At 39.5% G+C, this 41,354-nt stretch carries 36 protein-coding genes, 1 rRNA gene and 1 riboswitch; of the genes, 4 read left to right on the top strand and 33 right to left on the bottom strand.

All coding sequences use genetic code 11. The features are described from left to right. The first annotated feature begins 131 nt into the window (after positions 1–131). The 3 genes from ACXYMX_RS14795 to ACXYMX_RS14785 all read left to right on the top strand — a co-directional run bounded on the left by ACXYMX_RS14795 (position 132) and on the right by ACXYMX_RS14785 (position 4,101). Complete coding sequence (locus tag ACXYMX_RS14795) at positions 132–764, top strand: hypothetical protein (protein ID WP_459045027.1); 633 nt, start codon at positions 132–134, stop codon at positions 762–764. Beyond that, entirely contained in the window at positions 761–2,221 is a 1,461-nt protein-coding gene (locus tag ACXYMX_RS14790) for a recombinase family protein (RefSeq protein ID WP_459045026.1), read from the top strand. Before ACXYMX_RS14795 ends, ACXYMX_RS14790 begins: the two co-directional genes overlap by 4 nt. A gap of 374 nt (positions 2,222–2,595) precedes the next feature. Beyond that, complete coding sequence (locus ACXYMX_RS14785; protein ID WP_459045025.1) at positions 2,596–4,101, top strand: recombinase family protein; 1,506 nt, start codon at positions 2,596–2,598, stop codon at positions 4,099–4,101. On the opposite strand, the gene rlmD is transcribed toward ACXYMX_RS14785, so the two are convergent. The 4 genes from rlmD to ACXYMX_RS14765 all read right to left on the bottom strand — a co-directional run bounded on the left by rlmD (position 4,098) and on the right by ACXYMX_RS14765 (position 8,126). After that, on the bottom strand, positions 4,098–5,477 hold the full coding sequence (rlmD, locus tag ACXYMX_RS14780) for a 23S rRNA (uracil(1939)-C(5))-methyltransferase RlmD (RefSeq protein ID WP_459045024.1): 1,380 nt from the start codon (positions 5,475–5,477) through the stop codon (positions 4,098–4,100). The genes ACXYMX_RS14785 and rlmD overlap by 4 nt on opposite strands. A 145-nt stretch (positions 5,478–5,622) precedes the next feature. After that, positions 5,623–5,742, bottom strand: a complete 120-nt coding sequence (gene cydS / locus ACXYMX_RS14775) for a cytochrome bd oxidase small subunit CydS (protein WP_459045023.1) — start codon at positions 5,740–5,742, stop codon at positions 5,623–5,625. Positions 5,743–5,757: 15 nt separating this feature from the next. After that, complete coding sequence (locus tag ACXYMX_RS14770; RefSeq protein ID WP_459045022.1) at positions 5,758–6,783, bottom strand: cytochrome d ubiquinol oxidase subunit II; 1,026 nt, start codon at positions 6,781–6,783, stop codon at positions 5,758–5,760. After that, on the bottom strand, positions 6,780–8,126 hold the full coding sequence (locus tag ACXYMX_RS14765) for a cytochrome ubiquinol oxidase subunit I (protein WP_459045021.1): 1,347 nt from the start codon (positions 8,124–8,126) through the stop codon (positions 6,780–6,782). Before ACXYMX_RS14765 ends, ACXYMX_RS14770 begins: the two co-directional genes overlap by 4 nt. Before the next feature lie 284 nt (positions 8,127–8,410). Between ACXYMX_RS14765 and ACXYMX_RS14760 the strand changes: the two genes are divergently transcribed. Further along, the gene (locus ACXYMX_RS14760) at positions 8,411–8,839 is read left to right on the top strand and encodes an NUDIX hydrolase (protein ID WP_459045020.1); all 429 of its coding nucleotides are present in this window, start codon (positions 8,411–8,413) and stop codon (positions 8,837–8,839) included. 75 nt (positions 8,840–8,914) lie between these two features. Here ACXYMX_RS14760 and ACXYMX_RS14755 read toward each other — a convergent pair whose 3' ends face one another. From ACXYMX_RS14755 to rrf, 29 genes are all read right to left on the bottom strand, one after another. Next, positions 8,915–9,826, bottom strand: coding sequence for a diacylglycerol kinase (locus ACXYMX_RS14755; RefSeq protein ID WP_459045019.1), 912 nt, complete (start codon positions 9,824–9,826; stop codon positions 8,915–8,917). A 210-nt stretch (positions 9,827–10,036) separates the two neighbouring features. Beyond that, the gene (gene gatB, locus ACXYMX_RS14750; RefSeq protein WP_459045018.1) at positions 10,037–11,467 is read right to left on the bottom strand and encodes an Asp-tRNA(Asn)/Glu-tRNA(Gln) amidotransferase subunit GatB; all 1,431 of its coding nucleotides are present in this window, start codon (positions 11,465–11,467) and stop codon (positions 10,037–10,039) included. A gap of 2 nt (positions 11,468–11,469) precedes the next feature. Continuing rightward, entirely contained in the window at positions 11,470–12,933 is a 1,464-nt protein-coding gene (gene gatA, locus ACXYMX_RS14745; RefSeq protein ID WP_459045017.1) for an Asp-tRNA(Asn)/Glu-tRNA(Gln) amidotransferase subunit GatA, read from the bottom strand. A gap of 23 nt (positions 12,934–12,956) precedes the next feature. Further along, entirely contained in the window at positions 12,957–13,244 is a 288-nt protein-coding gene (gene gatC, locus ACXYMX_RS14740; protein ID WP_459045016.1) for an Asp-tRNA(Asn)/Glu-tRNA(Gln) amidotransferase subunit GatC, read from the bottom strand. 75 nt (positions 13,245–13,319) lie between these two features. Continuing rightward, complete coding sequence (locus tag ACXYMX_RS14735) at positions 13,320–14,444, bottom strand: CamS family sex pheromone protein (RefSeq protein WP_459045015.1); 1,125 nt, start codon at positions 14,442–14,444, stop codon at positions 13,320–13,322. Continuing rightward, complete coding sequence (gene ligA, locus ACXYMX_RS14730) at positions 14,441–16,462, bottom strand: NAD-dependent DNA ligase LigA (protein ID WP_459045014.1); 2,022 nt, start codon at positions 16,460–16,462, stop codon at positions 14,441–14,443. Before ligA ends, ACXYMX_RS14735 begins: the two co-directional genes overlap by 4 nt. 22 nt (positions 16,463–16,484) lie before the next feature. Continuing rightward, the gene (pcrA, locus tag ACXYMX_RS14725) at positions 16,485–18,710 is read right to left on the bottom strand and encodes a DNA helicase PcrA (protein ID WP_459045013.1); all 2,226 of its coding nucleotides are present in this window, start codon (positions 18,708–18,710) and stop codon (positions 16,485–16,487) included. 48 nt (positions 18,711–18,758) lie between these two features. Next, a complete protein-coding gene (gene pcrB / locus ACXYMX_RS14720; RefSeq protein ID WP_459045012.1) occupies positions 18,759–19,457 on the bottom strand; it encodes a heptaprenylglyceryl phosphate synthase in 699 nt (232 codons plus the stop codon). Between the two features lie 106 nt (positions 19,458–19,563). After that, positions 19,564–19,869, bottom strand: coding sequence for a YerC/YecD family TrpR-related protein (locus ACXYMX_RS14715; RefSeq protein ID WP_459045011.1), 306 nt, complete (start codon positions 19,867–19,869; stop codon positions 19,564–19,566). 39 nt (positions 19,870–19,908) lie between these two features. Next, positions 19,909–20,976, bottom strand: a complete 1,068-nt coding sequence (locus ACXYMX_RS14710) for a DUF3048 domain-containing protein (protein WP_459045010.1) — start codon at positions 20,974–20,976, stop codon at positions 19,909–19,911. A 201-nt stretch (positions 20,977–21,177) separates the two neighbouring features. Further along, positions 21,178–23,817 carry a cation-translocating P-type ATPase gene (locus ACXYMX_RS14705; RefSeq protein WP_459045009.1) on the bottom strand — a complete coding sequence of 880 codons (2,640 nt, stop codon included), beginning with the start codon at positions 23,815–23,817 and terminating at the stop codon, positions 21,178–21,180. 168 nt (positions 23,818–23,985) lie between these two features. After that, entirely contained in the window at positions 23,986–24,693 is a 708-nt protein-coding gene (locus ACXYMX_RS14700; RefSeq protein ID WP_459045008.1) for an ABC transporter permease, read from the bottom strand. Beyond that, a complete protein-coding gene (locus tag ACXYMX_RS14695; protein WP_459045007.1) occupies positions 24,690–25,538 on the bottom strand; it encodes an ABC transporter ATP-binding protein in 849 nt (282 codons plus the stop codon). Before ACXYMX_RS14695 ends, ACXYMX_RS14700 begins: the two co-directional genes overlap by 4 nt. Before the next feature lie 119 nt (positions 25,539–25,657). Next, positions 25,658–26,680, bottom strand: coding sequence for a LytTR family transcriptional regulator DNA-binding domain-containing protein (locus ACXYMX_RS14690; protein ID WP_459045006.1), 1,023 nt, complete (start codon positions 26,678–26,680; stop codon positions 25,658–25,660). 114 nt (positions 26,681–26,794) lie between these two features. Continuing rightward, entirely contained in the window at positions 26,795–28,054 is a 1,260-nt protein-coding gene (gene purD, locus ACXYMX_RS14685; RefSeq protein WP_459045005.1) for a phosphoribosylamine--glycine ligase, read from the bottom strand. Between the two features lie 13 nt (positions 28,055–28,067). After that, complete coding sequence (gene purH / locus ACXYMX_RS14680; RefSeq protein WP_459045004.1) at positions 28,068–29,603, bottom strand: bifunctional phosphoribosylaminoimidazolecarboxamide formyltransferase/IMP cyclohydrolase; 1,536 nt, start codon at positions 29,601–29,603, stop codon at positions 28,068–28,070. A 39-nt stretch (positions 29,604–29,642) separates the two neighbouring features. Beyond that, the gene (gene purN, locus ACXYMX_RS14675) at positions 29,643–30,215 is read right to left on the bottom strand and encodes a phosphoribosylglycinamide formyltransferase (protein WP_459045003.1); all 573 of its coding nucleotides are present in this window, start codon (positions 30,213–30,215) and stop codon (positions 29,643–29,645) included. Further along, positions 30,212–31,270: a phosphoribosylformylglycinamidine cyclo-ligase gene (purM, locus tag ACXYMX_RS14670; RefSeq protein ID WP_459045002.1), complete on the bottom strand. Its 1,059-nt coding sequence runs from the start codon at positions 31,268–31,270 to the stop codon at positions 30,212–30,214. The genes purN and purM overlap by 4 nt, the downstream gene beginning before the upstream one ends. A gap of 12 nt (positions 31,271–31,282) precedes the next feature. Further along, complete coding sequence (purF, locus tag ACXYMX_RS14665) at positions 31,283–32,707, bottom strand: amidophosphoribosyltransferase (RefSeq protein WP_459045001.1); 1,425 nt, start codon at positions 32,705–32,707, stop codon at positions 31,283–31,285. Then, a complete protein-coding gene (purL, locus tag ACXYMX_RS14660; RefSeq protein ID WP_459045000.1) occupies positions 32,692–34,914 on the bottom strand; it encodes a phosphoribosylformylglycinamidine synthase subunit PurL in 2,223 nt (740 codons plus the stop codon). Before purL ends, purF begins: the two co-directional genes overlap by 16 nt. Beyond that, on the bottom strand, positions 34,898–35,581 hold the full coding sequence (gene purQ, locus ACXYMX_RS14655; protein ID WP_459044999.1) for a phosphoribosylformylglycinamidine synthase subunit PurQ: 684 nt from the start codon (positions 35,579–35,581) through the stop codon (positions 34,898–34,900). The genes purL and purQ overlap by 17 nt, the downstream gene beginning before the upstream one ends. Beyond that, entirely contained in the window at positions 35,578–35,829 is a 252-nt protein-coding gene (gene purS, locus ACXYMX_RS14650) for a phosphoribosylformylglycinamidine synthase subunit PurS (protein ID WP_459044998.1), read from the bottom strand. Before purS ends, purQ begins: the two co-directional genes overlap by 4 nt. A gap of 48 nt (positions 35,830–35,877) precedes the next feature. After that, the gene (purK, locus tag ACXYMX_RS14645; RefSeq protein ID WP_459044997.1) at positions 35,878–36,999 is read right to left on the bottom strand and encodes a 5-(carboxyamino)imidazole ribonucleotide synthase; all 1,122 of its coding nucleotides are present in this window, start codon (positions 36,997–36,999) and stop codon (positions 35,878–35,880) included. Then, entirely contained in the window at positions 36,996–37,484 is a 489-nt protein-coding gene (gene purE / locus ACXYMX_RS14640; protein ID WP_459044996.1) for a 5-(carboxyamino)imidazole ribonucleotide mutase, read from the bottom strand. The genes purK and purE overlap by 4 nt, the downstream gene beginning before the upstream one ends. A 171-nt stretch (positions 37,485–37,655) precedes the next feature. Further along, positions 37,656–37,755: riboswitch (purine riboswitch) on the bottom strand. An 80-nt stretch (positions 37,756–37,835) separates the two neighbouring features. Continuing rightward, positions 37,836–38,021, bottom strand: a complete 186-nt coding sequence (locus ACXYMX_RS14635) for an NETI motif-containing protein (protein ID WP_459044995.1) — start codon at positions 38,019–38,021, stop codon at positions 37,836–37,838. Then, positions 38,018–38,539 (bottom strand): DUF2179 domain-containing protein, encoded by a 522-nt coding sequence (locus ACXYMX_RS14630; RefSeq protein ID WP_459045028.1) that lies wholly within the window; start codon positions 38,537–38,539, stop codon positions 38,018–38,020. The genes ACXYMX_RS14635 and ACXYMX_RS14630 overlap by 4 nt, the downstream gene beginning before the upstream one ends. 172 nt (positions 38,540–38,711) lie before the next feature. Beyond that, complete coding sequence (locus ACXYMX_RS14625) at positions 38,712–39,866, bottom strand: RNA-guided endonuclease InsQ/TnpB family protein (protein WP_459044994.1); 1,155 nt, start codon at positions 39,864–39,866, stop codon at positions 38,712–38,714. Beyond that, positions 39,850–40,464, bottom strand: a complete 615-nt coding sequence (locus ACXYMX_RS14620; RefSeq protein WP_459044993.1) for an IS607 family transposase — start codon at positions 40,462–40,464, stop codon at positions 39,850–39,852. The genes ACXYMX_RS14625 and ACXYMX_RS14620 overlap by 17 nt, the downstream gene beginning before the upstream one ends. A 765-nt stretch (positions 40,465–41,229) precedes the next feature. Then, positions 41,230–41,345: ribosomal RNA gene (gene rrf, locus ACXYMX_RS14615) — 5S ribosomal RNA — on the bottom strand. Positions 41,346–41,354: the final 9 nt, after the last annotated feature.

Genomic DNA, 41,354 nt, shown 5'->3' with positions numbered 1-41,354 from the left:
AGCAACAGATCGAATCAAATTAGCAATGGAACAACAATCGTTAAATGTAGCTTAATTAAATCGGTTTTCTATTTTTAAAAAGCTTATAAACCATCAAGGAGCTACTTTACGCATTTTTAAAAACGTTAATTATGAAATTGATTCACTTAAAAGAACAAAACATTTATAAACCTACCTGTGGTGTTTGTGGAAATTCTATGCTTTTTAGATTCAAGCTATTAAGTGACCCCACTTACTATACTTGTTCAAGAAAACATTCAAAGGTTCATATAACAACGAAAGATTTGTCCTTAATTATAAATAGGGCATTAGAAAAAGTTATTGCAAATTTAGATGTAGTAAAACTTTTAAAAGATTCTAGTTACTACTTTAACCAAATCAACAAACAAGTCAAAGGAGAACTAAAAATACTTGCAATGAAAAAGAATAATATTCTTGAAAACATAATTTTGGAGAATGATGAAGTAATCAACTGGAGAAATCACCCACTCTATAAGGAGCTTTCTATATTAGAAGCCCAGCAAAAATCAATTTCAGAAGAAATTAGTGAAAAACAAATGCTTCTTACAGACAATAATACTCTTTCAAAATTAGTAACAGATTATTTGTATGACTGTAAGATTAGCAATCCTTTCTTTCTTAGTTCAATGTTAATTCAGAACGTATTCGTATTTCAAAATGAAGTAAATTTGGAAATCAATAAATTTGATTATATTTACGACCTTCAATCACATTATATTTTAGAAGGAGGAGATCTTCAATGAGATTAGCTTTTGGTTATATCCGGCGCTCTTCTTATAAACAACAAGATAATAATAGTGTAGAAATTCAAAAACAGCATATCCAGGAATTTGCTGCTAGAAATAAATTAAATATTCCAGATGAATTTATTTTAATTGAGGATGTAACAAGTGCTTATTCAAAAAAAGCAACTCAACGTAAAGCATTAATGAGGCTTAAAGAACAAATGATAGAAATGAAGATACCCATTCTAATCTTTCACGATGTATCAAGAATGGACAGAACAGGTTATTCATTCACCTTAGACTTTTATAGACCTTTACTTAAACTGTTACCCAATCTAGAAGTTTACACAACAAAGTCAAGTGACCCCATTGATCCAGATAGTATGGATATGAAAATGAATTTCCTTCTATCACAGCACGAATCTGAAGTGAAATCAGAACGTGCAATAGGTAGTTTAGTAAACGATTTAAATCAGGTAACACCTATACGTCCTGGTTCGAGGACACCATTTGGATATACCCAGATAAATAAAAAGTTACTTCAAAATGAAAGTGCTGAGATTGTATCATTTATCTTCTATTTATATTGTTGGGGGCATTCTTTAAAAAAAATTGCATTTCTATTAAATGAAGTGAATATTCCTTCGCCAAGGGGAAAAATATGGCGCCCAAGTACTATAGATAACATTATTAAGAATCCCGTTTATACAGGAGATTTAAATTGGAATATTCCTAAACTGAAAGATGGACAGAAAAAATATACATTTGAAAATACTCACGAACCAATTATCGATAATTTTCATCTTCAACTTCAACAAAAAAACAAAATGCTTCAAGATAATTATGGAAGAATTGATACGCCGTTTCTATTATTAAACAAAATTAAATGTCAACATTGTTATTGCATTTTGGTTACACAAAACGGTTCTACAACAAGAAACGGAAAAAGTTATTTATATCAATATTATGTGTGTAAGAATTGTAATTACAAGTTAAGCATAGACGAGGCCCACGAGAAGATAGTTCCTATGATTATGAAACGTGTCCACCAACTTATTTCAAAGCAACAAATGAAAGAACATACCCTAGAGTTTCTTAATCAAACGAACAATATAGTTGATCAGTTAATTCCAAAGACAGAAAGAAGTATCGTAAACTTGGTTGCAAAGTTAAAGTTAGCACGAGATATTGATGATCGAGAGTTGGAACTAAGTGTATCTACTATTTTAGAAAGTCATAAGAAACTATTATCTGATTATAATCATTGTAAAGGGAAAATATCCACATCTGTCCAAGCCGTAGAGTCCGATATTTACATCACACGATTTCGTGATATTTTAAAATTTCAGCTCGGCACAAATGAAAAACGACTAATTATTTTATACTTTATTGACTATATTTTAATTTCACCCCGGCAACAAACAGACATTCGATACAAGACGAATATCTTCGATGATTTGATTCCAACTAAGTAATGGATGAAAAACCGAAATTGATTGCCTGTAACTGGACAAACTACCGAACAATAAATTTTCACTATTTTAATTCATTAAGTGGTTACATTTGAATCCCTTGCTGTAAGGGATTTCTTCTATAATATGTTCGGTAGTTTGTCCATAATGGTATACCAATATGGATAGAAAACCGAAATCCTATTACTATTATGGACAGTTTACCGAAATATATACACAATACAATATCTAAGGAGAAAATAATGACTAATAATAGCCCATATATCATTCAATTATATATTCCAAAACAAACATTTAAAAAAGTTGAAAAAGGTCAATACTTGGAGAATAAACCCACCAACATCTCAACAAAAATTTACTATAGGCGGTGGTTTTAATTGAGATGTGCAATTTACGCTCGTGTTTCAACTGAATTAGATTCACAAAGGACTTCGCTTGATAATCAAATCGATATTTTCCGAAATTATGCTGCCCAGCATAATTGGGAAATCGTTGAAGTTTACACAGATAAACAATCAGGTACAAAGGGTAACCGCCCAGGCCTGAAAGCTTTAATTGAAGATGGAAAAGCAGGATTATTTGATGTTATCTTAGCTAAGGAATTATCAAGATTAGCTCGAAATGGTGGATTATCCTATGAGTTACGTGATATTTGTCGGGATTATAATATCCATATTGTCTGCTTAGATAATTCAATTAATACCGTCACTGGAAATGTGCATAACTTTGGGTTATTTGCTTGGCTTTATGAAAATGAATCCACAAATAGCAGTCGCAGAAATAAGCAGGCTAAACGGGTGAAATCTCAGCGAGGTCTTTTCATTGGTTCAAATCCTCCCTATGGATATCACAGTGATCAAGGAAAACTTATAATTAGGGAAGATGAAACACCAGAAGTAGTTCGACGTATTTATAGGAAATATCTTGCCGGAAAGGGAATGGATTCTATTGCTAAAGTTTTAACAACTGAAAAGGTTGCAACTCCATCACAAATAGCCAAAAAATCCAATGCCTCTAATCTCTGGCACGCTAGCACCATTAAAAACATACTAAATAATAGGCATTATTGTGGTGATCTTGTTCAAAATCGAACAGAAACTATCTCAGTAACAACTAGTAAGCGCCGTGATATCGATGAGGAAAAGATGATAATTCACGAAAATACTCACGAACCGATTATTGGAAGAGATATTTATCAAACTATCCAAAAAATGAGACAAGGTCGCTCACGAACAACAACTGCACCAAAAAAACATCTATTCACAAACATCATATACTGCGAGGAATGTAAAAAGAGTATGTGGTTTAAAGCTAATCAAAAAGGTTATCGCTGCGGAGGGAATATTAAGCACGGCACTACAATATGTCACAATAAAAAACCCATCAGAGAGAAAGAATTGAAACAGGTGATCATAGATGACCTTCGTTATCTGCTTCAATCTTTCCAAAATGAAGTGTTTTTGAAGAACTTACTCAGTAAGTTAAATAAGAAAAAGCAACAAATCCAAACTGAGCTTCAAGATTTAGACGCTAGAATTATTAACTTACGAAAAAAGAAATTGGAGTTTGTTAATTTATACACTGAAAAACTGATTTCAAAAGAAGAGTTAATTGAGTACAAAGATTTAACTGACGAGGACTTAAAGAATTGTGACATTTCTAAATCCCAGTTACTGAAAAAACTCGAAGAATGTACAGATCAAAATTACACAATCGATTTGCGAAGCAAATTAAGAGAGTTCCTTACTATTAATACTCTTACTCCCCAGGTATTGCATTCATTAGTGAGTAAAATCACTTGTTCAGATGATGGCAGTATCCATATTCAATACAACTTTGTAAATCCGTTTCAAGAGAAAAAGGAGGTAATAAACCCCTTTTAGGGTTTATTATCTCCTTCAAAAATAAGTAGTGAGATACACTCCACGTGACTCGAATGCGGGAACATATCCACAGGTTGAATCTCCTGCGTACGATAACCACCGTCTTCTAGTATCCGTAGATCACGTGCGAGAGTACCTGGATTGCAAGATACGTAGACAACTCGCTTTGGTTCGTATTCTAAGATTGTCTTCAGTAATTCTTCGTCGCATCCTTTTCGGGGTGGATCGACAACTAATACGTCAAATCGTTTCCCTTCTTTATACCAGTTAGGAATAACGACTTCAGCAGGACCGGCTTCGAAAAATGCATTTGTAATGCCGTTCAATTCTGCATTTCGCTTTGCATCGACAATGGCTTCTGGAACAATTTCAACACCATAGACTTCCTTCGCTTGTTGTGCGATGAAAAGTGAGATTGTACCAATCCCGCAATAGGCATCGATGACAGATTCTTCACCTGTTAGCTGTGCGTATTCAAGCGCTTGCCCGTATAGTACTTCCGTTTGTTCTGGATTTATTTGATAGAATGAACGAGCTGAAATTTCAAAGTCGATGTCTCCTATCGAGTCGACAATAACGGACTTCCCATGTAGACAAATCGTTTGATCGCCAAAAATAACATTTGTTTTCTCGCTATTTATGTTTTGCATAATTGACGTGACATTCGGTATGACTCGTTGAATAAGAGAAATAACCGCTTCTTTTTGTGGGAACTTCTTTTTGTTCGTAACAAGTACAACCATGATTTCTCCCGTCGCACGACCTTTTCGGACGATTAAATGACGCAGCATGCCACGATGTGTTTTTTCATCATATGCTTCGATACCAAGGATCTGAAGTTCATGTTTCAACGTTGTCATCAATGCGTCTGCTTCCTCACTTTGAATGAGACAGACGTCCGTGTCGACGATGTGATGCGTTCGCGTACGATAAAAACCAGATACGATTTTTCCATCCCGCTGTGCAAATGGGATTTGGGATTTATTGCGGTAACGCCAAGGGTCGTCCATACCTTTTACAGCATGCACTGGGACATGTGGCAATTTGGCAATTCGATCCATTACATCGCGAACGGATTTCTGCTTTTGAATCAGTTGTCCCTCATACGAGAGATGCTGCATTTGGCAACCTCCACACTCTGAGAATACATGACAAGGTGGTTCCACACGATTTGGTGATTTTTTCGTTACGTTAACTAAACGAGCGAAGCCGTACTTTTTCATTGTTTTGGTAACATGAATGTCAACTTCTTCTCCTGGAAGTGCTCCTGGAATGAAAAGTGGATACCCTTCCACTTTTGCCACACCTGAGCCGTCATGTGTTAAATCTTCCACAAAGACATTTAGTTGATCATTTCTATTTACAGTAAAAGACATAATTTTTTCCTCCAAAATTCATATACCTTTAGTTTACCATGCAGATCTGCTCTGGCGATATATATCCGACAATTCGCAATGGATATATATCCAAATAGTCATCCTAACAAATAAAGCAGACGCCATTAAGACGTCTGCTCTACGATTACTTCTTATTTTCAATCCGTTTCCTAACTGGACCGTCCATCGGAACCACTACAAAAGCGATTACAAGTGCGCCAATTAGGACGATAAACGGAGCATAAAACATTAGAAAGTAAGTCATCGTTTTCTTCCCCCTTTACGCATGATAATCACCTTTACCGCGCACATAGTCTTTATCAAACAAGAATAGACGCATGAGTAAGTAAAGCGATGGAATCAGTAAGCCTAGTCCCAAAATGAATACAACTATAAGCGAAATTGCCATTGCTGGATTTGTGAAACTATCGTAAATTGTCAAGTACGGGTACAGAAGATACGGATAATGGGATGCCCCGTAACCGAAGAACGCAAACACAAATTGGCCAACCAACAATAAGAAAGCCATCCCATAGTTGCGTCGCTTCCAGACAAGCCAAACCGTTCCGACAAACATTAGAAAGGACACTAAGAACATCGGCCAGAAATTTTGAATATTGCTGTAATGTTCAGGATTATGATTTCTTAATTCAAAAATAATTCCACCAGCTGTAATCATCGTCGGTAGTGACCAAATAAGCGCATACTTCCTGAGTAAATTTGCTGCCTCAAAATCTCGAGCTTTATTGGCATACCATGTTAAAAATACCGACGATATATACAAGGTAGCTGCGATACTAAGCACCACAATTGCCCACGTCAATTTGCTTGTGAATAATACCCAGTAGTCAAGTACAGGGTTGCCGTCTACCATTGTAACGAATCCACCTTCTGAAATCGTCAAAACAATCGACAACGACGCTGGTATTAACAGCCCTGCTAGCCCGTACATAAACGAATACCCTTTATGTCCACGGGCACCGTACGTCTCGAATGCATAATAGGATCCCCGTATGGCAAGCAATATTACTCCTATGCTTACGGGAACTAATAAGGTTGTTCCATAATAAAATGCTGTTTTAGGAAAGAACCCAATGATTCCAACGAAGAAAAAGACGAGGAACACATTTGTAACTTCCCAAACTGGTGACAAATAACGTTGAATAACATTTGTCAAAATGCGTTTTTTTCCTGTAATTAAACTATACGCATTGAAGAATCCTGCTCCAAAATCGATTGCTCCGACGAGTATATAGCCAAATAAGAAAACCCAGAGTACAGAAATCCCTAATATTTCGAGATTCATAATACGTCACCGCCCTTCTCCATTTCGCGGTCTTCAATTTCACGTTCAACTGGATTTTTACGGAACATTCGCCTAAGAACAACGACACTTCCGACACCAAGAACAAGATAAAGTAACGCGAACAAGACAAGCATTGTATCGACATGGGCACTTGTAGTTGCAGCATCTTCTGTTCTCATAATTCCTCTTAGAACCCATGGTTGTCGCCCGACCTCTGCCATCCACCAGCCTGCCTCAATTGCTACTAGTGATAACGGTCCTCCGAGAACGATCAACCAGCGGAACCATTTAGTCGCAACCATTTTCCACTTTAATTTAATTCCTAGTAAATACACGCCCGACAAGACCGTCATCCAAACCCCAATCGTCACCATGATGTCAAAAAGATAATGGATATAGAGTGGTGGTATTTCATCTGGCGAAAATTGGTCAAGCCCAATTACTTCAGCCGTCGGATCATTATGAGCAAGTATACTTAAAGCAAAAGGTATTTTTATCGCATACTTTACTTCTTTACCATCTAAAATACCATATAGAATGAGTGGTGCATTTTCCTCAGTTTCAAAATGCCATTCTGCTGCTGCTAATTTTTCTGGTTGATATTCGGCTAAATATTTTCCCGAGAAATCGCCTATGATTGCAGAAGCAACCGCAAAAATAAAGCCAACTTTCATCGTAAGAAATAACGCTTTTTTATGATATTCGTGATTCGATCCTTTTAATAATCTAAACGCCGCGATTGCTGCAAGGACAAAGGCCGCAGTCATATAGGACGTCGCAACAACGTGCGCCACTTTTGTCGGCATTGCGGGGTTAAACATTGCAAGAAGCGGATTTATATTAATAAGTTCACCGTTAACAATGTCAAATCCTCGTGGTGCATTCATAAACGCATTCACAATCGTAATGAATACCGCCGAAAAGGAAGCGCCCACAGCAACTGGAATGAGTAGTAAGAAATGTTTTTTCTGATTTTCAAATCGATCCCATGTGTATAAATAGATTCCTAAAAAAATAGCTTCAAAAAAGAATGCGAAGGTTTCCATAAACAGTGGCAATGCAATTACATTACCAGCTAGCTCCATAAAGTTTGGCCATAAAAGAGATAATTGTAAACCGATTGCAGTTCCAGTTACTACACCTACCGCCACCGTAATAACGAAGCCTCTCGCCCATCTTCTTGCTAGCAATATATAATGCTCATCATTTTTCTTTATCCCTACCCACTGTGCCAGCATTATCATAAGTGGGACTCCTACACCTATTGTCGCGTAAAGAATGTGGAATGATAACGTTGTTTCGGTCAATACTCTAGAAAAAAAGACTGCTTCTTCGTTTCCCAATTCAGTTCCCTCCTTTAGCCTCCAAAGATCCTTCCTATAATTGAAACTAGCATGATTCCTGCAATGGCAAAAGCAAGCCACATTAGACGTTTTTCATGTTTCTTATACATCAGGACACGTCCTTTCATGTACTATTGTTCCTCTATTCTATACCCACTATACTCCCATTTAACTCTCGAAAAACTAACAGGTCATGAATTTTTTGTGAATCAAATAAAATTATCTCTTGATAATAGTCTGAATAATGTGTATCATAGAAGAACTAGCTATTAGGATGTGAAATTATGGAAATGGAAAGAAAAGTTCTTGCTTATATCACGATTGGCGATGAACCGGATTGGAAAATTCTTGTTTTTACCCAAGAAAATCGACCTGGGACTGGTTTCCAAGTACCTGGGGGAACCATTGAGCGGGATGAACTTGTTATAGATGCGCTTTATAGGGAGATTAAAGAAGAAACAGGCATAGAACGTGAGGAACTTGAGTTAAAAGGAAAAGTAAATAAAACAAATTACTATCCGGAAAACAAAAATACAATTCATGAAAGAACAATCTTTCACCTGTCTTATATCGGTGTCCCTAGGGATTCATGGCGGCATATCGTTGAAGGTGGCGGTGGGGATGAAGGATTTGTATTTCACCTAAGTTTTGTTCCAGTTAATGAGCTACCGAAACTTTCTGCAAATCAAGACCAGGCAATTGTTCTATTATAATTATATCCTCGATTATTAACGTATATTAAAATGAAGAAGCTGTATGCGTCTAGTCCGCATACAGCTTCTTCATACTTAAACCACATTCAATTCTTTAAGTTCATCAAGTGGCGCTACCATATCTATGTGACGACAGAGATTTTCAAATGTGGCAGGCAAGACGCCTCCATATTCTCCATCTAAATTAAGTAATACTCTTGCATCTGAGGTAACGACGATTTTTTCTGCTTTACTAGCAATAACGAGCGGATCATCAAGATGCTCACCACGTATCGCTAAGGACACGATGCGAATAAATTCCGCAATGTTACACTTTTTCAAGATTAGAAGTGTAAATTTCCCGTCACTAAAATTCGATTCTGGCGCCAATTTTTCTAACCCGCCAATAGAATTTGTCAAGCCGACTAAAAACATCATCGCCTCATCATCAAATACTTCCCCATCATATTCAATACGTAAATGGGATGACTTAATAGAGGGTAACATTTCGATGCCTTTTAAGTAGTAAGCAAGCTGTCCTAATATTGTTTTCAATCTACTCGGTACATCATATGTCAATTCTGTCATCCGACCACCACCTGCAATATTGATAAAGTGGCGTCCATTCATCAACCCTACATCCACAGGTACTGTTTTTCCTTCTATAATGATATCCAATGCATCTTCAACATCACGTGGAATACGCAAAGCACGTGCAAAATCATTTGTAGTTCCCATAGGAATCAGGCCGACTTTGGGTCGTTTTTCAAACTCGCTTACACCTGCAATCACTTCGTTTAATGTTCCATCGCCACCAGCCGCGACAATTAGATCGAACTCTCGCTCAACCGCTTTCTTAGCCGCCACGGTAGCATCTCCCTCACTAGTGGTTGCGTGGCAGGACGTTTCATACCCAGCTACTTCTAATCGTTCTAGTACTTCACTAATATGTTTTCGGAACGCTTCCCGACCTGCTGTTGGATTATAAATTACTCGTGCACGTTTCATAGCGTTGTCCCTTTCTTTAAATCTTTTTTATCACACTTCTTCTTTACAGTATGACGATTTAAAAGTTCTATTCGTTCCACCAGATACTATAATTGTACGTTTTATAATGCTTTGAATCAAATTTATGCTTTGCCAATTTTGGTTTGAATATTTCTATTTAAGCTCATTAAAAAGCGTTCGTTATTTACACAACGAACGCCTCTTGTTCTATTATCGCTTTTCAATTTCTTCGACTAGAATTTTATTGACAAGTGGTGGATTGGCTTGTCCTTTAGATGCTTTCATTACTTGTCCTACAAGGAACCCAATTGCTCGACTTTTTCCTTCTTTATAGTCAAGAATCGATTGTTCGTTTGCATCAAGTATTTCAGAAACCATTGTGCGGAGTGTACCTTCATCAGAAATTTGAACCAAGCCTTTTTCTTTGACGATATCATTCGCATTGCCGCCTTCTTCAATCAATTCTTTAAATACTTTTTTAGCAATTTTAGTTGAAATTGTTCCGTCTGAAATCAACTTAATCATACTTGTTAGTCCTTCAGCTGTTAAAGCTGTTTCATGCAATTCTTTTTGTTCGGCATTAAGATATGCAGACACTTCACCCATCAACCAGTTAGAAGCTAATTTTGCATCAGCACCTGCTTTTACAGTTGCCTCAAAGAAATCAGACATTTCTTTCGTTAACGTTAAAACCATTGCGTCATATGCAGGTAAATCTAAGTCATTCATATATCTTTCTTTACGTGCATCCGGCAGTTCTGGAATCTCGGCACGAACGCGAGCTTGCCACTCTTCGTCGATATGAATATCTGTTAAGTCTGGGTCAGGAAGAAAACGATAATCATTTGCTTCACCTTTTATGCGCATCAGTGTCGTTTTACCTGTTGCTTCTTCATAGCGACGCGTTTCTTGATCAACTTTTCCTCCTGAGAGCAAGATGGTCTTCTGTCTTTCTACTTCGATTCCAATTCCACGACGTACAAAGTTAAATGAGTTTAGGTTTTTAAGTTCTGTTTTTGTACCAAATTTCTCTTGTCCGAATGGACGAATTGAAATATTAGCATCACAACGTAATGAACCTTCCTCCATGCGGCAATCAGAAACTCCTGTGTATTGGATGATTGCTTTTAACTTTTCGAGAAATGCATACGCTTCTTCTGGTGAACGTACATCAGCTTCAGTAACGATTTCAATAAGTGGTGTTCCTTGCCTGTTTAAATCGACAAGTGAGTACCCATTGTCCGTATGAGTAAGCTTCCCTGCATCTTCTTCCAGGTGAACGCGCTCGATACGAATTTTCTTCTTTATACCATCCACTTCTATCTCTACCCAACCATTTTTACCAATCGGGCGGACGTCTTGTGAAATTTGGTAGGCTTTTGGATTGTCCGGATAAAAATAATGTTTACGGTCAAAATGCATAATTGGTGAAATTTCACAATTAAGAGCCATTGAAGCCTTCATCCCAAAATCGACGACTTCTTTGTTCAATACAGGTAACACACCTGGATAAGCCAAGTCGGTCACATGGATATTAGCATTTGGTTCTGCACCGAAATGAGAAGGTGCTGGTGAAAATATTTTTGTATCCGTTTTGAGTTCAACGTGTACTTCAAGTCCAACGACTGTTTCGAAGTTCATAATTATTTCCCCTCCCAAATGGCGGGAGTTTGTGTATGAAAATCAGTTGCTTTTTCATACGCATGCGCCACTTTATAAATTGTTGCCTCATCAAAATGTTTTCCAATTATTTGCAATCCAAGTGGTAAGCCTTCAGAAAATCCACATGGAATCGAAATTGCCGGTACGCCTGCAAGGTTTACAGGAACTGTTAACACATCATTTGTATATACCATCAGTGGGTCTTCAATTTTTTCACCAATTTTAAATGCTGGTGTAGGTGTTGTTGGTCCAATAATGACATCATACTTTGCGAATACATTTGCAAAGTCTTGTGTAATTAGTGTTCTTACTTGCTGCGATTTTTCAAAATACGTTTCGTAATGACCGGCGCTTAAAGTATACGTACCAAGTAAAATACGTCGTTTAACTTCTTCACCAAATCCTTCACCACGTGACTTTCTATATAATTCTTGCAGATCTTGTGCATTTTCCGTACGGAAACCATAATGAACGCCATCAAAACGCGATAAATTGGATGATGCTTCAGCTGACGATATTAAATAATAAGCTGGGAGTGCATAACTTGAATGCGGAAGAGACACTTCTTCCCATGTTGCACCAAGAGACTCCAGTACTTTTAGCGCTTCTAAAACTGCATTCTTCACATCAGGGCTAACGCCTTCACCCATATATTCTTTTGGTACTCCTATTTTCAATCCTTTAACATCGCCTGTTAGAGAACTTAGGTAGTTTGGAACTTCCATTGAAGAGGTTAAGGAATCCCTCGAATCTAAACCTGCAATTGCGTTCAGTAAAAGTGCATTATCTTCTACGTTTCTAGTTATCGGGCCAACCTGATCAAGAGAAGAGCCAAAAGCTACTAGTCCTAGACGTGAAACACGTCCATAAGTAGGTTTCATACCTACTACGCCGCAATATGAAGCCGGCTGTCGTACGGAACCTCCAGTATCTGAACCTAGGGAGAAGAGGACTTCTCCTGCAGCTACAGCAGCCGCAGATCCACCTGAAGAACCGCCTGGAACATGATTTAGGTTCCATGGATTGTATGTTTTATGGAATACAGATGATTCTGTTGATGAACCCATTGCAAACTCATCCATATTTAACTTACCGATATTTACCATGCCTGCACTATTTACTTTATCAACAACCGTTGCATTATAAACTGGCATAAAATCTTCAAGCATACGGCTTGCACATGTTGTCAATATTCCTTTTGTAACAATGTTATCTTTTATTCCAATCGGTAAACCAAATAATGGTCCTCGATCGTCCATAGGCTGCTTATCTAACTCTTCAGCATGAGCGAGAGCTCCTTCTTTATTCACCGCAAGGAAAGCTTGTACATCGCCATCTAATTTTTCTACACGATTCAATGATTCTTCCGTGATTTCTTTAACAGACAGCTCACGGTTATGTAACAGCGTTTGAAGTTCTGCTGCTGTTTTCTTTAATAACGTCATTTTTTTTCCTCCCCAATCATTCCTTAAAGAATAGATGGAACTAAAATTTGCCCATCCTTATGCTCTTTCACATTTAGCAACATTTCATCACGGTCCAAAACATCACTTGGTACGTCTTCACGCATAACATTAATTAATTCAAGACCATGTGTCATTGGCGTAACACCTTCTGTATTAAGATCAGTTAAAGCATCTGCTAAACTAATAATTCCAGAGAGGTGCTGTGCATAGCTTTCTGCTTCTTCATCAGATATTGTTAAGTGCGCTTTATATGCAACAATTTTCATTTCTTCGTTCGTAATAACAGTCATTTAATATCCTCCTCATCTTTCCGTTCGTGCTTTATATCATACCACCTAAGAAAAAGGTTGAAAAGCTATACTATACTAATAGCCATATACATGTACATATGGTTCATTTTTTCCAGGCTCTTTTACAATAAGTGCCTCTGGTCCATTTACGGATGTAATACTTACTTCTGTTAATACATCTGAAAAGTATTTGGATACAAGACCCGTCATATATTGGGTAAAGCCGATGGTTTCACTCGTCCCAAAAAACTGAATAGGCACTTCAATTTGAAGTGACTTAAGCGTTCCATCTTTATATAGCCCCCTACCAATCATATTGACGAAACTCGGGAAATAAGCATCTGTTGCATGCTTAAAGTTTCCAAATGCTGTATCTGTCTCTCTATATTTCTCATCATTCGTTGCCGATGGAAACAGCACATATTCTTCATCAATAACTTTCCACCCAGATAATGCAGCTTTTCCTTTTTCAGCGACCGCAGTCCCAAAATAAGTACCAGGAATAATCGAGTTCCGACTTTCTTGTTTAAATAAGCCAATCACAATCGGTACATCTGAAAGTCCTTCTTTCATTCGTAAGCGTCGAATAATTTCTTCGCCCATTTTCATTCCTTCTTCTTCTAGAACATCGTCAGAAATGTTGGTTTCTGCTCCACTTCTCGAATAATGAATGGAATTTAATGTGAGTCCAATCGAAACACCCGCAAGCTGAACCTTCTTCTCATCCGTTAAGACAAGGTAATTTTGCTCGACAATTCGTGAAAGATAGCTTGGGGCAATTTCAGCAATTTCGGCTTCAGTCATTTCACTTGTTGTTGGGGGGTTTAACCCTTCTTCATTATCTTCCGATTGTCTACCAATCCAAGATCTAGCCGTTTTTTCATCGATGTATTGCCCTTCTTGAAAAAAATGATCTTTAGAATCAAACGTTTGAAGGGAAATGCGAAGCAACCCCTCTTCTGCTTCTTTTACATCGTACTTCGTATTCGAAAATCCGCTATATCCATGACTTGCTCCTTTTTTAAAGGGCAACAGCATTCGATAATATTCATCTTTAATCTGTGCTTCCGGAATGATTACCATTTCTTCTACACTTTCTTCGTTATCCTGAATTACTTCATCTTTTTCATCACTTGAAGGGAGACAACCATTTAACAGTAAAGCCATTGAAAGTCCTACGATTATACAAAACTTTTTCATTCGGAAGACTCCTTTTCATCCAGCGCTTCAATTAATTGCGCTTCGTTCCAGACTGTAATTTCAAGTTCTTCCGCACGGATTAATTTTGAACCTGCATCTTCACCTGCAATCACTAGATCTGTTTTTTTACTTACACTTCCACTCACTTTTCCACCAAGTGCTTCGATTTTCTTTTTCGCATCGCCACGAGTTAATATTTCTAATTTCCCCGTCAACACGACAGTTTTATCTACAAATATGCCTTCCTCAGGGACATCTTGCTTCGATAAACCTTTATATTTCATATTTACACCATAAGACTCCAATTTTCTAAGCACTTCCAGAACATCTTCGTTGCTAAAATAAGTCGTAATCGAAGCTGCCACTTTATCGCCGATTTCATGAATCGATGTCAATTTTTCAGCATCTGCTTTTATGAGCGCTTCCAGTGTACCGAATTCTTCTGAAAGTATTTGTGCAGCTTTTTCCCCAACATGACGAATTCCAAGGCCAAACAACATTTTCTCAAGGGAATTTTCTTTAGATTGTTCAATTGCTGCAAGTAAGTTTGAAACGGATTTTTCACCCATTCGTTCCAATTCAATTAATTGTTCCGTAGTAAGGGTATATAAATCTGAAACATCTTGCACAAGATTCGCTTCGTACAATTGCTCGACAACACGTTCACCAACGCCCTCAATATTCATCGCATTGCGTGAAACAAAGTGAATGATTGCTTCTTTCATTTGCGCAGGACATTTCGGATTGACGCAGCGAAGCGCAACTTCACCTTCAATACGGATCAACTCTGAATCACATTTTGGACATTGCTTTGGCATATTAAACGGTTCTTCATCGCCTGTTCGATTTTCTACTATCGGTGCAACAACTTCTGGAATGATATCTCCAGCTTTTCGGATGATAACCGTATCGCCAATTCGAATGTCTTTCTCTTTTATTAAATCCTCATTATGAAGTGAGGCACGTCCGACCATTGAGCCGTCGACAAGGATGGGTTCTAATATAGCTGTTGGTGTGATTACACCCGTCCGTCCTACACTTAACTCAATATCGACTAATTTTGTCACTGCTTCTTCAGCAGGGAATTTGAAAGCTATCGCCCACTTAGGACTTCTAGCTGTATAGCCCAATTGCTCTTGATCCTCAAACAGATTTACTTTAACAACGATGCCATCAATATCGTAGTCCAGGTCCTTGCGTTTTTCTGTCCATTCCTCGATATATTCGAGTACTTCATCGATCGTAGAGCATTGCCTACGTTCCTTATTCGTTTTAAAGTGGAGTTCTTCTAGATAGTTTAACGCATCCGAATGGCTATCGAGACCATATTCAGTCGCATCACCTGCAATGCCGTAAACAAACATCGATAAGTTACGACTTGCCGCAATCTTAGGATCCAGTTGGCGAAGTGAACCCGCCGCCGCATTCCGCGGATTCATAAACGGATCTTCCCCAGCTTCATCACGACTTTCATTTAACTTTACGAAAGATTGCTTTGGCATATAGGCCTCGCCGCGTACTTCAATTGAAATTGGTTCCTTGAGTCTTAGCGGAATTGCCTGCACCGTCTTTAAATTTGCGGTAATATCCTCGCCAATTGAACCGTCTCCTCTAGTTGAGCCCTGTGTAAGTTGTCCATCCACATAATTCAAAGATATCGCTAGACCATCGATTTTCAATTCACAAATATAAGAGACATTAGAACTTGTAGCTGCTTGAACACGTTTGTCAAAATCCCTAAGATCATCTTCGTTAAATGCGTTCGACAAACTTAACATTGGGTACGTATGTGTCACTTTTCCATAGCCCGAAAGAATTTCACCGCCGACTCTCTTTGTAGGAGAATCCTCGTACACAAGCTCTGGAAATTCTGACTCGATGGCTACTAGCTCTTGAAAGTATTCATCATACAGCGAATCGGGAACAAGTGGTTTATCAAGAACATAATAGGCATGACCGTATTGATGAAGAAGTGCATTCAATTCTTCTACTCGATTCACGCGTTCGATTTTATTCATTCATTGTTTCCTCCTTGGTGAATTAAGCTTTTTCGATTGGTGCAAATTTTGCGAGTAGCCTTTTAACACCTACCGGACTAGGAAATGCGATGTCCAACTCGACATCATCCCCGCTTCCTTTTACGCTGACAACCAATCCTTGTCCCCACTTCTTATGCATTGCCTTATCACCAGGATTCCATCCCATTTTCTCTCCACCACTTGTTTTATATACTGGCTTCTTGACAGCCGGTCGAACAGGGGCAGTGGTTCGAGAACGTGGTGAACTTCCGATTGAAAAGCTGTTATCTTCAGACACAAGCTCTTTGATATCTTCTGATATTTCTCGAATGAACCGGGAAGGGCTATTGTAACTGGCTCGTCCATAAAGCGTACGATATCTTGCTGAAGATAAATACAGTTTTTGTTCCGCGCGGGTGATTCCAACGTATGCAAGGCGTCTTTCCTCTTCCATTTCTTCATCGTCACCCATTGACCGTGAGTGTGGGAAGACATTCTCTTCCATCCCGATAATAAACACAACTGGAAATTCGAGTCCTTTTGCTGCGTGCATTGTCATTAGAACAACTTTTTCTGTATTTTTATTCTCATCTTTATCTAACGAATCAATATCTGAAATTAAGGCTAAGTCGGTTAAGAAAGCGACGAGTGACTTATCATCCGAGTGTTCTTCAAATGTATTTGTAACGGATAGAAACTCCTCAATATTTTCTAGGCGACTTTCTGACTCAATTGATTTTTCACGATTTAACATTTCACGGTAGCCGGTTTTATCGAGTACTTCTTCGACTAGTTCAGAAACGGATAAATAATTTTGCATTTCCGTAAATGCATCTATTAAATCACGAAACTTCGCTACTTCGTTTGCTGCACGCGGGGTTAACCCCATAAAATCAATTTCTCTGAGAGCGTCAAAAATTGTGCGGTCATGTTCAATAGCAAATCGTGCCATTCGGTCAAATGATGTAGCACCAATACTTCGCTTCGGTTCATTGATGATACGTGCAAGTGCCAAGTCATCCGAATTGTTCGCAATGAGGCGCAAGTAGGCTAGGAGATCTTTGATTTCTTTACGTTCATAGAACTTTGTCCCACCAACGATTGTATAATCCAGATTCGATTTTAAAAGGTACTCCTCAATTACACGTGATTGAGCATTCGTCCGATATAAAATAGCGAACTGATCTAGTTTTAAATTGCTTTCTTGACGTAATTCTAAAATTTTACCCACAACAAATTGAGATTCATCTTTTTCGTCTCTTGCTTGGTAAACGAAAATCGATTCACCTTCATCATTGTCTGTCCGCAGCTTTTTATCATAGCGACTTGTGTTGTTCGTAATGACGTCATTCGCTGCCTGAAGGATTCGTTTCGTTGAGCGATAGTTCTGTTCGAGCATAATCACTTCAGCATCTTTATAATCTTTTTCGAAAGACAAGATATTGCCGATGTCTGCACCACGCCACCTGTATATGGATTGGTCAGAGTCTCCTACAACGCATAAGTTTTTAAACTTGTTGGCGAGCATATTCACCAATCTGTATTGTGCATTGTTTGTATCCTGGTATTCATCGACATGAATGTATTGGAATTTATTTTGATAGTATTCGAGTACATCAGGAACGCGTTCAAACAGAACAAGTGTCATCATAATTAAATCATCGAAGTCGAAAGATTGATTTTGACGCAACTTCTTGGCATAGCCGTCATATACATCCGCAATTGTTTTTGCATAAGGATTCATGGGATTCAGTTGACCACGATACGTCTCTGCGTCGATGCATTCATTTTTCGCAGAACTAATCGCATTTAACATTGCCCGCGCATCATGTTTCTTCGGATCCAAATTCAATTGCTTCAATACGCCTCGGACAACGGATAGTTGGTCCGCTGAATCAAGAATTGAAAACGATTTAGATATGCCAAGTCGATCTACATTTCTACGAAGTATGCGAACGCACATTGAGTGAAACGTAGAGACCCACATCCGTTCTCCCGTCCCAGCACCCAATAGGCCGTCGATTCGATCTCTCATTTCACGTGCCGCTTTATTTGTAAAGGTTATGGCCAATATATTCGAAGGATAGATTTGTTTTTCTACTACGAGATAAGCTATTCTGTGCGTTAGTACACGTGTTTTACCAGAACCTGCACCTGCCATTATTAACAAAGCACCTTCTGTTTTCTTCACTGCCCTGGCCTGTTCAGGGTTCATTCCTGCAAGTAAACCTTCTGCAATTTGATTCATTGTATTTTATACCGCCTCTCCAAACGCCTGTTCTTTATTATAATTGATTTATGCTTGTAATGAAACAGATTTCACTGCATCTACCGTTGAAAGAGCGGCTTTGAAATTATCATAAATGACGTTACCTACAATAATTGTATGTGCAATTTCTGCCATTGTTTTGGCATCTTCAGCGTTCCGAATTCCACCGCCATAAAACAACCTCGTTTTTTCAAGCACTCTTGAGGCGGCCCGAACAACTTCAGGATCGCCAAATGTACCGCTATATTCGAGATAAAAGATTGGCAACTTGAATAAATGCTCAGCCATTCGTGCGTAAGCAATCACATCTTCTTTATCCGGGATTTCAGATACGCCTGTTAACTCGGCTACCTTACAATCCGGGTTCAAAACACAATAACCTTCCGTAAAAATTTCGTCCCAGTTCATCATATGTCCATATTCACGAAGAGCCTCATGATGGATTCCATTTATCCATTCGATCTTTGTTGAATTAAGCACGGTTGGAATAAAGTAATTATCAAATCCAGGTGTAATCGAATCCACTGTGGATACTTCTAACGCAATTGGAACTGCATATCTTCGAATTCGAACGAGTAAATCTAATACGTTGTCGATTGTGACCCCGTCTGTCCCTCCAACAATAATTCCATCTGTTCCCGATTCTGCAAGCAGTTCAATTTCTTCATCTGTCACAGTTTTAGCCGGGTCTAATTTAAAGGCATGACGCCAATTTGTAAAATCCATGTTCAACCACCTACTCTTTTTATCTACGTCCTTATATTATAGCAAAAAAACCGAGCGGATACTTTCTCCACACGGTTCTAAGTCGATAATTTTATTATATAAGATATTATTCTTCGTTTAGCTCTGGATGAAGGCGATGAAGTATTTTATTATAGCCGCCCGATCCATAATCTACGCACCGTCGGATGCGTGATATTGTAGCCGTGCTTGCGCCAGTTTCATGTTGAATCGTGTCATAGGTCTTTTTTAACTTAAGCATATGCGCTACTTCTAGTCTCTGAGCCAGTGACTGGATTTCACTAATTGTACATAAATCATCAAATAACTCATAACACTCATCCAGATTCTTTAATTCAAGTATCGCCGTAAATAACTGATCTGTCTGATGTCCACGAATTTTATCAATTTGCATACTTCTCCCCCTCTCTGAAGATTATCTATCCTATCAAGGTCAATAAGAGACTACCGTATCCAAACCGGGCTGCGTCGGAATCATATGTATCCATGTTTTCCCCGGAACTAGTTTCGCAGCATCTCCATTTTCCATTGGTGTAAGAATCCCATCTACGTTTTCCCACATAATTTCTTTCACAACACCTGCCTGAAAGAGAAGCCCTTTACCCCCAGATTCGAGATTTACTGCTTGCCTTCCAACATCATCAACTGTTTTATGTTCTGCTTCGAACACAAGAACATTCGATAAAGCAACTTCTGCGTCGTTTGCTTTATCAATTGTCACAACATCAGCTACAGAACGACCATAAGTTCCCTGCTGCTCGTTATAAACGTAAACGCTTGTAAAAGTAGGATGTATGCCATTTCGAACTTCCATCGTCTTTGCACTTTCCCCTAGTTTAGCACTTTCAATGGAATCATGGAAAGAAAGCATCGGCATTTTGGATAATTCCATAGTTGCATTCGTTTTTTCTGCTCCTGCAAGCATGTTCTCTCCAGTAATATAAGAATTATGTGGCGCTTTTCGATCACTTGAACGTTTAAATAGCGTTCCGTCATATTTCATGCCATTTACGTGATCAACATAGCCGCTTTGTAGTAATGCCAACGCATCTGGGCTATAGCCATGTGCTACGTAAAATGCATCCAATCCTTTTGCCATAAATATAAAATAGTCTCTTGCACTTCGAATCGGTCCAATATTCTGTTCAGGCAGTGTACTTTGGTATAATGCTAGCAGTCTAGTCACTTTACCTTCAGCAAGAAACTCATAGACGATATCTGCGTCGCTTATCCCTGACTGTGGTCGTGCCAATGGATGGTTGTTAATTGTCGCGAGTATTGGTCGCTGAGTCGCTTCCGTTTCGATCGGTAATCCCGTAAATGGGGCCGTGAATTCTGAAAATGCCTCGTCTTGTTCTTCTTCTGCTAGTTCACCTGCTTCAACTATGTCAACTTTCGGTGGCAATGGTTCAGGTGATTCAGCCTGCTCTTCTTTCGAACACGCCGCTAATAGTAAAAATGTTAGCCCTACTACTCCACATACATTCAGAATTCTTTTCAACTAACTCTCCTGCCTTTCATAAAAGGTACAAAACAATCTGTCATTTAGCAATCGTTATTCATTCGACCATTTTCATACTATTTATCCTAGCATAGCAGCGCTGAAATAAATAGAGAGTAAGAAAATTCTGATAAAAAGTTTTCATTTGTTCGTGTTCGTCTATTTTGGAATCCCCCCAGGAATCCAGGATTGCCCAAAAGTTTACTTTCTAACTAACTTAACTACTTCATTCATAACAAGAGGTATGATACTTAGTCCTGAAATAAGTAGCCAATCCGAAAGCCCTAAAGAATGCACACTAAACAGTTTGGCAATAGGTCCAATTGAAACAATTGCGACTTGTAACCCAACACCCAATACTATGGAATAGATCAAGAATTTATTTTTAAAGATACCTGCTTTGAAAACCGACCGATTCATTGACCTGAAATTCAGTGAATGCACTAATTGAGAAAAACTCAATGCCAAAAATGCCATCGTTTGGCCATGCATGATTGCAACATCAGAAATACTTTGTGATCCTAAAGACCAAATACTTCCCTCAAATGCTCCTGATGAATAAACACCTATCACAAAAGCAACCAATGTAATAGCACCTATTAAGAGTCCATTTAACAATAAAAATGGAAGCATACCACGAAATATTGTTTCATCACGATGACGTGGTTTTTCGTTCATAACGTCTGCTTCTTCAGGGTCTACACCAAGTGAAAGTGCTGGGAATGAATCTGTCACTAGGTTTATCCATAGAATATGAACGGGACGAAGAATTACAGGCCAACCTAGAAGGATTGCTGTAAACAGTGCAATAATCTCACCTAAATTACAAGATAATAAGAAGATAATCGACTTTTTAATGTTGCGATAAATCGTCCGACCTTCTTCGACTGCTTTAACAATTGAGCCGAAATTGTCATCCGTCAAAATCATATCCGAAGCACCTTTGGCCACATCCGTACCCGTAATACCCATTGCAACACCGATATCTGCCGTCTTTAATGATGGTGCATCGTTCACGCCGTCCCCCGTCATCGAAACTGTATTTCCTCTAGTTTTAAGCGCTTGAACAATTCTCACTTTATGTTCAGGGGAAACGCGGGCGTATACATTCGTATGTCCGCTTTTTTCAACCAATTGTTCCTGCGTCAGCGAATCGAGAACTTTACCATCGATCACTTCTGCTTTTTCAACTGCAATACCAAGTTCTTCAGCAATCGCAAACGCGGTATCTCGGTGGTCTCCGGTAATCATTACAGTTCGGATCCCTGCTTTTTTTGTTACTTGAATCGCTTCTTTTACTTCTTCACGAGGTGGGTCAATCATCCCAACAAGACCAATGAATATTAAACCTTCTTCAATACTCTCTCGATTTTTCAACTGATCTTGTTCAACTTTTTTATAAGCAGACGCCAAAACACGTAACGCCGCATTCGACATTTTCGAAGCGTGTTCCACAATCAACTGTTGGATATCCTCGTTGAGAGGCTTAGTGCCATCAGCCGTTTCGTAATGTGTACATTTTACTAACAGTCTATCAATCGCACCTTTTGTATGAATATATGACATCCCATTATACTCATTTATTGTCGTCATCATTTTCCGATTTGAATCAAAAGGGATTTCATCAATTCGAGGATAGTTCGCATCTAGCTTAATCTTTGTACTACCAAATTGCTCGGCAGCAATAAGTAGGGCTACTTCAGTTGGATCCCCTGTTTCGATTCCGTTTGAATAAGTCGCATCGTTACATAATGTAATGTTTTCAAATAGTAGTTGGTGTACATGGTTATCTACTTTTGCTTCTTTCAAATCATATGATGCATTGTCAACAAAAAACTTCGTTACTGTCATTTTATTTTGCGTTAGCGTTCCTGTTTTATCGGAACAAATAACATCTACTGACCCTAGTGCCTCGACTGCAGGCAACTTTCTTATAATGACATTTCGCTTACTCATCCGTTGGACACCAATCGCGAGAACGATCGAGACAATTGCTGGCATGCCTTCAGGAATTGCAGCTACTGCAAGACTGACAGACAGCATGAACATTTCCAGTACTTCACGTCCCTGAAGAATTCCAATACCAAATATCAAAATACAAATGAGCATCGCTGCAATACCTAACTGTTTACCTAATTGAGCCAGCTTTTTTTGAAGTGGTGTATCGTTATCCGATTCTTTATCCAGCATAGCCGCCACTTTACCGATTTCGGTTGTCATTCCAGTTGCAATAGCGATACCCGTCGCACGCCCATATGTCGTAAGTGTAGACATGAATGCCATGTTTTTCTGGTCTCCGATTGGCAATGTACGATTTCCTGGAAAGTCAGCATCCTTATCTACAGGCACCGATTCCCCTGTTAATGCCGCCTCATCAACTTTTAAATTGGCCGTTTTAATCAGCTGAATATCGCATGGTACATATCTACCCGCATCAAGTACGACTACATCTCCGGGAACGACTTCTTCAGAGGGAATTTCCATCTGCTCTCCATCCCTAAGTACAAGTGCTTTCGGCGTTGACATATTCTTCAAAGCTTCTAACGCCTCTTCTGCTTTCGATTCTTGAATGACACCAACTACCGCATTGATGACGACGACCAGCCCTATAATGACTGAGTCTACTAGTTCTCCGAGCAATCCAGATATAACTGCAGCAACAATCAATACATAAATAAGAACGTTGTTAATCTGTGAGAAAATCCGAACTAGAAGTGACCTACCTTTTGTCCCCTGCAACTTGTTCTCGCCGTATTTCTCCAATCTCTTACGTGCTTCTACTTCACTTAATCCAACCATTGGATCTGTTGCCATCCATTGCTCATTGTTTTCTGATTGCATGTTGTCTTCTCTCCCCTAGGGTGGTAGATATTCCATCTCATTTTACAAATAAAGTAATCGTTTATTTTCAGTATACGATATCCTGACTAACAATTCCTTATGGAAAAATAAAAAACCGAATCGATAGACATCTGTATATGTCCACGATTCGGTAAAACCTTTAGCCGCCTAGTCTTTCATTTTTTTATTAAACACAACTGTTGTCAAAATAATTACTAATACTACCCATGCAGCAATAACTCCAAAATGAGTCCATAGATGAATGAGTCCTGCACCATTTTCTACTTTTATGGCAATCTCCACTAGTTGCATATTTGGTGTATAATCCAACACTTTCACAATTGGATATTTGTCCTCAAACATCGAGAAAAAAGATCCAAAACCGAATATAAACATAAATGGCATAATAATAACAGATGCTTCCATGACAGATTTGGCAAGTAAACCAAGAAGTGTTCCTAAACCGATAAAAAAGATCGTACTGAATAGAATTGCGATTGTTATTACGAAAACATTCTCAGGTCGATAACCAGATATTAAAGCTCCGATTATCACAGTAATTACTGTTGCTATCAAGCTTAACAAACTTTTTCCACCGAGTATTTCCAATGTTGAAGCAGGAGAAAGCATTAGACCGCGTAGCGTATTTTTCTCTTTCTCTTCAGCTATTAAACTACATTGTACAAATGTCGCGACAATAACCATCGTCAAATTGATGACCATATAATGACCTTCAATCGCAGTACTACTCATCTTACCCAAAACAAATGCTACTACTAGCGGCATAAGTGCAGAAACTGAAACAGCTGAATTTCTTGAAAGATCTTTAAAATCTTTCTGAAATATAGCATTGACACGCCTCATTGATAAATTCAAACTAAATTCCTCCCTGTAACTTCGACAAAGATATCGCCTAATGTCGGTTCATTTGAATGAATCGCTACAATGCTGTTTGACGACATATAATCAAACATTTGTTGCGCTCCTTCATCCGTTGTCTTGAGCACGACTTTTTCGTCATTCTTCAGTTCAACTGTAACTGTCGAGTTTGAAAAACGTTTTCGCAACTTACTAGGTTCATCCATAAGCCGGATTTGACCTTTATTTAAAAAGGCGACTCTGTCACAAAGTAACTCAGCCTCATTCATATCATGTGTCGTAAGGAATATTGTCGTCCCACGTGCATTCAATTCACGAAGTCCATTATGAATATGCTGTGAATTTACGGGATCGAGTGCGGATGTCGGTTCATCAAGGAAAAGGAGCTCAGGTTCATGCAACAATGTACGAGCTAGCGTTACCCGTTGAAGCATCCCTTTTGATAGTTTTGAAACGACCTTTTTCTTTTCACTTTTTAAATTCACGATATCAAGCACTTCTTCGATTCTCTTCACCGGCACTCCATATAAATCGCAAAATAATTTCAAATTATCGTAGATGGATAACCTGCCGTACAATCCGCTATTATCTGTTAGTACACCGATTTTCTTTCTTGCACTCCCTTTTTTCATCCCCGAAACCGACTCCCCAAATACGGTTGCTTTTCCAGTTGTTTGATTTAATTGACCGGTTAATATTTTAATTGTTGTCGTTTTTCCGGAACCACTTGGGCCAAGAAATCCAAAAATCTCTCCTTTTTTAACGTGGAAATTTACGTCTTCAAGTGCCATTTGATTCGCAAAAACTTTTTCCAATGATTGAACTTCGATGATATTTTCCATTGTCTACCTCCTGAAATATACAAGTTGTGCATTTGTAACTGCATCTTCAGATTAAGGTAGTTTTGTTGAATTCACCGCATATTTCCCGTGAAAAGAGCCTATTTAGGGGTGAATGGAGCTTATTTCAGGCCCAACATCTCTTTTAACTCAGCCATTTTTGATTTTGAAAGAGGAATGTTCGACTTTTTTTCATCGTCCAAAACTAAACTATAACTATTTCTCGTCCACGTGATGACCTCACGAACTTTTTGAAGGTTCACGATATACGATCTGTGACAGCGGAAAAAACCGAAATGTCTCAGACGCTCCTCAAGCTCATTTAAGGTAAACGTCGTTGGAAATTCCTCTCCATTTACATGGAGCGCAGATTGACCTTCATTGCTTTCTATGTAATCAATTTCTGGTGGATCAAAAAGGACAATTTTTTCATTTATCCTCGTCGGTATTTTTTCAAATCGGACCGGCTGAATTTCTTCCGGATTGATTTCGTCCGGTTCTTCATTAGCAGCTATTTCGTCTTCCATATGTATTTCGTGCAAACCCTTTTCATCCAGCTTATATACTTTATCTGCCAAAGTTACTGCACTTTCCATATTCCCTGTAAGAATGAGCACACTTTTTGCTTTCTCTCGAAATTCTTCTAACATTAAAATCAATACACGTTGCATTTCAATATCTATATTTTGGTCGGGCTCTTCAATAATAAGGTGTTTTGGATTTTGAATTAGAAGTTTTGCAAATTGAATTCGTCTTTGTTCCGAGTAGGATAATTTCATAATCCGCACTTTCCGCTTCTCTTCAAGATGTACTTTACGTAAAACCTCTGATAGTGAAAGTTCCGTATTGTAAAGTTTACGGTAGAAATTAAGCTGATCCGCCACAGTTAAACGTTCATACAGCCCTTCATTCAAAAATAAAAATCCGATTTTCGAAAGATCCACTTTCGAAATCCCGGTGTCTCCCACGATAATCTCTCCGTTTGAAATTGGTATTTTCATTGTAAGCATTTGTAAGATTGTTTCCCGCACGTTTAGGTTGGAGTGGACTGACGTTACTTGCTTAGTTTGTACATGTAAATCAAATGCAGGAAAAACAAGTGAATCATTCAATCGTTTCTCAACATTTTTAAATTGTAAACTCATTTTCTCTTCACCTTTCGAATTGCATTGTCTCTTAGTATAAATGTTTTGATGATTCCTGCAACTGAGTTTTTCCATTAAAAAAGTTCGCTCTCCCAATTTTGAGAGAGCGAACTTTTATTCAAACGTACGCCAGCCAATATCCTTCCGATAGAAGAATCCATCCCATTCGAGTTGGGACAAGCCTTTATATACGTCTTCTTGTGCTTGTTTTAATGAATCTGCTTTTGCAGTTACAAGAATGACTCGCCCGCCGTTACCGACAAATCCAGTGTCACTCGCTTTCGTTCCCGCATGGAATACATCTAAACCTTGCGCTGATAAAACATCAAAGTTTGGAAGTGCAGCCCCTTTTACAACATCTCCGGGGTAATTTTCTGCCGCAACGACAACGCCTAACATTGCTTGGTCATTCCATTTTAAATCATATGGTTTACTTTCCATAAGAGCTGACATAAATTCTCCAAAATCGGATGCCATACGAGGCAGAACAACTTGTGTTTCCGGGTCTCCGAAACGAGCGTTGAACTCTATCGTTTTTGGACCGTCTTCAGTTAAAATGAGTCCTGCATATAGAATTCCTGTAAACGGAACACCTTCTGCCGCCATCGCTTCAACTGTTGGAACAACCACTTTATCGTACGCTTCTTGGACAACTGCATCAGAAATTTGTGGAACTGGTGAATAAGCTCCCATGCCGCCTGTATTTGGACCCTTATCGCCGTCATACGCTCGCTTATGGTCTTGTGCAACAACCATCGGGTAAATCTGCCCATCATGGACAAACGACATGTACGAGAACTCCTCGCCGTCCAGAAACTCTTCGATGACGACTTTAGATGAAGACTCTCCAAATTTCTGGTTTCCAATCATATCATCAACAGCATCTAACGCCTCATCTAGGGTCATTGCTACAATAACACCTTTTCCAGCCGCCAATCCGTCTGCTTTTACAACGATTGGCGCACCTTGTTCACGGATAAAAGCTTTTGCTTCTTCTGCATCTGTAAATGTACCGTAACCTGCTGTAGGTATGTTGTATTTTGCCATTAGTTCTTTCGCAAATGACTTACTGCCTTCGATTTGTGCCGCCGCTTTCGTTGGACCGAATGCTGTTAATCCACGTTCAGTAAAATAGTCGACAATTCCTTCCGCAAGAGGCTGCTCTGGACCAACAAATGTTAAGTCAACTGCATTTTCTTTGGCGAATGAAACAAGTGCTTCGAAGTCTGTCGCATGAATATTTACACATTCAGCATCGTTTTTCATGCCGTCATTGCCTGGTGCTACAAATACTTTATCGACAGAAGGGGAGACATTGAACTGTCTAGCAATCGCGTGTTCACGACCGCCACTCCCGATAACGAGTACTTTCAATGCATTTCCCTCCTTAGTGTTTGAAATGGCGAACGCCTGTCATTACCATTGTAATTCCATATTCATTTGCTTTCATAATCGAATCTGCATCTTTCACAGATCCACCTGGTTGAATGATTGCGGTGATGCCTGCTTTTGCTGCGGCTTCAACCGTATCATCCATTGGGAAAAACGCGTCTGAAGCAAGTGCTGCACCTTTTGCTCGCTCGCCCGCTTGAGTGAGTGCAATATTTGCCGCTCCTACACGGTTCATTTGTCCCGCGCCAACGCCGAGTGTCATATGGTCATCGGAAACAACAATCGCGTTCGACTTCACATGCTTTACAACTGCCCAACCAAGTTTCATCGCTTTCCATTCTTCCTCAGTCGGCTCACGGTCTGTTGCAACTTGAATATCTGCATCTGCAAATCCAAATGCATCCGGTTGTTGCATAAGTAATCCGCCTTCAACAGAAACAGTATTCCACTTGTCTTTTTTATGTTGATCAAAAGAGATTGTCAATAAGCGAATGTTTTTCTTCTTCGTTAAAATATCAATTGCTTCATCTGAGAATGAAGGAGCAATAATGATTTCAAGGAAAATGCCAGACAACTTCTCAGCTGTAGCTTTGTCTACTTCACGATTTAAAGCAACAATTCCACCAAAAATCGACATAGAATCTGCTTCATATGCTTTACTAAACGCATCAAAAACTGTTTCGCCTGTTCCAACACCACAAGGATTCATATGCTTAACAGCAACGGCTGCTGCTATATCAAATTCTTTAACAATTTGAATCGCTGCGTTTGCATCTTGAATGTTGTTATACGAAAGCTCTTTTCCGTGTATTTGATTCGCATAAGCAATCGAGAAATCCGATCCAAGTGGTCGGCTGTAAAATGCTGCTTGTTGGTGAGGATTTTCACCGTATCGAAGTGGTTGTTTTAGTTCATATGTATATGTAACCTGCTCCGGGAATTCTTCGCCTGTTAGATCTGTTAAATAGCCAGAAATAAGTGCGTCATAAGCTGCCGTGTGACGGAATACTTTTGCTGCCAAACGTCTACGCGTTTCAAGTGTCGTTTTTCCGTCAGCTTGTAGCTCGGAAATAACTTGAGCATAATCTTCTGCGTTCACAATTACAGTGACATACGCATGGTTTTTAGCAGATGCACGGAGCATTGCCGGTCCACCAATGTCGATGTTTTCAATTGCATCTTCTGTAGAAACATCAGGTTTTGAAATCGTTTCTTTAAAAGGATATAAGTTCACGCAAACGATATCGATTGGTTGAATGCCGTGTTCTTCCATTTGTGCAATGTGAGAAGGGTCATCTTGTTTAGCTAACAATCCACCGTGAATAAGTGGGTTTAATGTTTTAACGCGACCTTCCATAATTTCAGGGAACCCCGTAATTTCATCAACAGCAGTTACAGCCACGCCGTTATCTGCTAAATGTTTCATTGTCCCGCCTGTAGATAATAATTCATAGCCAAGACCTTCTAGCACCTTTGCAAATTCCAAGATACCACTTTTGTCCGACACGCTTAAGAGTGCACGTTTTTTCACGAATAAAACCCTCCATTTTTCTTAAGTAAAATTTGTATATTACCGAATAAATAGATCGCTCAAAGTTTCTGTATAAAGTACGTGTTCAATTTTGTGAATCGCTTCGGCTGTTTTTTCAATGTTCCCAGGAACAACATCCACTGCACGTTGAGCAAGAATTGGACCTGTGTCCATTCCTTCGTCTACTAAGTGAACGGTCACGCCAGTTACTTTTACGCCGTGTTCAACCGCTTGTTCAATCGCATCTTTTCCAGGAAATGATGGAAGAAGCGATGGGTGAATGTTTACGATGCGTGATGGATATGCAGTTAACAGAGGCTGTCCTACGAGTCGCATATAGCCTGCTAGAACGAGCCATTCTACACCCGCGTCTTGAAGTGCAGTGAGGATGGCTTCTTCATAAGCATCTTTTGTTTCATATTCCTTTGGCAAGAATACAACACTTGGAATTGAAGCCTTTTTAGCACGCTCGATTGCATAAGCTTCAGGTTTATTCGTCACCATAAGTGCAATCTCAGCATTCAACTCACCACTGGCACAAGCATTTGCTAGTGCTTCAAAATTACTGCCGCTTCCAGAAGCGAAAACGGCAAGTTTAACTTTGTTACTCATTCCGACAGGCTCCCGTCGTGCTCACCTGTAAATGATACGCCTTTACCAGCAATAACTCGACCGATTTTAAAGGCTTTTTCTCCGTGTTCAACCGCAATTTGAATTGCTGCATCTACTTGGTCGGCAGGAAGTGCAATAACAAATCCTACGCCCATGTTAAAGACGCTGTATAAATCTTTGTCTGTGAGTTCGCCTTTTTCTTTTAGCATTTTGAATACAGGAAGCACTGGCCATGAACCAAGGTCTACTTCTGCAGCAAATCCTTCAGATAACATACGTGGCAAGTTTTCAAAGAATCCTCCGCCAGTAATATGCCCCATTGAATGGACGTCAAGTTCAGCATGCATTTGTAATACTGGTTTCGCATAGATTTTTGTCGGCTCTAATAATGCTTCGCCTACAGTTCCTAATTCTTCGTAGCCTTCAATTAGCGAATCAATTGTATTTCCTTGATCTTCAAGAACAATTTTACGTACGAGTGAATAGCCATTTGAATGAATACCACTTGAAGCGATTCCGACAAGGACATCCCCTTCGGTTACTTTTTCACCTGTAACGATTTTGCTCTTTTCACAAGCGCCTACAGCAAAACCAGCTAGATCATACTCATCTACTTCATAAAGACCAGGCATTTCAGCCGTTTCTCCACCAATAAGTGCTGCGCCTGACTGAACACAACCATCCGCAATTCCTTTAACAATCGCTTCAACCTTCTCTGGCACAGCTTTTCCAAGCGCTATGTAATCGAGGAAGTAAAGTGGCTCTGCACCTTGTGCAACTATATCGTTGACACACATAGCAACACAGTCGATACCAATCGTATCGTGTTTATCTGCCATAAATGCTAATTTCAGCTTCGTACCCACACCGTCTGTACCCGAAATAAGTACAGGCTCTTTATAATCAAGTGCTGACAAGTCAAACATGCCGCCGAATCCGCCAAACGTTCCAGCAACACCTTTTCGTCCTGTACGAGCAACATGTGATTTCATCCGTTCAACTGACTCATAGCCAGCTTCGATATTAACTCCCGCTTTTTCATATGCATTCGACATAGAAAGGCCCCCTTATCTTACAGTTTCTTTTTCATGTGGCAATACTGTATCTCGGTAAATATCTGTCGGATATTCTCCAGTGAAACAAGCTAGGCACTGCCCACAATTTTTCATCGTGTCTGGTCTTCCTATTGATTCGAGCATGCCTTCTGGTGTAAGAAATGTTAGCGAATCTGCATTGATAAGCTCACGTATTTCTTCGATTGATCGGTTCGTCGCAATCAATTCAGAATCCGTACTAATGTCGACACCATAAAAACATGGACTGACAAGCGGTGGTGAAGCAATCACTACATGTACTTCCGTCGCTCCCGCTTCTTTTAACATCGTCACAATACGCTTCGACGTCGTTCCGCGAACGATTGAATCATCCACCATGACTACTCTTTTCCCTTTAACAACTTGACGCACAGGAGACAACTTCATCTTTACACCTTGTTCACGTAATTCTTGTGAAGGTTGGATGAATGTTCTTCCAACGTATCGGCTTTTGATTAACCCAAGTTCATAAGGAATACCACTTTCTTCGGAAAAACCAATTGCCGCAGAAATACTTGAATCGGGAACACCCGTAACGACATCAGCTTCAATATTTATTTCACGAGCGAGTCGTTTTCCACAACGTTTACGTGCCGAGTGAATATTAATATCATCTATATTTGAGTCTGGACGTGCGAAGTATACATATTCCATCGAGCACATTGCCGAGTCTCCAGCAGGTGCAAATCGGTCAGAATGAAGCCCTTTACTATTTATCGTAATAAGTTCTCCTGGTTCAACAGATCGAACCCATTCCGCACCAATGATATCAAATGCACATGTTTCTGAAGCGACTACCCAGGCTTCTCCTAGTTTCCCTATCGATAGGGGGCGTATGCCATTTGGATCTTGTGCAATCATTAGTCCATCTTCCGTCAACATCACAAATGCAAAGGCACCCTTTAACATAGATAAAGCCTTTTTCACACGATCACGCTGATTTAAAGACCCACTGCTTCGTTTAATTAAATGCGCAAGTACTTCTGTATCTGAATTTGTTTGAAATATACTTCCTTGACGTTCCAAATGTTCACGCAACTCGCTAGCATTTACAATATTTCCATTGTGAGCAAGCGAAAGACTGCCTGTTGTTGAACGGAACACTAACGGCTGAACATTTTCAATGCCGCGACCATTTTCAGTCGTATAACGTACTTGTGCAATCGCCATATTCCCTTTTAATTTTGTAATTTCATTTCCAGAAAATACGTCGTTGACAAGTCCTTCGCCTTTAACAACATGGAGACCCTTGTCATCCATTGTAACGATACCTGCACCTTCTTGACCACGGTGTTGCAGGGCGTGCAGACCATAATAACTGATCTGCGCCGCATCTTCATGACCCCAAATGCCGAACACGCCGCACTCTTCGTTTAGGCCTCTTAGTTCAGCAAGCATTCAATAGCGCCTCCCCATGCAGATTCGTACTCCTCAACCGTTCCATCAATAAGAACGGATCCGTTTTCTCCGTTTACTATGATTCGTGCATCATCTGTAACTACACCAATTTTCAGTGCATCTTTTACTGTATCTTCAAACGCTTTAGCGTGTTCTTCTTTTACCGTAACAAGAAAACGTGATTGTGTTTCACTGAATAAAGTCGTAACAGCCGATCCTGAAACAGTTACATTTACGCCCAATCCTTCTGTTCCGAATGCTTTTTCACACAATGCTACTGCAAATCCACCTTCTGATAAATCCGTTGCAGATTGTACGAGGTGATTTTGAATCGCTGTAAGCAGTTCCTTTTGTCGAATTGCTTCGACATCTAAGTCAATTGCAGGTGCTTGTCCTGAAATCTTTCCTTCTGTCATTTGTTGAAGTTCACTTCCACCGAAATCAAGTGTAGTTTCTCCAATCATATATACTAAATCGCCCGCTTGTTTGCATTCAGTAGTAGTTACCTGAGACAAATCATGTACCAGTCCTACCATTCCAATCGTTGGAGTTGGATAAATTGGAACACCATTTACTTCATTGGATAACGAAACGTTTCCGCTAATTACAGGTGCATTCAATTTACGACATGCGTCAGAAATACCTGCTGCTGACTTCTCAAACTGCCAAAACACTTCCGGTTTGTCTGGACTACCAAAGTTTAGACAATCCGTAATGGCGATTGGCTCCGCTCCTGAACAAATCAGGTTACGTGCTGCTTCAGCAACTGCTATTTTACCGCCTGTTTCTGGATCCAAATACACATAGCGCGAGTTACAATCAGAAGTCATTGCTAAGCCTTTATTTGTTCCATCCACACGAATAACTCCCGCAGAAGAACCCGGTGCAACAACTGTATTTCGACGGGCATGCGTGTCAAACTGATTATAAACCCACTCTTTCGAAGCAATTGTCGGACGTTGTAATAGTGCTTTTAATGTTTCAGTCAAATCAGCAACAACAGGCTCAGTCATTTCCATTGCTTGAAATTCACGATAATACGCCGGTTCTTCTGATTTCTTATGATACACAGGTGCATCTTCAGCAAGCGCATCCGCTGATACTTCTGCAACTACTTCTCCTTTATGTAAAAGACGTAGCATTTTGTCATCTGTTACTTTCCCTATAGAAACGGCTTCAACGCCATAGCTTGCAAATAAATCGATCACTTCTTGTTCGCGACCTTTTTTAACAACTATCAGCATACGTTCTTGTGATTCTGACAGCATCATTTCATACGCCGTCATACCTTCTTCACGTTGTGGCACAAGATCTAGATTCATCTCAACGCCATAACCTGCGCTTGATGCCATTTCTGCCGATGCTGAAGTAAGTCCAGCGGCTCCCATATCTTGAATCCCAATAAGTGCATCTGATTTCACAAGCTCAAGACATGCATCCATGACTAGTTTTTCTAAGAATGGATCTCCTGCTTGCATAACAGGTAATTCAGCCTTTTCACCAACGGCTACTTCTGATGAAGACATTGTTGCTCCGTGTATACCATCGCGGCCAGTTTGAGCACCTGCATACATCACTGTATTGCCAACACCTGCAGCTACACCTTTTTGAATATCTTCATGATTCAATAAACCCACAGCCATTGCATTGACAAGCGGACGTTTTGAATAACAATTATCAAATTGGACTTCACCAGCAATCGTTGGAATTCCGATGCCATTACCGTAGCTCGCAATACCAGCTACTGCTTCCTCGAATAAAAAGCGGTCGCGTGCATCTGTAAGGTCTCCGAATCTAAGTGAGTTAACTAGCGCAACTGGACGTGCTCCCATTGAAAACACATCACGAAGTACTCCACCTGCTCCTGTCGCCGCACCAATGAATGGCTCGATTGCTGATGGTGAATTATGTGACTCCATTTTGAATACAGCTGCTTGGTTATCGCCTATATCGACAATTCCCGCACCTTCACCTGGACCTTGAAGAACACGAGGACCTTCTGTCGGAAATTTGCGCAGAACTGGTTTCGAGCTTTTATATGAACAGTGCTCAGACCACATTGCCGAAAACAAACCTGTTTCCGTATAGTTTGGCTGACGACCTAAAATGTCTACTGCACGGTTAAATTCTTCTTCAGACATTCCCATTTGAAGATAAAGTTTTTCCTCTTGAACTTGTTTTGCGTTAGGCTCATGCATTGTTGACATTTTTTTCACTCCACCTTTTCAAAATAGAATTGAATAGAGACAATCCGTCCGTTCCTCCAATAATCTCTTCAACTGCGCGTTCAGGAAGTGGCATCATACCAAGTACATTCCCTTGTTTATTTAATACACCGGCTATGTTAGCAGTGCTATCATCTTCGTTATCTACATAAGTAAAGGCAATCCTGTTTTCACCTTTAAGTTCAGCAGCTGTTTCTTCATCTACGTAATAGTTCCCGTATTGATGAGCAAACGGAAGCGTTATTTCTGTGTCGCCTTCATAAGCATTTGTAAAAACTGAATCTGCGTTAGCGATATTAAGTTTTGCTTTTCCTGACTTAAACTTTAAGCCTTTATTCGGCAAGAAAGCGCCCGGAAGAATACCTGTCTCTGCAAGTATTTGAAAGCCATTCCCTACACCTAAAACAGGTTTTCCAGTTTCAACAAACTTTTTCAGCTCCGCAATTGCTGGTGAACTTTTAGCAAGAGCACCTGGTCGGAGGTAATCACCGTACGATGCACCCGTCGGAATTAATACCGCGTCGAACTGTTCTAGCTGCGCATTTGAATGCTGAACGTATTCAACGTCTTCTCCAAGTACTTCTTTCACCGCGTGGTGCATATCAACGTCACAGCCGGATCCCGGAAAAACTAAGACAGCGAACTTCATTTGCTCGCAACCTCCCCAACTTCAAATCGATAATCTTCAATTACTTCATTTACTAGAAGTTTTTCACACATTTCTTTTACCCGTGCTTCGATATCCGTAGTTGAATCTAGCTCGAGTTCAATAAGTCTTCCAATGCGAACATTCGCCACTTCGTTATACCCCATTGTAGTCAGTGCCTCTTTTGCTGCAATTCCTTGTGGATCAACAACACTTTCACGAAGTGTCACATATACGTTAACTTTAGTCATGTCTTTTTCCTCCTAAATAGTAAGTAGATTGATTCAAAGTTGTTCGTTTTATTCAGCCCAAATTCCTGTAGAGTCGACCTCTTGTAGCGTACTTTCAATGTCTTCAGTCATAATTGTGACATGTCCCATTTTCCGCATCAACTTAGCTTCCGCTTTTCCATATAAGTGAATGGACCAATCGGGATGATCCTTAATTGCATTACTAAGCGGTGTTACATGTTCACCTAGCACATTCACCATTATGGATGGTCCCCATAATTTAGGTTTTCTGAGTGGCCATCCACAAATTGCACGGATATGCTGGTGAAACTGTGAAACATTACAGGCTTCAATTGAATAGTGCCCAGAGTTATGTGGACGTGGTGCCAATTCATTTATAATAATTTCATTATTTTCAAGTACAAACATTTCTACAGCTAGTGTACCCACAAGTTCTAAATGATTCGCAATTTTAGTTGCGGCCTCTTCAGCTTGTTCCAAAACAACCGATTGAACTCGAGCCGGCACAATTGATTCATGTAGAATATGATTTTTATGAATATTTTCAGCAATTGGCAAGCAATAGGACTCGCCTTCTGCATTGCGTTGAATGATTACAGAGATTTCTTTTTCAAACGGAACAAAGGCTTCTGCAATACAAGCTGAATGCTCAAAAAGTGGTTCTGCTTCATGAAGTTCTTCTTGTGAGTCGAGCTTCACTTGGCCTTTGCCATCATACCCTCCGTAAGCTGTTTTCACGATACAAGGGAATCCAACTTCTTCTATTTTAGAAGTTAGCTCCTCGAAAGTTTGTGCAGTAATATAGTTTGCAACCGGAGCACCCGATCTAGTGATTTCAGCCTTTTCATTGATACGGTTTTGCGTAATTCGAACAAGTTCTGCACCTTGTGGGACATGTGCAATCTTAGAAAGACGTTTTAACCCTTCATAATCTATGTTTTCAAATTCATATGTAATCACGTCACTAACTTCACCAAGTTCTTCAAGTGCAGATTCATCATTATAAGGAGCTACAATTCGGATATCAGCAATTTGACCACATGGTGAGTCCATTACCGGATCAAGAACAGCAATTTTAAATCCTGCCTCTTTAGCCGCAAGACCCATCATTCTTCCAAGTTGACCTCCACCGATAATTCCGATTGTTTGTCCAGGTAAGATTGTTTTCATAGTAGGTCACCTGTACTTTCTATAGAAGCATTCCGATTTTCCTGACGACGTTCTTCAAATCTCTTTAATACTTCACTATCGTTTATACCAATTATTTGAGCTGCAAAAAGGCCAGCGTTTGTCGCTCCTGCTTTTCCAATAGCCATAGTAGCTACAGGAACACCGCCCGGCATTTGAACAATCGATAATAGTGAATCCATTCCATTTAGAGCCTTCGACTGGATAGGAACACCAATTACAGGCAATAATGTTTTAGACGCAACCATTCCAGGTAAGTGAGCTGCTCCACCAGCTCCAGCAACAATGACTTGGATTCCGCGCTTCTGTGCTTCCTCAGCGTATTCAAACATTAAATCAGGCGTGCGATGAGCCGAGACCACCTTTTTCTCATAAGGAACTGAAAGCTCGTCTAGTACATCACATGTATGTTTCATTGTTTCCCAGTCACTTTTACTTCCCATAATTACACCAATTTTAGGATTCAAATCTTATCTGCTCCTTTAAATTTCGTTTTGTAAATAGTAACTTAGTAAAAATAAAAACATCCTCGAATAATCTGCTTTTCATTTTGCATGAAAAGCAGGTCATCGGGGATGTTTAAAAAAACGCGTGAGGATGGATGCATTCATTCGTTTGCACACCTTTCGCTATCATTCCTGAATATTGCTTTCCCGCATAGTCCGGACATTACGGTGTCCTAGTAGAAACGCGAAAGCCAATTCCTTCGCATATATGGGGATTCCTATTTACTATCTATATTTTAACAAGTTCACTGTCATCCGTCAACGCAAAAGGCGAACGTTAATTCAACTTAGTTTTAGATTGTTCGTCTTTCTTCATAAAAGCACACCTTTAAACTTGATTTGCTGCCTTATCGGGATTAATTCTCCATTAACCTCTTGAAATAATGGCTCTTCTTTTCTCCCTGCTGGAGCATATCCAGCTTCATTCATTCGCTTTAAGCATTCTTCAATCGTTTCTCCATCTTCAACCTCGAACCAAATTGTTCTCTTTCGACTCATTTAAATAGTTTTCCTTTCCTTACAGTTTTCACCCAGAAACCACCATGTATTGATTTGGGTTCATAAGAGATGATAAAAGCTTTCGGATCTAATTCTTTTATTAATGCATATAAACTTAACTCATATTTGCGTGGAGTAAGTATTTGCAGTGAAGAACGAGCACCCTCTAAACCATTTGTCGACCAATCCGTCACTCCATATCCCTTATCTCTAAGTTGTTGTGGAAGTGTTTTATTTACATCTGCCGTTATAACATTGACAGTAATATATCCAAGGGCCATTTTTTCCTCTATTATTGTTCCAATAACTACCCCACACCCAAATCCTAAAGCATAGGCAATTAAGTTTTGAATTTCACTTAAATTTTCAAGTACAAGTCCAAGTCCTACTACGTAAATAACAACTTCTACCATGCTAACCGCAGCGGCAATATACCTATACCCTTTTAACGTTAAGATTAGACGTATTGTAGAAAAAGTAACGTAGATTATATTAATCGTAAAAATAATTAGTAGCATTACCAAAATAAGTACCTGCTACTAAAAACATAGAAAAATGTATTTATTTTTCTACGCTAGACAATTTCCTGCTTCTCCGTACCCCGCCTCGTCAATTGCACACTACTACGGTTGGTTAGCACTCCACAGGCGTAAATTCGGATGTAGCCCACCCTACATATATACGATTTCGTTAGGTGAGAACCGTATATTCTTTTGCGTATTTCAGATATAAACTGGCATTAAAATCTCGATCAAGTATCGTATCGCACTTGTCACAATTATATACGCGCTCAGAAAGGCTTAGATTCGTCTTCTTATTTCCACAGCTAGAACAAAGCTTGGAAGACGGATACCACTTGCCAACTATCCGAAGCTCGATGCCTTTTTCTTTGCATTTGGCTTCAAGCCATTCTCTGAATGCATATAGGTTTTGCCCAGCAATTGCTTTCGACAAGTGGCGATTCTTCATCATGCCTTTAATGTTTAAATCTTCAATCGTTAGATACGCCGGTTTGGTTTTCACCAGCGAAGCAACAACATGCCGAACATATTCTTTTCGGATGTTCGCAAGTCTAGCGTGCAATTTCTGAACAACTCCAAGTTGTTTTTGCCTGTTTTTAGCGCAGAATTCACCTCTCTCTCGATATTTATTTTGTTCATAGCTGCGACTCAGTTTCCGCTGTTGTCGCTTTAAACTTTTTTCCAATTTAATCACACGTTGCGTTTTATTACTATTTTCAAATACCACATGATGACTACAAGAAGCGAATGTAGAAATACCTACATCAATTCCAATTCCATCATGTTCAGGAACATAGGCTTCACGCACTTCTTCGACTTCACATAAAACAGAGACAAAATACCGACCCGCTTTTTGTGACAGCGTACAATTGATGACGGTGGCGTCCGTTGGAATATACCCAAATTCCTTTAAACGAACCCAGCCAATTGTCGGAACTTTAATTCGATGGCGTTCTACGGCCAAATCAGTCGCATTATTTTTTGGAAAATAAGCTTTCACATCTTGATTTCTCTTCTTTTTAAAGCGTGGAAACTTAGCAAATCCTTTAAAAAAGTTCTTAAATGCCTTATCCCCGTTTATAATCGCTTGCTTAACAGCTTTACTCGAAACGTCCTTAATCCACTGATCGCTTTCTTTTGTATGGACATTATTTAACCACTTGGAGAAATCGTAACCCGATAGGTGTTTCTTCGTCTGTTTATAGTGTTCTTGTGCGGTGTGAAGATACAAATTGTACACATAGCGACATGTACCAATCGTTCGATTCACTTTATCGACTTGTACGTCAGACAGGAGGATTTCTGTCTTAAAGGCTCTCTTCAAGTTGTTCATCCTCCTGTATGTTCTTTTTGTATTTTTGAAGTCCGGGAATGCGTTGGCTAAAGACATGAAGTATGGAAAGCAAATCTTTGACCAGTTCCTGTTGAGGTGATAATGTATCATTCTTTACGACAAGAATCCGGGCGCCCTTTTTTTCTAAGAAAGAAGAAAACCAGTCGTACCCAAAACGTATAAAACGATCTTCATGTGTAATAAGAATGGTTGTGACGTTCCCTTTAAAGCAATCGTCTAACAAAGCATTCCATTTCTTGCGTTTGTAATTCAGACCACTTCCAATGTCGGTCAACACTTCGTCTACAATGAAGCCCCTTGCGTTGGCGAAATCTCGTAAAAAAGAAAGTTGATTCGCCAAATCTTCCTTTTGACCAGCACTTGAAACACGCCCATAAATAACGATCTTCCCTACTTTATTTTCCTTCTGAATCCCCATATACGCTTCATATTGTTCGTGCGTATAAAACCTTCTTCCTTGTGGGTTTCGGTAAGCAATTAATTTATTGGCATTGTCCCAATTTTGTAACGTTTTGACTGTTACACTTAACATAGATGCAAATTCTTTTGGTTTATAAATGGTTTTCATACTCACTATTAAACTACGTGGTTATATAAAGTTACATGTTTTTGTTAACAGTTTTAAACTCCTTTAATTGCTACCAATAGCGTAATCGTATAGGGAACTGATTAACAATGCAAGTCATATAAAGTACATAATTCACTCTCAAACTTTCTTATAATTCACACACCTTATTCTTTTGGTTTGTCTACTCAATAAATCTAGGAGCTTATACAAGTGTACTTGAAATTCCATTGTATAAGTAAAGACTCTTAATGATTTTACTCTTTGTTTTATTCGCTTAGATCCTCAGTGTCTGGCTTTTCCGGATTCCTAGTCCCTTCTCACTTTGACAAACATATAGATTAAACCAAAAAAAGCCACTACCAGTTAAGATAATAACTACTTTAGTACCTAGCTACACACTACTCTTCCAGGGGGACTCCCAACTAGTATCGGCGTGTGAGCTTAACTTCCGTGTTAAAAACACTGTGCTTTTTTTTACACAAATGACGTGTAAATAAAAGCAAAACGCTAAGATTCTAAAGGAATCCTAACGCTTGGCTGCGACAGCCGATGGACTTCGGATTTCTTTGTCAGCTTCGTTCGTTCAGATCCTCGCGTATGGCATACGCTCCGGTCCTCACTCCCTTGCTTCCTCGAACTCCTTGCCCCTCCTCTTTCTCGCTGTAGGTTACTCATTGGAAAACCTAACCTTCGGTTCATTCAAATTCAATTCTTTTAGAACAAACAAAAAAAGCTATCTCCATTAAAGGAAATAACTTCTTTAGTGCCTAGCAACGTCCTACTCTTGCAGGGGGAAACCCCCAACTACCATCGGCGCTGAAGAGCTTAACTTCCGTGTTCGGTATGGGAACGGGTGTGACCTCTTCGCCATCATCACTAGACTTGTTTGA

The sequence above is a fragment of the Sporosarcina sp. CAU 1771 genome (genome assembly GCF_054482775.1).
Note: the sequence above shows the minus strand (reverse complement) of the source record. Positions and strands in the feature narration are given on the sequence as shown.

Coding starts and splice junctions, on each gene's coding strand:
- ACXYMX_RS14760 (WP_459045020.1), top strand. CDS start 8,411: ATGGAAATGGAAAGAAAAGTTCTTGCTTATATCACGATTGGCGATGAA.
- gatB (WP_459045018.1), bottom strand. CDS start 11,467: ATGAACTTCGAAACAGTCGTTGGACTTGAAGTACACGTTGAACTCAAA.
- gatA (WP_459045017.1), bottom strand. CDS start 12,933: ATGACGTTATTAAAGAAAACAGCAGCAGAACTTCAAACGCTGTTACAT.
- ligA (WP_459045014.1), bottom strand. CDS start 16,462: ATGAATAAAATCGAACGCGTGAATCGAGTAGAAGAATTGAATGCACTT.
- purS (WP_459044998.1), bottom strand. CDS start 35,829: ATGACTAAAGTTAACGTATATGTGACACTTCGTGAAAGTGTTGTTGAT.
- rlmD (WP_459045024.1), bottom strand. CDS start 5,477: ATGTCTTTTACTGTAAATAGAAATGATCAACTAAATGTCTTTGTGGAA.
- ACXYMX_RS14755 (WP_459045019.1), bottom strand. CDS start 9,826: ATGAAACGTGCACGAGTAATTTATAATCCAACAGCAGGTCGGGAAGCG.
- ACXYMX_RS14705 (WP_459045009.1), bottom strand. CDS start 23,817: ATGCAATCAGAAAACAATGAGCAATGGATGGCAACAGATCCAATGGTT.
- purM (WP_459045002.1), bottom strand. CDS start 31,270: ATGTCGAATGCATATGAAAAAGCGGGAGTTAATATCGAAGCTGGCTAT.
- purL (WP_459045000.1), bottom strand. CDS start 34,914: ATGTCAACAATGCATGAGCCTAACGCAAAACAAGTTCAAGAGGAAAAA.
- ACXYMX_RS14735 (WP_459045015.1), bottom strand. CDS start 14,444: ATGAAAAAGTTTTGTATAATCGTAGGACTTTCAATGGCTTTACTGTTA.
- ACXYMX_RS14630 (WP_459045028.1), bottom strand. CDS start 38,539: ATGCTACTAATTATTTTTACGATTAATATAATCTACGTTACTTTTTCT.
- ACXYMX_RS14795 (WP_459045027.1), top strand. CDS start 132: ATGAAATTGATTCACTTAAAAGAACAAAACATTTATAAACCTACCTGT.
- purF (WP_459045001.1), bottom strand. CDS start 32,707: ATGCTTGCTGAACTAAGAGGCCTAAACGAAGAGTGCGGCGTGTTCGGC.
- ACXYMX_RS14790 (WP_459045026.1), top strand. CDS start 761: ATGAGATTAGCTTTTGGTTATATCCGGCGCTCTTCTTATAAACAACAA.
- ACXYMX_RS14770 (WP_459045022.1), bottom strand. CDS start 6,783: ATGAATCTCGAAATATTAGGGATTTCTGTACTCTGGGTTTTCTTATTT.
- ACXYMX_RS14715 (WP_459045011.1), bottom strand. CDS start 19,869: ATGCAAATTGATAAAATTCGTGGACATCAGACAGATCAGTTATTTACG.
- pcrB (WP_459045012.1), bottom strand. CDS start 19,457: ATGGATTTTACAAATTGGCGTCATGCCTTTAAATTAGACCCGGCTAAA.
- gatC (WP_459045016.1), bottom strand. CDS start 13,244: ATGACTGTTATTACGAACGAAGAAATGAAAATTGTTGCATATAAAGCG.
- ACXYMX_RS14695 (WP_459045007.1), bottom strand. CDS start 25,538: ATGGAAAATATCATCGAAGTTCAATCATTGGAAAAAGTTTTTGCGAAT.
- purQ (WP_459044999.1), bottom strand. CDS start 35,581: ATGAAGTTCGCTGTCTTAGTTTTTCCGGGATCCGGCTGTGACGTTGAT.
- ACXYMX_RS14690 (WP_459045006.1), bottom strand. CDS start 26,680: ATGAGTTTACAATTTAAAAATGTTGAGAAACGATTGAATGATTCACTT.
- purN (WP_459045003.1), bottom strand. CDS start 30,215: ATGAGTAACAAAGTTAAACTTGCCGTTTTCGCTTCTGGAAGCGGCAGT.
- cydS (WP_459045023.1), bottom strand. CDS start 5,742: ATGACTTACTTTCTAATGTTTTATGCTCCGTTTATCGTCCTAATTGGC.
- ACXYMX_RS14620 (WP_459044993.1), bottom strand. CDS start 40,464: ATGAAAACCATTTATAAACCAAAAGAATTTGCATCTATGTTAAGTGTA.
- ACXYMX_RS14635 (WP_459044995.1), bottom strand. CDS start 38,021: ATGAGTCGAAAGAGAACAATTTGGTTCGAGGTTGAAGATGGAGAAACG.
- pcrA (WP_459045013.1), bottom strand. CDS start 18,710: ATGAATCAAATTGCAGAAGGTTTACTTGCAGGAATGAACCCTGAACAG.
- purK (WP_459044997.1), bottom strand. CDS start 36,999: ATGAAAACAATCTTACCTGGACAAACAATCGGAATTATCGGTGGAGGT.